Consider the following 52,835-nt stretch of genomic DNA (forward strand, 5'->3'; position numbering starts at 1 on the left):
AAAGTCGAGCATCGCGTTAGTCTAAGTAAACTAATACCATTCGCCTTCATTGCATGAATATCATGAACATTAATATTGTGTGGGTGTGCAATAACGACCAACTTTGCCTTAGGCACCATTTGATGAATATCACTAATGTAACTGTCTGGGGATATACCTGTTAGGCCAATATTTGGTATAGGTTTAAAAGAACCATTACGATAACCAATTTCGAACCACTCCACACCACCTTTGAGCAATGTCTTAACATGATTTATCGCGTATTCTTTTGTAAAATTAAAATTATTCAGATATCCACCATCCCGTAGTGTTACATCTATATTGTTAACCATTTTTATTCCTTCTTAATTTAACTTTTATTTCTTTATCACCAATTAAATAAATTGAACTACCGATAAGAGTAATAATGGTGATAATCATTGCCACTTTCATGGGATCATGGTGAGATATATAACCGATAAGGAGTGATGCTAATCCTGCACTGCCCAATTGTAATGTTCCCATCACACCAGAAGCAGTTCCTGCAACTTGTGCATTCGTAGCGATTGCCGATGCCGTACCAAGTGGTAGTAAAAAACCATTGCCGAAAGTCAATATTGCTATTGTTATCACTGAGGTTAACAATGGAAAAGGACTTAAAAACATTTGTATTGTGAAAGCAATTCCTCCAACGGTAAAGAATATATAACCACGGGAGATCGTTTTTCTCAAACTTCGTTGACGGCTTAATTTCTTAGCTATCATATTACCTAATACATAACTCAAAGAGAGTGTGATATAAGTGTAGCCAATATATTTCTCTGGTAATCCCATAGTTGTAAGAATAAAAGGTGATTCTATCAAATAAGAAAAGTATGCGGCATAAGCAAAACAAGGTATTGCTGCATAGTAGAGAAACTCTTTATTTATTAGTACGTAATAAGTATTGTTAAATACACTCCTAACATTCAATTTTTGACGTTTTTCTACAGGTAGTGATTCTTTTAATACCAGTAAACTCAATATAAGCGTGACTGCTATAAATAAAGTCAGAAATAAGAAACAAGCTTTCCAGCCATAATGTTCATTAAGTACTCCGCCGATCATTGGTGCTACTGCTGGTGACATTCCAACAAAAGGAAAAATGATTAGATACAAGCTCGCAGCCTCTTCCTTATCCATTAAATCATTAATGATGGCACGACTTAATGTAATACCGGCGCAAGCTCCTATTCCTTGAAATAAACGCAATAGCAACAATTCACTAATATGTGTGCTGTAGAAAATACAAATAGTAGAAATCAACCATATAATAATCCCCGAAAGGAGAATTTTTTTTCTTCCTAAACAATCACTCAATGGACCATAAATAAGTTGAGAAAAGGCTATAGAAAATAAAAATATAGCTATCGCACTTTGTACATTAGATTCACTAACGTTGTAATAAATCCCCATTTTACTTAAGGCAGGAAGAAATATATCTGATGAGATTAATCCTCCCATAGAAAGAAAAGCCATTAACACAATAAATAATAAAGAATAAGTTTTGTTTTTCATAAACAACTAGTCAACTGATATGAGAATGAGTGTTATACTAGAATGAAATAATCATAAAAAAAATAAACAGTCATTCAACGTGAATTAAATACATCAAAAACAACATACAAAATCAGAATGACATTCATATTTTAGATTAAATAACACTGTAATAATATTCTGCTTTCATTATGTTGACAATAAATGATTTAAATAAGATCAATAACTTTTATATAAATAAATACCATCAAGAATGAAAATAAAAAAGGTTAAGAATCATTGTTTATAAATAATTAACTGAATAAACGCATGAGTGATTACAAAATACACAACAAGATGTATGCACATGGTCTATAGTGCTAAATTAATTGCCCACCAAAAAGAATGAATTTCTCGCTTAATCAGCTTGTTTGTCTATTCAGAGCGCCACTGACGCGCTGCGCTTGTCCCCTTATTCATGCATCAGTATTTGCTGTTAACATTTTAGCGCCTCACCCATTCCTTATTTTTCTCCTCACTTTTTATTTTCCTCACTGCAAAAAAGGTGAGGAATTGAGATTTTTACCCTTAAAAATCAATGTGGTTAGTGCTCCTCACTTTTTTACTCACTTTTTAATCTTCATTATTCTGATTAAAGCACTGGAACCCCTTGCAACCTTTACTTTCATCTTTGCCGGAATGGTGAACCACGAGAATGCTTGCGCCTGTTTTGGCTTTCAGCTCGTCACAGCCCCGGACAAACGCGCCCATATCTTTAGAATCATTCTCATCCGCACCACCAAAACAGCGGGCGAGGGTGTCCAGAATAATCAGGCGTACCGGTTCGCCTGTTTCAGACTCAACCTGCTGGGCGGCGATCACCAGCTCATTCACTTCGGCTTGCGAGGCCAGAAATACCGGGGGATTGATCAGATACATATTTTTAACTACCTGACCATTAACGATTTCCCATGCTTTGATGCGCCGTGGTACGCCGATCCCGCCCTCACTGACAACGTACAGCACGGAACCCTGAGCAACGGCTTTCCCAGCCCATGATTTACCCGTGGCAATATGACAGCCCCATGCGCCCGCCAGAAAACTCTTGTATGATCCGCTTGCCCCGTGTGCCGGAATAACGCCTTTAACAACGTAATCTAACTGAGCATCAAAGCCTTCTGAGCCGATTGATAGTGGTAATGTTATTTTGCGATTTGGATTAATGCTTTCTACATTACCATAACGACGGGTTTCTATTGCATAATTGTTCATCGGTTCCCTTACCTGAAATAAGTCCTCACAAAATGCCTGCTTTGTTACCTCAATGCCATATTGCTGGCGATAATCATCCCAGTTAGCTTTATGTTCTGTAGGTGGCAATGTGATCCAGCCATTAACTGCAAGAGCGGCTTTTTCGGCTGAGAGTTTACCTATATTCACTTTTGGTTTTCCGTTTTTATCCAGTTCGCCGGGCTGTGCCAATCATTATCGGCTGCAATAATGATTTTTATGTCCAGCCAACGTTCCCGAACGGCTTTTGCAACAAAAAGTAAATTACCTGCATCCAGTGTTGTCAGTGCCAACACTGCCGAATTATCGGGCAACAACCGCTGATTAGGGCAATGCAACCCTTTTGTCGTCAGATAGGGCGATTGCCCGGCGACAATCTGTGCCATCCGTTTCCTGGCTTCATCCCGCTTTGCGCGCGCATCGGCTAACGATACTGCCGGATAGACACCGAACACCAAACGATCTAGAGACCGCCGCCATCGGCGAGTTTGTAGGTTTTTTCTTTGGGTTTTGTGGTTTCGATTTGTCGTGCGTTTAGTTTCATTATTAAGGGCATTTCTGTAATCGAATGGTAGGTGCCCCGATTTATGCCCTCCGCTGCATCTTGATTGCAACAGACGAAACTGGACGTAAAAATAAGAAAAGGTGTTGATTTTGCTGGATTTGACAGAAATTGTTTGACTGGGCTGGACTTCACTGGAATCTGAAGTGGTGCCCCGGATTAGAAATCCACATTTGGATGCAGCTGGTTGGTTCCTAACGGTGTTTCAAATGGTTCGTAATGCTCAGGGAATGGGCCTTCTGCCATTTTGTCGATGGCAAACAGACGCCCCATTCCTTCTGGCTGCATGATAAATGGCCCGACATCCCTTCCCGGAGCCGCGTTGCTGTAATCAGGAATATCTACCCCGCTTCATTTATCGCCATCCCATGCAATCAACTGGCGTTTAGGATCCCACGGATTACCCTGTGGATCGGCAGATGCACGGTTATACAGGATGCGACGGTTCAGTGGCCAGGCCCAACCCAATGCATTTTACCCATACCGGATGGAGCAGCATTGTCACGGCGCGCCATCTGGTTACCTTCCGGCGTCCAGCTTCTGGTGAAAATCCAACAACCGCTGGCAGTTGTTTCATCAATCTCGCGATACGATCGAAGACTTTATTCCAGCTTATTCGCTGCCATTGATTACTCATTAACACACCGCCTAACAGGAATTCCGTGGGTGTATTTGCTTCTTATCAGGACACGGGTTGGTAATATATTATCCACACAAACAGTATTATGAATCAAACTACTGGGGAATTCATTGATGAAAAATAAAAGGCCGGAAAATGAGTTAACTATGGAGAGAATCAGGGGTGTTTCTCGCACCAATGTACAACAAAAAAATGCCAAACAAAGCGCCCCATTGGGCAGTCCAACGCCGGATTGGGTCGCTGAGGAAGTACCTGTTGCATTGATTTACAATGGTATTTCCCATGTCGTGATGATGACCAGCCCGAAAGATCTCGATCATTTTGCTATCGGGTTTTCCTTGTCAGAAGGGATCATCACGTCTCCACAGGAAATTCGGGGGATTGATTCGATAGTTAACTGCCACGGCGGCATTGAACTACACATTGAGCTTTCCAGCCGCCGTTTTGCGGGATTAAAAGAGCGCCGACGCAATATGGCTGGGAGAACAGGTTGCGGTATTTGTGGCACAGAACAACTCGCAGAGATCTTTCGCCCAATGACACCTCTGCCTTTCACCCAAACGTTTTCACTCTCTTACCTTGATATTGCACTTACCCAATTACCGCATGTTCAGGAAATCGGCGCGCTCACTGGCTGTACCCATGCGGCGGGTTGGATTGACCCAGAGGGCAAATTACTTGGTGGCTGCGAAGATGTTGGGCGCCATGTTGCACTGGACAAGTTGCTGGGAATGCGGGCAAAAACAGGCTGGCAACAAGGCGCTGTGTTGGTCTCCAGCCGTGCCAGTTATGAGATGGTGCAAAAATCAGCTAACTGCGGGGTCGAAATTTTATTTGCCGTTTCTGCCGCAACCTCACTCGCCATTGAGGTCGCACAGGAATGTAATCTGACGTTGATCGGATTTTGTAAACCAGGAAGGGCTACAGTGTATACCCATACTCAACGATTGGTAGATTAATTGGAATCCATAAATTTATTCCATCCTCAAAAAATAACGTAATTTCAATTAAGTTATCTCTAATTTGCGCAAACAATAAAATTAAACAAATAAGAAACATAACAATAACTTATGATTTACAGCGCTATTCATCCAGCATACATTTTATTTGCTGTGCATTTTTTGCGCACGTTTTTCACACAAAAAGTTCAGGACGTTCTTAATGACGGGATAATCAAATATTCAATATTCTGTGAGGCTTCCCATGAAAAAAGTCAAAATATTAATCGCTATATTAGGTGTTCTCGGATTTACGACTACACAGGTTCAGGCAAAAGTTGGGTATGGTATAAGCCAGCAAGAAACCGACCCACATCTTATAGTCGGAGAGGTAAAAGGTGAACCTGCCCTAGGTATTACTTTGCCTATAGTAAAAAATAAATTACTGCCTGCCTCCGAACTGAAAAAGTCCGCCACGCTCGATAATAATGGAATCTATCACTTTGAATTAAATGGTAAAATATTTAAAATAGAGAACCAATATATCGATATCGGTCAGGTTCCCAATACAGAAGTTTACTTTGGCGAATGGGCACAAAAAACACCCGATAAATCAGATGTTACTCATACTGTTTTTTACGCAGGTAAAGATGTGACAACCAATCTGCCAACGGGAGGCTCTGCAACCTATACGGTAAAAGGCCTGAGCCAGTATAGCGGCAAGAATCTCCTCTCCGGCAAACTCGCCGCAGACTTCGGGACCAAAAAATTGAATGGTTCACTGAGCAATAATTCACTCAATATTGGTATCGATGCCAATATCAATGGCAATGGCGGATTTTCAGGTAAAGCCACAGCCAACGGTAGTACTAATGGGGTGACTGATGGAAAATTCTTCGGTAATTCCGCCTCCGCTCTGGCAGGGTATGCCAAATTTGATAGCGACAGAAACAAAGATACTGCTTTCGGCGGTGCTAAAGATTAATGATTAATTCCTCAGAAAACAGTGCCATTTAGGCACTGTTTTTTTCTTCATCTTTTTTACTACTCTTACCTTTTATTTCAAATCATTAGATTCTGATTTGCGTAAAACTTAATTTGCGCAAGCAATGAATATTAACGAACATAAAACATAATAATAACTTATTATTTACACCACTATTTATCCAGTATACATTTTATTTTCTGTATGTTTTTTGCGCAAAATTTTCAAAAATTATGGACTCTCTTATAACAGGATAACAAGACATTCAACACGCTGTGAGGCTGCTTATGAAAAAGGTCAATATAGTAATCGCCATATTAGGCGTTCTCGGATTTACGACTACACAGGTTCAGGCAAAAGTTGGGTATGGTATAAGCCAGCAAGAAACCGACCCACATATTGTAATCGGAGAGGTACAAGGTGAACCTGCCCTGGGCATCACGTTGCCTACACTAAAAGGCAGATTATTTCCTACCTCCGCACTGAAAAAGAAGGCCACGCTCGATAGTAATGGCATCTATCATTACGAAGTGACTCAGGCAGCATGTGGTGCTGAGGATCAGTATATCGATATCGGTCAGGTTCCCAATACAGAAGTTTACTTTGGCGAATGGGCACAAAAAACACCCGATAAATCAGATGTTACTCATACTGTTTTTTACGTAGGCAAAGATGTGACAACCAATCTGCCAACGGGTGGCTCTGCAACCTATACGGTAAAAGGCCTGAGCCAGTATAGCGGCAAGAATCTCCTCTCCGGCAAACTCGTCGCAGACTTCGGGACCAAAAAATTGAATGGTTCACTGAGCAATAATTCACTCAATATTGGTATCGATGCCAATATCAATGGCAATGGCGGATTTTCAGGTAAAGCCACAGCCAACGGTAGTACTAATGGGGTGACTGATGGAAAATTCTTCGGTAATTCCGCCTCCGCTCTGGCAGGGTATGCCAAATTTGATAGCGACAGAAACAAAGATACTGCTTTCGGCGGTGCTAAAGATTAATGATTAATTCCTCAGAAAACAGTGTCATTCAGGCACTGTTTTTCCTTTTCATATTCTTTACCCTATTTATTTTCAAATTGTTTATTTCAAACTGTTTATTTCAAGCTGTTTATTTCAAATAAATAGGGACCTGATAAAGCGGGTTTCGCTATGTCTGACCAAAAAAAAATGATTGAAAAGAGAATATTTCCCATATTACTCATATTGCTAATATTCATTCTGAACTCATTTCTCTCCCCAGCAGTTTGTGCCAATGAGGATATTAAGCACAAAATTTGGCAAGAAGCACGATATCATCAACAACACACCCAACAGAGAAATGAAGCCAGTTTAATTATACCAAATGCTATCTCTACAAAAGAGGGCACCTCATTGCCCGTCATTCCAGGACAAGAACTTAAGGGTGCAAATAATCTTAAGAAGATCAGTCAAGCGCTGTACCTTGCCATTAATTATCAGCAATGGCAAGACGTCAGACGTCTTATGCCGATTTATCAAAAAATTCCCGGGTATGATCCGTTTCTCATTGATTTTGCCCGGGGCGGCTTGTCTCGTATTGAAGGGAATTTAGCACTTGCTACCTCTTATTATCAAAAAATCCTACGTCAAAAACCGAATTTTACCCGCATTAAACTGGAACTGGCTCGTCTTTATTTTGAAGATCACAAAAACCAAGAATCCGCGCAATTATTTAAAGAAATCAGTGAACAATATCAGTTACCAGAAATGGTATTGAAGAATATCGATAGTTATCTGGCGGCAGTAACCCAAAGAAATGGCTGGAACGGTTCGTTTTCATTAGGCTATATCTATGACGACAATATTAATATGTCACCAAACCAAAAACCGATCTGCCTGTTTTACAAAGAGGGAACGTGCGTCGTTGAACGGAAAGTGCCTAAGCCTATCAAAGCATGGGGGGGAACTTACAACGCAACCTTAAACCGACGTTACCAACTTGCCGGTCATCACGGCGTTTTTGGCCGTGGTCTGATATATGGTGAAAATTATCGCAATGACCATGACGAAAATAAAAATATGTTCCAGCTGTTCAGTGGCTACAGTTATAAAAGCAAAAAACAGGATTTCTCCTTTGGCCCTCTGTTTGAATATCAACAGTATGCAGAAAATACCGGATACCATGCCATCGGCGCTAAAATGGAATGGCAGTGGGCAGTCAGTGAAGATACCACTCTCTATGCTGAACTTGGACATAAAAAATTAAGTTACAGACCGCTTTACAGTTGGAAAGATAGCGAACTTTCCTCAGCCTATCTCAGCCTGTCTCACGCCATCAGTGAAAAATTAATTCTGTTTGGTGGTGGCAACTGGAGCTATCAGCATAATCGACAACCAACATCTCGTTATCAACAATGGGGAGTCAATGCGGGAATAGCAGGACAAATCTATCCCCATATTAATGGCTCGCTGTTTGTCACACTGAGGCAACAACGCTTCGGCGCTTACAGCCCGTTATTAGGTGCCAGACGTCAAGATAATGAGCAGATCTATACTGCTGCCATTAAATTCCCTGCGGCGAAGATATTGGGAATGACCCCTTCTTTCACTTTCCGCCATCGCCACAATCACAGTAATGTGAGCTGGTTGTACAGTTATGATAAAAACAAAGTACAGATACAGTTAGAGAAATATTTTTAATCCAGACTGTGGTACATCCACAAATTAGGCTCAATGTAATAAGCCATTTGCTTTTCAACATCTACCACTAATGGCACAAGGCCACCTGGAATGACGTATTCCCCGCTTTGCGGAAACTTCATGCCTGTCCATTCCTGCCACTGATCCACAGTGCCGTAAATATCCATGGAGCGCAGGGCAGGTTTGATGATTTTGGCACCTAATCGGCAATGGGTACGAACCCACGGATCAAACGGTTCACCTTTGTCATTTTTCCACCCGCAATATTCGATGAAGTCTTGCAGGGGATATTGGCTTTTCAGACTCGGCCTGACAGGCACAACCAGCCCCTGCAACCGCTCATCTCTGGCAGTCTGTTTCAAGCTGTTAATCAATAAAGCCGGAATATTTTGCCCTCGAAATGCAGGATCAACCGTCACACTCAGGGCAGAAACCAGATTGGCTTGCTCCTTTCCTTTAGCTCTCCCACCCGCATCAAATACCGCATCCCATCCTTCATCAGGTAATTGATCTAACGAATGATTTTCCCAAGGAAAAGGAATTGAGTTCAGTAAGCCAATAAGACGCTCTTCTTTTCCCTGTTGCAGAATGGCAAATTTTTGAAAGTGACTAAAACCAGGCTCATATAATTTATGCCAGTGTTGTTCAGCGACTGCATCATAATTCATAAACAGAGGCCAATTGTTATCAATAAGCTCCTCTACCTCATCACCAAGATCTGTCCTTTCTTCAGCAGACTGAATAATGATTTTTGCTTCCATAATGCATCTCCAATTAGGCTTTTTTCAGCCAGATAGATATATGAAAACTGATATACCCTTTATTCTTTTAGATAGCAGCTTCCTGCTACGCAGAAAATAAAGATATGGGTAAACATTTATTTGCTTGGTTCTTTGCGCTCAAATTTCACCATAACTCATTATTTTCCACAACAGGAGATGAATATTTCCCCCTATAAAATACATTCATTAATTTTATTTAATGATATGAGCAATAAAACAACTCCCATCAATTTAATTACATTAGAAACTTTTTTAATGCTAATTATATTGTTAATAACAAAATAACCTCAGTGAATAAAATCTACCAACCTCACATTTTCAAAAAAAAAGCAGATAGATCAAACCTTACCCAAAATGCAAAAAATAAAATAAAAATCAATAAAATAAAAAAAGATATTGACTAATAAACCCTATCATTAGTGAAACAAATAATAATAATTATCATTTACATTATCATTTGAACGGTGTACGTTTTTCTCGCGCGATAGATCAGGCCGTTTTTAAGATTGGGTAACGAGGGATCCCCCACTCCGAACGAGGATAATGATGAAAAAGTTCAACGTATTAATCGCCGCTTTAGGCACATTGGGATTGATGGCACAGGCTCAGGCAGAAGTTGGTTTTGGGCAGAGCCAAATAAGCTCACCATCCTATGTTAAGGTTGGTGAAACTGAAACAGGTTCAAATTCACACGGTGGTGCGAATAGTGCCCCTGGCATTGGGGTCAGTTCAATCGGTGGAGGAAAACTCATCGGTTTTTCTGGCTTGACTCGCATGGCTCCTGCTGACAGCAATGGTATTCACAATATCTCAATGGCGGGTGCACCAGGCTCTCACGGCGGGATGGGTGTATTCCATTTCAGTAAAGTTGCTAATGCGGATGTTTATTTTGGTGAATGGTCTCAAACCGGTAAAGCCGGGGATAGTACCCATACCGTTTACTATGCAGGCAAGGATATCACCACCAATATTCCAACCGACGGTACAGCAACTTACACGATAACAGGTATTAACCAGTACAGTGGTGACAATGCTCTGGCCGGTACATTTACCGCAGACTTCGGTGAGAAAACGCTGGTCGGTTCCATGGAAAATACCGCAATGACAATAGATATTAGTGCCAATATTGGCGCTGATGCTAAATTCGAAGGTATAGCCATAACTGATGATTTGGTTGGAAGCACCAGTGGTCATTTCTTTGGCGACAACGCATCTAGTTTGGCTGGATATGCGAAATTTGCTGATGACGACACCAAAAATACCGCTTTCGGTGGCCCTAAACAGTAATCGTTAATTTTTCAGAGAACAGTGCCATCCTGGACTGTTCTCTGTTTTTTTATTGCTAATAACGTGAGTTTTGTGAGCGGGTTTCCCGATGTCTGACAATAGAATAATGCCAATATTATCAACGGCACTGGTGGCGCTATGCCTCTCCCTACCCGTTTATGCCGATGAAGATACTCCACGAACAATCTGGCAAGAAGCACAGCATAATCAACAGGAAAATGAAACCAACCTGATTACGCCAGATCCTATTTTTGTTGAAAATAATGCTTCACTGATTGTTATTAATGGGCAAACGTTTCAGGTCGAAAACAATATTAATGATATCGGCCAAGCGCTATTCCTGGCTATTAATCATCAACAATGGTCAGATGTCAGACGCTTTCTGGCGGCTTATCAAAAATTGCCGGAACATGATGTTATGTTGGTCAATTTTGCTCAGGGTGGGCTGGCACGTTTTGAGGGAGATTTAGATCTCGCTGCTTATCATTATCAACAAGTTCTGAATCAACAGCCCGATTTTCCCCGTATCGAACTGGAACTGGCCCGCGTCTATTTTGAGGATCATAAAAATCGGGAAGCTGAACAACTGTTTACTGGATTGTATAAAGCACAAAAACTACCCGAAGTTGTGTTGAAAAATATTAACAGCTATCTGGAAGCGATAGATCTGAGAAACGGTTGGCGCGGCTCTTTCTCAGCCGGTTACGCTTATAATGATAATGTGAATATGTCTCCTGATCAGGAAACTCCCCATTACGATTTTGATCCCATAAAGCAAGCACTCTATAAAAGGCAGGTGCCAAAGGCCATCAAAGCATGGGGCATGTCTTATGACGCAACATTAAGTCGGCGCTATCAACTTGCCGGTCATCACGGCATTTTCGGTCGTGGTCTGATTTATGGCGAAAACTATCGTGATTACCACGCTGAGAACGAAAATACTTTTCAGCTGGTTAGCGGATACAGCTATAAAAGCAAAAGTCACGATTTCTCTTTTGGTCCCTTATTTGAATATAAACAACGAGCAGGTGAACCCTATTACCGTGCAGTAGGTGCCAAAACAGAATGGCGATGGGCGTTCACGGCCAAAACAGCCATGAAGGTTGAATTAGAGCACAAACAGCTACGTCATCAGCCAAATTTCCGCCGGAAAGATGGCAGCCTTACCTCAGCCTACTTCACGCTGTTCCATTCCATTAGCAAAGACGTTGTCCTGTTTGGCGGCGGCGATTGGGTTTACCGCGACAACGACCTGTATGCCGTGGATCGCTACCAGCAATGGGGAATTCGGACAGGGATTGCCGGACAGATCTATCCCGGAATCAACGGCTCACTGTTTGCCACACTGAAAAAACGTCACTTCGGCGCTTACAGCCCGATGTTGAATGCCACACGGCAAGATAATGAGCAGATTTACAGCGCTGTCATTAAAGTGCCCGCCGCTGAAATATGGGGCATGACACCTTCTTTCACTTTCCGCCATCGACGCAATCACAGCAATGTGAGTTGGATGTACAGCTATAACAAAAACGAAGTGCTGATCAGGCTGGAAAAATATTTTTAATCAAAATGGAGGCATCAATGGCATACCGAGTTAGAACCCAGTTCACCCCCATCACAATTGCATTGTCACTGGCATTGTCACTGGCTGCCCCCCCCCTGTTTGCCGAATCCAAACCTACGGGCACCACCTCAAACAGCAAGACGGATCTGGGCAAGATCCGTGTCACGGATAACAGCGATAAAGATGAAGAAGGTTACGATGCAGTCTATGACAAGGATATCGCCAATATATATATTGGCAAAGAACAGATAGAGCGCTACAAGGGTGCTTCTCCCGCCGATTTAATTAAAGGTGCTGTCGGTGTATATAGCGGTGATTCCCGCAATAGTGGTGCTCTGGATATCAATATCCGTGGCGTTCAGGGACAAGGGCGAATTCCCGTCACCATTGATGGTACAGAACAGGCGATTACCGTCGGGCGTGGTTATAATGGCGCCAATAACCGTAATTACATCGATCCAAACCTAATCAGTAGCATTGAAATCGAAAAAGGCCCTTCTCTAAACCGTAGAGTTAAAGGATCTATCGGTGGTGCAGTATCCATCAAAACATTGACCATTGATGATGTAGTGCCGAAAGGAGAAACTTTCGGCATCAATACTAAGCTGGAAACCAGTAGTAACTCAGTGAGAGAGCGTACACCGTCCCTACCATTGGGGCAGGACTACCGCGATATTCCTGATTTTATCCAAAATAAGATTGAAACCGATCCAGAGTTGCAGATTACGCCTCATTCATCGAAAGACAATAAACTGTTTGGCTTCAAAGATAATGCCTTTCGTCTCGCATTAGGAACACGGCAGGAATATTTTGACCTAATGCTGGCCTATGCATACCGTCGTCAGGGTAACTATTTTGCCGGAAAAGGGGGCGCCCATCGTTATGATGAACCCATTACGGAAAACGACAGGGAACTCATGAAGAATGTCAGGACAACGCTGGACCCCTATCTGCCTTTTGCTGCTCGTATCTATCGCCCCGGTAATGAAGTTCCCAACACTTCCAGTGAAATGCGCTCTGTATTAATCAAAAACAGTTGGCGTTTCACCCATAATCAAACATTACTATTGGGCTTTCGCAATACGCGCATGGAGTTCGGCGATATTATGCCTTCACGCCTGGGCTGGATTATACCCGAAGAAAATAAAGTTCCTCAATGGCCATTAGCGAAAGTTCATCAGCAAGCAGCCAACCTGAGCTATAAATGGCAGCCTGAGAATAACCCCTATATCGACTTCGACATGAACCTGTGGACAACTCGCACCACCAGCAATACCAACACCGCCGGAGGATATCCGCGCTCCCCTGTCGACAGAGACTGGCGTTGGGAAGATGATCATGAACGCCGCAGAAACGCCAATATCGATGGCACATTGATCAATACCGCTCTCACCCATTCTCAAAACAATCGTTGGGGTGTCGATCTTTCCAATAAATTTACCCTACACCCGAGCTTAGAGTTGACCTTAATGGGGAATTTCCAACGGGAACGCCTCGATTCCAATGATAATTATAATTCAACTAACCTATATTTCTTCCAGTCACCGGCACGGAAAGGACAACGTCAGGAAATCAATCTCGCCTTTAACTTTAACTGGCAGCCCGCTTCATGGCTGGAGTTGAATGCTGGAGCCAAACGTGTTTCTTATTGGTCCCAAGATGATTTGCTTAATGAACGGCGTGTCGTAAGAGATAACAATTATCAGAAACAACGGGAAACCATTGGCCATGAAATGAGTTATTGGCGAACAATAACCGAAACAGAAGCTAATATGGAGAGAAAAAGAAAACAATTTATAAAATCAAATAACATCTTGAAAATGAACCGCGCAGAGAGGCTTGCGTTTATGAGTAAACTCCAAACTGAATACCCTGTGGTTGAGACATCTCGTATTGATTCACGTGATGGCCTAAAGCGTGACATGGTTAATGAAAAATTCACTTGGAAATACGATCCTAGCAATGGCAAGCTCAGTAAAAGCGGTAACCCCTATTTCAATGGCCAATTAGACATGAATGAAAAGGTTATTGATCCAATAAGCGGCAAAGAAGTCTATAAATATGAATACGATGCGGTAGCTGACGCTAATGGCGTACCTGGCCCTGATGTTAACGATCCCTGGGAACCTGCTCCAAAACGTAAGGATCACGCTTGGGCACCCACTTTCTCTGCTACAGCCTATGTCACTGACGATTTCCGTATCTACGCCCGCTATGCCGAAGCGGTAAGAATGCCCAGTATTTTTGAAGATACCGTCGGTTTTTCAGGCTCTAAAACCAACCAAATAGGTTATAAGTTCAAGCCTGAGCGTGCCAAAACTGCGGAAGTCGGCTTAGTCTACGATTTCAGCCAATTAGTCGACGCTGAACGCCATGCCGATATCAAACTTTCCTATTACAACACCCTCATTGAGAATGTGTTCGACAGGGACAGTACCTATAAATTCTCTCAATTGGACAAACAGAAACTGGCAGGTTTGGAACTCCAGGCACGTTATGACAACGGTGGCTTCTTTGCCGAGATGGGGTTGGTTTACAACATGAAAAATAAGGTATGTGACAGTAACTCGGCCATGAGACTGGATTCCCATAATCGTTATGGCATACCTGAATGTATTGACGGCGGTTTCCCCGGCGGTTTTTTACGCACCTCTATCCAGCCTAAATACTCAGCTAACCTGTCCGTCGGCGGCCGCCTGTTTGATGAAAAACTGGAGCTAGGCAGCCGAATGCTCTATCACAGCAAAGCTGAAAACAAAGATGAAAAATGGCTGATGAGTGCCTTGCCCGATATTTATGAGGGGCAATCCAATAACCCAATGCGCTGGAATCCGGTGTTTACGGTTGATGCCTATATCAGCTATCAAATCACTCCGGCTATCTCCGTAGAGTTGACTGGCACAAACCTCACCAACCGCTATTATCTCGATCCGCTAACGCGTTCGATGATTCCAGCACCGGGCAGAACCTTTAAACTCAGCCTGACCAGCCAGTTTTAGAGACTTGATTCGAGGATCGTATGACCAACACAGCCATATTAGATAATCCAGCCATCTGTTTTCCACTGATGCCCAGAAGGAGAGTGCTGGGTGGTATCCTGATCGCTATTTTATTGCATACCAGTCTGATATGGCTGTTTAACCGACATGCTTCATATGATGATGACACGGCACCTCATATCAACAATAACGCTTCTACTATGGGGCTATCTATAACGATGGTTGCCGCCCCATCGTGGGAAAACAAGCCGGAGCCTGTTTCTCCTCCCTCCCCACTTTTGACGGCACCGGAATCATCAACAAAACCGGAACTCGTACTGGATAAAGCCATTCACCCTGAAAATAAGATAGCAAAACCGCCAGAAGCCGATAAACCTAAGAAACGCCAAAAGCAGCAGAAAGAAAAACCGCAAAAAGTGGCAGCAAAGAAACCCACCCAATCACCGCAGGTACAGAAAGACAATCAGACAGAACAGGCAACGCACGGTAGCGATCAGGTTAATTCAGAAGGCAGTATGAGCCACGCGGCAACATCAAAACCTTTGGTGGGGCAAGGAAATAGCGAAGTGGACAACTACTATGCAAGACTGCGGCAAGAAATTGAACGCCATAAACGCTATCCCCGCAAAGCAAAGAGGATGAAACAACAAGGTATAGTCACAGTTAACTTTACCCTGCTGGATGATGGCACATTAACCGCTGCCAAAGTAGTGAATTCCTCCGGCAATAGCACACTGGATAATGCCGCCCTCGATGCTATCAATCATGCCAATTCAGTTGGCTCCATACCAACGGGTATAGAGCCTAATGTCATGCTGACACTTGATTTTACATTGAGGTAAATCCAACAAGGCCACTAAAATAAGTTTTTAAAATCGTAAATCATGATTAAATAAATTATTAAACTTATCACTTTCTCAAAGTTAAACAACATAATGAAATTTTTAAACAATATAAAGTAATTCACCATAACTCAAAGAAAAATAAATTTTTTTATTTTAACTCCCTGTTATTTTTGTTTTTAATAAAAAGTTATAAATAAAATGTTCTTTGTTTAATTTTGGTTTAATGTTTGTTTAATATTATTTTCTCCGTTTTCATAAGGAGATAGTATGGGCAAAGTAATAGAAGTTGATGTGAAGTCCCTAACAGGTAACCACCTATGTTCACTATGTACTGGGGATGCTTTAGCGATAAGGATACCTAATTTTGTTCAAATTTCAGCCACTGAGAGAGCAAAAGAAAAATTATTCCTTCATCAGGATAAAGGCGCTCTCGGACATGCTCGTGAGTTTACTCGACTTGGTATAGCTTATGCTGAGATAAAGACAGACGAGACAAGGCAAGAATATCACCAACAAGCAATAAAAAACATCCAACGGATACGTGATATATTTGGTGAATTAGCTTCACCAATAGAGCATTTCAGAACATTATTAGATGATATTTGGCCAGAAGGTGCTCATTTATTATCGGTTAAAAAACAAAAATGTTTTGTCGGTGTTTGCCGTTATCTTACTCCAAATGTTGATCTTGAACCTCATATTGATAGTTTAGAATGGACACTTCCTCCTGATACTGATTGGACATTACAATACCAACTTTCCGCCAATATCTACATGCAGGTTCCTGATCACGGTGGAGAACTCGAAATGTGGAACATTCAACCTAGTGCTTTAGAGTATGAACGCCTGAAAGGAACACGGCATTATGGTATTAATCGCCACGATATGCCTACACCTGATTTAGTAATAAAACCAAAACTACGTGATTTAATAATATTAAATCCTCGTTTCATCCATGCCGTTCGCCCAGTTAAAGAGCAAGATCGTATAACGCTTAGTTCTTTTATTGGAGTGATATCTGAAAATGATCCGTTAGTTTATTGGAGTTGAGAAATGTACAAAGTTTCATTACAAGCACAAGGTAAATTTAAAGCTAATCATTATATAGATAAGACAGTGCTTCTACTTATCAGTGTGGGAAAAGAATATCATGAGGGAGAAAAAATTTCTGCAACAATAGATAAAATAAATCAATCTGGTTTTGGTAAATGTATCATTGCTGTAGCAGACTCTTTACAACGACATAACTGTAGTACTGGCACAGCTAGTGATAATTACCAATACAGTTTGACAAAAGGAAATGAATGGCTTAAGAATAATGCAGGGACGCTGTCTAATCTAAAAATACCTAATGAAATTATTCGCTGGGATGTCTATCTTAAACGTGAAGACTATAAATATTACTATGACAGTATTTTGAATGAATATTACTCCAATGAACACTATCGTTCATGCATTAATGAAACTATCAATGTATTTGCAGAAAGAAATAATATTAAATATGGAACAGCAGAATATGAAGGTATTTTTTATCGATCACTCTTTTACATTCTAGAAGAATGTCCTGTCATTATGCCAATGTGGGCCAATGATGGTATAAACTTCATCATTTATCCGAAACAAATGACTGCCGCAATGTGTAAAACCAGAGAGATTTTTGTTGAAAAATCACATAATGAGTATGTTAACTGGCTCTCTTTAAAATTTAAGAAAAAATCTCAACTTTATGAAGATCCTATTGATATAGAGCAAAAGGAGCTAGTAAATGAGTGAGTCAGTCATTGTAACCCGAAAATATACCGGATTAATCGGAATATGTATTGCAAGTTTTCTTGGATGTATAGATCTCACCGTCGTGAATACCATTATTCCTGCAATTGGACGTGAATTTAATACCTCGTTGAGGGAAACACAATGGGTTACTTCTATATTTATGATAGCTCTTTCCGCTTTTATGGTTCCGGTCGGGACATTGGCTGATAGTCGCGGGCGCAAAAAAATATTATTGTGGGGATTAATACTGTTTGGCGCAGCCTCATTACTTGTTGGCCTCGCAACAAACCTTGCCGCCATCACTACCTTTAGGTTTATTCAAGGGATTGGTTGTGCAATTCTCTATACTGTTTCTGGTGCTATTATTTCCTATTTATTTGATGAACATGAACAGGGAAAAGCTCTTGGTATCTTATTTGGGATTAACGGACTAGGGCTTGCAATAGGCCCAATTATCGGTGGATTATTTGCAGGTATAGTAGATTGGCGTTACGCATTCTTGATAAATATTCCTTTTATCATTATTAGTTTTATTCTATGTGCCTGGTCTATACCCGAATATAAAACCGAAAAAGTGAAAAAACTGGATATACTCGGTTGTATTCTCCTGATCATTTTTCTAATAAGTTTAGTCAGTTATTTCTCTTTGGATGGAAATGCCCTGCAACAATGGAGCCTATTGGCTATAGCAGTTATAGCATTGTTTATCTTTATATGGCATGAGTTAAAAACACCAGAACCCATTGTTGAATTCCATTTTTTCCGCAAAATGCGTTTTGTTTCTGCACTACTTGCAACCTTTTTTCTTGCTTTTTTCTATTGCACCGTGCTGCTGACATTACCTATGTTTTTCGCAGGACAATTGGGGAAAAATGATATCGAGATAGGTCTGTTCTTGCTACCTGCCACAGTCATGTTTGCCTTAACGTCTCCGTGGGTAGGTAATCGCAGTGAAAAATTTGGCCCGCAACGAGTCATTTTAGTCGGTTTGTTACTGTTTGTAGCTGCTGCTGCTTTCCTCGCATTCGCCTCAACACAGGTCAATGCTTGGTGGTTCATTATCCCACTATTGTTATTTGGTATGGGATGGGGATCAATTCTTGGACCGTCAACATTAATTGCATTGAATTCCCTGCCTCGTGAACAAGCGGCTGTTGCCATGGGAACTTCATGGACTATTCATAATGTAGGGGGAGCTTGTGGTATCGCTTTTGCTGTATTTTTGTTAGCTCGCTTCAATACCTTGATTCAGGGTTATCAAGCCCTGATGTTATTTTTGGCTGGACTTGCATTAGCCTTTACCTTCATCTGTTATTTTCTCAATCGAAAATAATCTCAGTGGCGAGCTATGGAAAAATAAAGGGTTATAAGATTAATGACAAAGCGCTGGTTTTTTTATCCAGCGCCTTACTTTCATCAGATTTTATTCACGCAGTAGCAGAAGAGCCTCCCAAGCGGACTTTATTTGCCATCTTACTTCCCAATACAAAAACTGGAAAAAATCCGCCCAAGTAAATCATCGGAAGTAAATTCACCGGTGATTTCACTCAATGCTTGCTGTGCCAAACGCAGTTCTTCTGCTAACAATTCCCCTGAACGGGCAAAGACGAGCTGTTGATGGCCTTCCTGCAAATGTTCTGCTGCCGTGCTCAATGCCTGCAAGTGACGACGACGGGCAAGAAAACCACCTTCTGTATTGCTGTTGAAACCCATCGTCTCTTTTAAGTGATCACGCAGAAAACCGACACCTTCCCCATCACGGGCAGAAAGGCGAATTAAGGTATAGTTACTGACTTCTGTAACACCCGTTTTTTCCCCCGTCATATCTGTCTTATTACGAATGATGGTAACCGGCAGCGATTCTGGTAGTTTAGCCATAAATTCAGGCCAGATTTGTGCAGGCTCAACGGCATCGGTTGTCGTACTGTCTACCATAAACAGTACCCGATCCGCCTGCTCAATTTCCTGCCATGCCCGCTCAATACCAATACGTTCCACTTCATCACTGGCTTCGCGTAATCCTGCCGTATCAATCACATGCAGCGGCATTCCATCAATATGGATATGTTCACGCAAAACATCGCGCGTTGTTCCTGCAATATCAGTCACAATCGCAGCTTCACGGCCTGCCAGTGCATTAAGCAAACTGGATTTACCCGCATTCGGACGCCCTGCAATCACGACTTTCATGCCTTCGCGCAACAAACTGCCCTGACGCGCCTGTGAACGAACGTGCTCAAGGTCTGCGATCACTTCATCCAACTTGGCTTCTATCTTGCCATCGGAAAGAAAATCAATCTCTTCATCTGGAAAATCAATCGCGGCTTCAACGTAGATCCGCAAGTTAGTCAGCGCTTCCACCATTTCATGGACTTGGCTAGAGAATGCACCTTGCAGGGAATTCATCGCGGAACGTGCGGCCTGTTCAGAGCTGGCGTCGATCAAATCCGCAATGGCTTCTGCCTGTGCCAGGTCAAGTTTATCATTGAGGAAAGCTCGTTCAGAGAATTCACCCGGGTTGGCAATACGTACACCGGAAATCGCCAGAATACGCTTTAACAGCAAATCCAGAATAACCGGCCCACCGTGCCCTTGAAGCTCCAGAACATCTTCCCCCGTAAATGAATTAGGGCCGGGAAAGTAAAGTGCAATACCTTGATCAAGCACAGAACCATCGGTATCACGGAAGGGCAAGTAATCGGCATAACGCGGTTTTGGGAGTTTACCCAATACCACCTCAGCAACTTCCGCAGCTTTATGGCCAGAAATACGCAGAATGCCTACACCGCCTCGTCCCGGAGGAGTGGCCTGAGCGACTATCGTATCGGTGGTATTCATGAAATTCTCTCTTTCGACCTAGGTTTGTTATCTTTCAAAACTAAAATAATAAAGGCGGCCAATGACCGCCTTCCACTTATATTTTATATTTTTTTAACAGCTATTTTTTCTCGCGGGTATGTAAACCACGTTTTTCCAGACTACGGAAAATAACTTGTTGCTGGATAATGGTAACCAGGTTACTGACGATGTAGTACAGCACCAGACCAGACGGGAACCACAGGAAGAAAACCGTGAACACAACAGGCATATAGGTCATGATTTTCTGCTGCATTGGATCAGTCACGGTAGTCGGTGACAGTTTCTGGATAACAAACATGGTCACACCCATCAGCAATGGCAGGATGTAGTAAGGATCTTGAGCAGACAAGTCATTAATCCAGCCAATGAATGGGGCATGGCGCAGCTCAACAGAACCCATCAGCATGTAATACAATGCCAGGAAGATTGGCATCTGGATCACCAGAGGCAAACAACCACCCAGCGGGTTCACTTTTTCTGTCTTATACAGCGCCATCATTTCCTGGCTCATGCGCTGGCGGTCATCACCAAAACGCTCACGCATTGCCGTGATTTTTGGCTGCAACAGACGCATTTTCGCCATTGAGGTGTATTGCGCCTTGGTCAGCGGATACATGATACCGCGCACGATAAAGGTAATCGCAATAATAGAGAAGCCCCAGTTACCGATGAATTCATGCAGGAATTTCAGCAACTTGAATAACGGCTGGGAAATAAACCATAACCAACCGTAATCCACGGTCAGATCCAGATGGGATGCAACCGCCGCCATTTTGTCCTGAATTTCAGGGCCAACCCACAGGGTAGAAGAGATATTCTGCTGGCTGTTCGGCGCAATATTGATGTCTTCACCTTTGTACCCGATGATCGCCATTTTTTGGTTTTTCAGGTCTTTGGTATAGAAAGTACTGGTTTTGCCTTCTCCCGGAACCCACGCCGTGGCGAAATATTGCTGGAGCATTGCTACCCAGCCGCCTTTTGTGGTCACGGAAAGCGCTTTACTTTCAATATCATCAAATTTGTATTTTTCGTATTTTTCTTCATCAGAAGAGTAAGCAGCACCACGATAAGTATGCAGAGCAAAGTTGTTGCTGCCAGTATCACGATGTTTTGGCAGTTCAACGCTCTGTTTCAACTGACCGAAAAACGCCATCTGCAAGGGTTTATCAGTGACGTTATTGACGTTGTAATCAACAGAAACTGCATAGTCGCCCCGTTTTAAAACGAAGGTTTTGACATAAACAACGCCGTCCGGCGCGGTATAAGTCATTGGAATACGCAATTCATTCTGACCATCGGCCAAAACAAAACTATTCTGAGTGGCATGATAAAGCGGGCGTTCAGCTTGATTATCGGGACCATGGATACCCGTTAATCCACTTTGAGCCTGATAAGTGAATTCAGGGGTTGTTTCCAGCAATTTGAACGGGGTTTTGGAACCGAGAGTATCAGGATAGGCCAGCAGATCAGCCTCCTCGATATCACCGCCACGGGTATTGATGTGCAATGACAGCACATCCGTTTTCACGGTGATCAGTTTACCTTGCCCACTGCTTGCTTCGCTACTCAGCGTAGTATTTGCTTGCTGCGTGATCTGGGCCGTTGGTTGTGGGTTTTTATCATTTTCCCACGCCTGCCAGACCAAGAACGAAACAAACAGCAGAGCGATGAGAAGAAGATTGCGTTGCGAATCCATCGTTAATGTTCTCTGTTATCGTCGTTTTTTTTAGGTGGGACAGGATCATCACCACCTTCGTGTAAAGGGTGGCATTTTAATACGCGTTTCACTGTTAACCAACTGCCTTTTATCATCCCAAACCTGCGTAATGCCTCTATGCCATAGTGGGAACAGGTAGGATTGAAACGACAACGAGGCCCCAGTAGTGGACTAATCACTAACTGGTAACCCCGAATTAAAGCAATCAGGAGGCGCGAGCCAAGCGACAGTGACGACGCCATAATTTGCCCAAAGCTTCCGTTAGCTCACGGTTATCAAGCTCAGAGACCCCTTTCCTCACCAAAACCACAAAATCCATTGGAGGCAATTTATGCTGGTTTAAACGAAAACTTTCACGAGCCAGTCGCTTGATACGATTACGCTCATGGGCGCGTTTAACATTTTTTTTGGCGACGGTTAGACCGATGCGGGGATGCCCCAGCTCATTCAAGCGCGCAAGAATTGTTATCTCTGCGGAGCTTGCCCGTTGCGGCTGCTGGAAAACATACGTGAAATGCTCGGGAGTTAACAAACGTAACTCCCTCGGAAAAGCGAGCTTAACCACTGGATTGGTTAGCTTTATTACTTAGAAACAGTCAGACGAGTACGGCCTTTCGCACGACGGCGAGCCAGAACCTGACGACCATTTTTAGTGGCCATACGTGCGCGGAAGCCGTGAGAACGGTTACGCTTCAGTACGGATGGTTGAAAAGTGCGTTTCATAGCGATTTCTACCTAGCTTAAAATTTGTTACTGATTCAGCAAATGCGTTGGCGACCAGTGAGAATAAAGTAGACACCAATGCCTCAGTCGCAACATCAATATATAGAAAGAGGCAGGATTGTAATAAAATGTACTCCCCCTCGTCAATCTAAGATGACACGAGCCTGACCGCCCCCCTGTCGGATTTTTTTATTTCAATCAATCACAGACAGGTCAGACTTTTGCTACCCGAAGTGCTAACCCCAAATCCTCACCAGACCTAACCGGAAAAAATCGTTGGCATAACACGCAGGGTGCAAGATTATACGGACTGTGTAATAAAGCGCAAGGATCATACACCTATCGTTGCATTCTTATTGCGCGATCGTAACACCATCAGCATATTGAATTTCAAACGATAGCTAAATGAAGTTTGCTATATGCCATGATTACACTACAGTATCTCTTGCGGGCCTACATATTCTGCAAGTACCAAAAAGCGTGGTGATCTCCCTGTGGATAAAAAGCGTCAAAGCTGTGTAAAAGAATGAGGATTTGTGTCGTCTTTTGCGTTATGATCGTTGATCCCGATCCCAGTCTCTCTATATACAGATTATGTGGATCTTTGGGGAGCGATGATGTTAAAAATCGCCACAAGGTACGTGCTCTGTTCCTCGTCACATGAGAAACAGAGAGGAATAACACCTTGTGCCCTATATAACGTATCTTTTATTCCGGTTTCTTTTATTAGTCTTGTTTTAGGGGAGTTCGCCGTGTCACTTTCGCTTTGGCAGCAATGTCTTGCCCGATTGCAGGATGAGTTACCTGCCACAGAATTCAGTATGTGGATACGACCCCTTCAGGCAGAACTGAGTGATAACACTTTGGCTCTCTATGCCCCCAACCGTTTTGTGTTGGATTGGGTGAGGGAGAAATATATTAATAATATCAATGTGTTATTAAATGATTTCTGTGGTCCTGAAGTACCTTTACTGCGTTTTGAAGTAGGAAATAAGCCTGTTTCACCAAACCAGTCTCCATCTCAGAAAATCATTACCAATATGCCGGTGGCTGCTGCGCCGTCCAGTCCATCAGTACGCCCAAGCTGGGACAACGCAAAAGCTCAACCAGAGTTATCCTATCGTTCCAACGTTAATCCCAAGCATACATTCGATAACTTTGTTGAAGGTAAATCCAACCAACTCGCCAGAGCTGCCGCCAGACAAGTGGCTGATAATCCTGGTGGCGCATACAATCCTCTGTTCCTTTATGGCGGAACCGGACTGGGCAAAACCCACCTTTTGCATGCTGTCGGCAATAGCATTATGGCCCGCAAAGCCAATGCAAAAGTAGTTTACATGCACTCTGAACGCTTCGTTCAGGATATGGTAAAAGCATTACAAAACAATGCGATAGAAGAATTTAAACGTTACTATCGCTCAGTGGATGCTCTACTGATCGATGATATTCAGTTTTTTGCCAATAAAGAGCGATCCCAGGAAGAATTCTTTCACACGTTCAATGCGCTGTTAGAAGGTAATCAACAGATTATTCTGACGTCAGATCGCTATCCGAAAGAGATAAATGGTGTCGAAGATCGGTTAAAATCCCGTTTTGGCTGGGGATTGACCGTGGCTATTGAACCACCGGAGCTGGAGACCCGCGTTGCCATTCTGATGAAGAAAGCTGATGAGAATCAAATCCAGTTGCCGGGGGAAGTGGCTTTCTTTATTGCTAAACGCCTGCGATCTAACGTTCGTGAACTCGAAGGCGCGTTGAATCGAGTCATCGCCAATGCCAATTTTACCGGCCGTGCGATTACTATTGATTTTGTACGCGAAGCATTACGTGACTTATTGGCTCTACAGGAAAAGCTGGTAACCATCGATAATATTCAGAAAACGGTGGCTGAATATTACAAAATCAAGGTTGCCGATCTGCTTTCCAAGCGCCGTTCACGCTCTGTTGCCCGTCCGAGACAAATGGCAATGGCGCTGGCAAAAGAGCTGACCAATCACAGCTTGCCTGAAATCGGGGATGCCTTTGGTGGACGTGACCATACAACCGTACTTCACGCTTGTCGTAAAATCGAACAACTGCGTGAAGAGAGTCACGACATCAAAGAAGATTTTTCTAACTTAATCAGAACATTGTCTTCCTAGCGCTATGAAATTTATCATTGAACGTGAGCAATTATTAAAACCTTTGCAACAGGTTAGCAGCCCCTTGGGTGGTCGCCCTACCCTGCCTATTTTAGGCAACTTATTATTGCAGGTAACAGAAGGTTCCCTGTTGCTGACGGGCACCGATTTGGAAATGGAAATGAAGGCTCGGGTGACACTGACCCAGCCACATGAACAAGGTGCAACAACTGTCCCCGCCCGTAAATTTTTTGATATCTGGCGTGGATTGCCTGACGGAGCAGAAATCAGTGTAGAACTGGATGGCGATCGCATTCTCGTCCGCTCTGGTCGCAGCCGATTTTCACTCTCTACGTTACCTGCTTCAGATTTTCCTAATCTTGATGACTGGCAGAGCGAAGTTGAATTTTCTCTGCCTCAGGCCACACTGAAACGCCTGATCGAGTCTACCCAATTTTCCATGGCGCATCAGGATGTTCGCTATTACTTGAATGGTATGTTGTTCGAAACTGAAGGCGAAGAACTGCGTACCATTGCCACAGACGGCCACCGTTTGGCCGTTTGTTCCATGAGCATCGGGCAAAATCTGCCGTCCCATTCAGTGATCGTACCCCGCAAAGGCGTTATTGAATTAATGCGTCTGCTCGATGGCGGTGATAATCCGCTGCAATTGCAGATTGGCAGCAATAACATTCGTGCTCATGTTGGTGATTTTATCTTCACATCGAAGTTGGTTGATGGCCGTTTTCCTGATTATCGTCGCGTATTACCCAAAAATCCCGATAAAACGCTGGAAGCCAATTGTGACATGCTTAAGCAGGCATTTTCGCGGGCCGCCATTTTGTCCAATGAAAAATTCCGTGGCGTTCGCATCTACTTGAGCGAAAATCAACTTAGAATTACCGCCAATAACCCAGAGCAGGAAGAGGCAGAAGAGATTGTTGATGTCAGTTATCAGGGCACTGAAATGGAAATTGGCTTCAATGTCAGTTACGTACTGGATGTTCTGAACGCATTGAAATGCGAGCAAGTCAGTCTCCTGCTAACAGATGCCACATCCAGCGTAAAAATTGAGAATTCAGCCAGTCAGGCTGCGACTTATGTCGTGATGCCAATGCGCCTGTAACAGTAACAACATTAACTCATTATATGATTCTCTCGCGTTTGCTGATCCGCGATTTCCGTAATATCGCGGACGCTGACCTGCCACTGGCAACCGGTTTTAATTTTCTGGTTGGGCCGAACGGTAGCGGCAAAACAAGTATATTGGAAGCCATTTATACCTTAGGCCACGGTCGTGCTTTTCGCAGTATTCAGGCAGGCCGGGTAATTCGTCATGATTGCGACGCGTTCATTCTTCATGGGCGCATTGATCAACTATCCTATGAACGTACTTTATCGGTGGGATTAAGCAAAAACCGTCAGGGCGATAGCAAAGTCAGGATAGATGGCAGTGATGGGCATAAAATTGCTGAATTGGCGAAAATACTGCCGATGCAACTTATCACACCAGAAGGTTTTACGTTGCTAAATGGCGGTCCGAAATATCGTCGGGCCTTTATTGATTGGGGATGTTTTCACAATGAGCCACGCTTTTTTGCTGCCTGGGCTAACCTGAAAAGGCTGCTTAAGCAACGGAATGCCGCATTGCGACAAGTCACCCGCTACAACCAAATCCAGCATTGGGATCGAGAGCTTGCCCCATTGGCAACCGAAATCAGTCAATGGCGGGCTGAATATATTGCAGAAATTTCCGAGGATATAGAAAAAACCTGCAAACAATTTTTACCTGAATTCACACTGAGTATCAGCTTCCAGCAAGGTTGGGACAAAGAGAGTGAATATGCGGAGCTGCTCGCGCGGCAGTTTGAGCGCGACAGATCGCTAACCTACACCGCTTCCGGCCCGCATAAAGCCGATCTGCGGATCAGGGCGGACGGTACACCAGTAGAAGATATGCTGTCCCGTGGTCAGTTGAAGTTACTGATGTGCGCATTGAGGTTAGCACAGGGTGAATATTTCACCCGACAGAGCGGGCAAAAATGCCTGTATCTGCTTGATGATTTTGCCTCAGAACTGGATGCCGGCCGTCGTCAGCTATTAGCCGAGCGTCTGAAATCTACGCAAGCCCAGGTGTTTGTCAGTGCAATCACATCCGGGCAAGTTACAGACATGATTGATGTAAATAGCAGGATGTTTCGCGTAGAACATGGCAAAATAGAGGTTCAACCACAGGATTAAGATGAGCGAGAAACGTTGATGTCGAATACATATGACTCCTCAAGTATCAAGGTATTAAAAGGGCTGGATGCCGTCCGTAAACGTCCAGGCATGTATATCGGTGATACCGATGATGGTACTGGCCTGCACCACATGGTCTTCGAGGTTGTTGATAACGCTATCGACGAAGCCCTCGCAGGTCATTGTGACAAAATAACTGTCACTATCCACGCAGATAATTCCGTTTCTGTGCAGGATGATGGCCGCGGTATTCCGACCGGCATACACGAAGAAGAAGGTGTTTCAGCAGCAGAAGTCATTATGACCGTGCTGCATGCGGGGGGTAAATTCGATGATAACTCCTATAAAGTTTCCGGTGGACTGCATGGCGTGGGGGTTTCTGTTGTTAACGCCTTATCGGAAAAACTGGAACTGACTATCCGCCGTGACGGTAAGGTTCACGAACAAACCTATTGTCTGGGCGTGCCACAGTCACCACTGAAAGTTGTCGGTGATACTGAGCAGACAGGAACCACTGTCCGTTTCTGGCCAAGTATGGATACGTTTAAGATTAACACTGAGTTCGAATACGACATTCTGGCAAAGCGCCTGCGTGAATTATCATTCCTCAACTCCGGTGTTGCCATTCGTTTAGTCGACAAACGCACCAATGCCGAAGATCTCTTTCACTATGAAGGGGGCATCAAAGCGTTTGTTGAATTCCTGAGCCGCAATAAAAACCCCATTCACCCGAATGTCTTCTATTTCTTTACCGAAAAAGATGGTATTGGTGTTGAAATTTCCATGCAATGGAATGACGGTTTTCAGGAAAACATTTACTGTTTCACCAACAACATTCCTCAGCGTGATGGGGGAGCCCATTTAGTGGGTTTCCGTACTGCGATGACCCGTACCCTCAATAGCTACATGGATAAAGAGGGTTACAACAAGAAATCCAAAGTCAGCGCTACCGGTGACGATGCCCGCGAAGGTTTGATTGCGGTCATTTCCGTTAAAGTCCCTGATCCTAAATTCTCTTCCCAGACCAAAGACAAACTGGTTTCTTCCGAAGTGAAAACAGTGGTTGAAACCCTGATGAATGAGAAGCTGGTGGAATACCTGCTGGAAAATCCGAACGATGCTAAAACCGTCGTCGGCAAAATCATCGACGCAGCCCGCGCCCGTGAAGCCGCCCGTAAAGCGCGTGAAATGACCCGCCGCAAAGGTGCTATGGATCTGGCCGGATTACCGGGCAAACTGGCTGACTGCCAGGAGCGCGATCCGGCGCTGTCTGAACTCTATCTGGTGGAGGGTGATTCTGCGGGCGGTTCAGCAAAACAGGGACGTAACCGTAAGAACCAAGCTATCCTGCCGTTGAAAGGTAAAATCCTGAACGTTGAGAAAGCGCGCTTTGACAAGATGCTCTCCTCACAGGAAGTCGCCACCTTGATCACCGCTCTGGGTTGCGGCATTGGCCGTGATGAGTACAACCCAGACAAGCTGCGTTATCACAGCATTATCATCATGACCGATGCCGACGTTGATGGATCGCACATCCGCACCCTGTTGCTGACATTCTTCTATCGTCAGATGCCGGAAATCATTGAGCGCGGTTATGTCTACATCGCCCAGCCACCACTGTATAAAGTGAAGAAAGGCAAACAAGAGCAATACATCAAAGATGACGATGCAATGGAAGCCTACCTGATGTCCATTGCCTTGGATGGCGCAGCATTGTATACCAATCCACATGCACCCGCCCTGAAAGGTGAAGCATTGGAAAAATTGGTGACTGAATTCAATACTGCTCAGAAAATCATCCGTCGCATGGAACGTCTGTATCCGCTGGCCCTGCTGAACAACCTGATTTACCATCCAAAACTGACCGAAGATGCCTTGAACGATCAGGCGAAAGTGGAAGAATGGGTCAGCGAGTTGTCTATTCGTCTGAATGACAAAGAGCAGCATGGCAGCACTTACAGCTATCAAATCCATGAAAACCGCGAACGCCAGATTTTCGAGCCAATTTTGCGCATTCGTACGCATGGTGTTGATACTAACTACAATCTGGATTTCGATTTTATCCACGGTGGCGAATATCGCCGCATTACCAAACTGGGTGAATTGATCGGGAATTTGATTGAGGAAGGCGCATACATCGAACGTGGCGAACGTCGTCAGGCAATAAGCAGCTTTGAACAGGCTCTGGAATGGCTGACGAAAGAGTCACGCCGTGGTCTTTCCGTCCAACGCTATAAAGGTCTGGGAGAAATGAACCCTGATCAATTGTGGGAAACGACCATGAACCCGGAAACCCGTCGCATGATGCGTGTCACCGTGAAAGATGCGATTGCAACTGACCAACTGTTCACGACCCTGATGGGGGATGCGGTTGAACCTCGCCGGGCATTTATTGAGGAGAATGCTCTGAAAGCGGCGAATATTGATATCTGATATTTCCGACACTATGTAGAGAACACCAGATAATAAATTTCAAGTTGCAGGCAATAAAGCTGCAACTTGAAAAATGACAGAATTATATCCGACAGGAAAATAAAAAAATTTATAATAATAACCTATAAATATTGCCATAATCAAAAAAATATAAACAAACCTGACAAACACTATAAAATAAATATTATTTCCATGAGAGTGATAAACTTATTATTGATGATTCCACCTGCTATTAATATATATTTATACCAATCCAACTTCAAGATATGTGTTATATTTCTCCTAGCAGCGGGGAAACATAAGGCCTCGCGTCGTCTGGCGAATTGCAACTTGAAGTTTATCGAGTATATCATTTCAGATAATAAGTATTGACGCTTTTTTAGAGAAAATCCGCAAGATAAAAATCAAGGAAAATGATTTAAATTCTGTTAATCCAATAAAAATAATAATAGCAAACCTTTCTTACACAAAAAAACATAAAACTCATGAACTTACTATTTAATTATATGTAACACAACAAAATAAAAATAAGAATAGCCTTAAAAAATTATTGACAATGGCATGCTGAAAAAGTTAATTAATACCCCAGTTCATTCATCTAATCCGATTTATCATAAGCTGTATCATTATCCGTAGGGATATTTACATATTTATATATCTATATATTTAGTAATGTCATTTAGGAGAAGATCATGCAAAATTTCACTACCCAAACATCCACCATACCTCATATTATTGATGCCGCAATGGTGAGTCAAAATGAGCTGTGTCGTATATCCGACAATGCCGATGCTCTCCGTTCCAAGGCAATGGAACTGACCGATTCGTGGGAAGGTGTAATGTTCGCATTAACCCATGAAGAAATTGAAAATATCGCTCTGGCTGTTGGTTTCATTCCAGAAGTAGCAAGTAAAATTCACCATGAAATTAAATCACTTTCCTATGCCAAAATCCAATCCAACACAGGCTCAGATTCACTTGCTACCAAACATAACATGGATATTAGTCTTCTTGCACTCCGGGGTGTAACAGACTTTGATCGTGCTTTATCTCATGTTAATGATAGTAACTTGGAAGAAATTCTGGATGAAAACCAAGAGATATTCCAGAAAATCCGTAATGCACTTCCCACTTATGAAGCCCGGATGAATTTTAGGCCCGAAACGGCCTCTGCTGTGCTTAAGTCTCTGGGGGCAGAGATATCACCTGAATTGCTTTATAAAATTTGTCCAAAATACCACACGACGTCGGTTATAGACCTTGAAAACCGCAAAGGGGTCAGTACCGAGTTTATTCGTTGTGTCACATTAACATTGGGTACAACCGTTTGCTAAAAGCATTAATATTATGCCAGCGCCCGTTTTCTTGGGCGCTGGCATTTTAGGTAACGACACTGATTTATTGATATTGATGAAAAATTCAGGCGACAGGCGAAAAAATCATTAATGCCGCCACGAATGACGGCATTATCCCAACAAATGCAGTGTTTCAATAAAAAACTTAACTCTTTTCTACAGCAGAATACGTAACATACGGCGCAAAGGCTCTGCTGCTCCCCAGAGCAACTGATCACCCACCGTAAAGGCAGATAAATATTCCGGTCCCATATTCAGCTTACGCAGACGACCCACAGGTGTATTCAACGTGCCGGTAACCGCTGCCGGCGTTAACTCCCGCATCGTTAGCTCCCGATCATTTGGAATAACACGAACCCAATCATTATGGGAAGCCAATAGCATTTCAATTTCCTGGATCGGGATATCTTGTTTCAATTTCAGGGTAAATGCCTGACTATGGCAACGCAATGCCCCAATACGGACACACAAGCCATCAATCGGGATCACATTATTGCCTGTGTTCAAGATCTTGTTGGTTTCCGCCTGACCTTTCCACTCTTCGCGGCTCTGCCCGTTTTCCAGTTGCTTATCGATCCACGGAATTAAGCTCCCCGCCAAAGGAACACCAAACTGGTCCGTTGGCAATGCCCCACTGCGGGTAAAATCTGTTACACGTTTTTCAATATCCAAAATTGCGGAAGCAGGGGTCTTTAATTCTTCAGCAACCAGATGATGCAACATCCCCATTTGCACCAACAGCTCACGCATATGGCGAGCACCACCGCCAGAAGCGGCCTGATAGCTTGATACCGACGCCCACTCAATCAAATCATTGGCAAACAATCCTCCCAACGACATCAACATCAAGCTGACGGTACAGTTACCGCCAACAAAAGTTTTGATACCTTTATTCAGGCTATTTTGAATATGTTGGAGGTTAACAGGATCAAGAATAATGACAGCGTCATCATTCATACGTAGTGCAGAAGCGGCATCTATCCAATATCCCTGCCAGCCGGTTGCTCTCAGTTTAGGGTAGATTTCATCGGTATAATCCCCACCCTGACAGCTAATGATAATATCCAGCGCACCCAGTGCCTCAATATCAAAAGCATCCTGTAACACACCTGATTTTCCGGCGAATTCTGGCGCAGGAAGCCCGTGCTGGGAGGTTGTGAAGAAAACCGGATTTATTGCGTCAAAATCCCGCTCTTCTACCATTCGCTGCATCAATACTGAGCCGACCATACCGCGCCAGCCGATAAAACCTACACACTTACTCATGTTTACCCTGCCTTGAAAGATATTCATCTGATACCACTGATATCCTTAAAACTGACAAAATATAGCAAAAGGTGCAAGTATATTTATGAGCTATAGCACTAGAACTTTTAAAGCGATGGGTCTGCCATTTTTAAGTTATATTGAGATTTGCCCCGCTAATTTAGAAAATACCGCTGTAAGAGATCTCTTCTTTGTGACTGGTGATTATCTACTACAAAGGAACTGCCCTCGGTTTATTACCATGGCAAGAATATATTTCAACCGAAGGGCATATTTTGGGCACTATCTCAGGAATAGTTTTCTCTGTATGACCAAAAAATCTCATCACAAATCGTTAGTTAAAATTTATTTCCACCGTAACGATGTATCATCAATTGCTTGTCCCAATATCTCTTTATCCTTTTTATAATTATGGGAAACATGCCAATTTTGGCTGCGCCCCTGACGAGGAAGACCAAATTCACCACGTCTCACATAACCTGAACGCAATTCGCCAAAAATATGCTCATTAACCATGACTTCATCCGGTTGCGCATGTGGTGTGACAGCCTTGGCATGACGGCGATCCATCTCATTTAACAAACGACAAATATATTCGGCTGATAGATCAATTTTTAATGTCCAAGCATTATTGATATAGCCAACCAGATAAGCAAAATTAGGAATATTCTGTACCAATGTTCCCTTATATAACAATTGGCTATGACTTTGTGGCTTTTGTCCATCAATAAAAAGTTCTATTCCTCCCATAAGATGTAATTGCAGCCCTGTGGCTGTCACTATGATATCTGCGGGTAATTCCTTACCCGATTGCAACAAAATACCCTGTTCAGTAATGCGTTCAATCTGGTCGGTAACGATAGACGCTTTGCCTTCTTTCAGTACCTTAAACAGGTTACTGTCGGGAACAAAGCATAACCGTTCATCCCATGGCATGTACTTTGGTGTCAGGTGTTTCATGTCAAAATCAGGGCCGACTTTTCTGCGAGCCAATGCCAGCAAGAACGATTTCAACAAGTGAGGAAAATACCGACTGACTTTATATATCGAACTGAAAAAGAAGATATTGCGACGTCGGCTCAATGCGTAAATCCAACGCGATGGGATAATGCCCTTTAACAGTTCTGCCATCTTATCCCTTGCCGGTATTGAAAAAATATAGCTCGGAGAACGCTGTAGCATGGTGATATGTTCAGTATCATTAGCCATTGCCGGCAATAAAGTGACTGCGGTTGCGCCACTTCCAATCACAACGACTCGCTTTCCTTTGTAATCCAATGCTTCGGGCCAATATTGAGGATGAATGATAGGGCCTTTGAAATCTTCAAGACCGGAAAATTTGGGGGAATAAGGTTCATCATAGTTATAGTAACCTGTCGCCATGATAAGAAAATGACAGATAAATTGCCGAGTGTCTCCACTGACTTCATCAATGGCAGTCACAGTCCATTGGCAAGTTTCATTTGACCAGTCAATTTGAGTAATTTTTAACCCGAACTGTATTTTCTTATCAACTTCATACTCTGTCGCCACTGAATGGAGATAGCGCCTAATTGCAGGCCCATCAGCGAAAATACTGGTATCTGTCCAAGGACGGAATTTATAGCCATAGCTCATCATATCCGAATCTGTACGAATACCGGGATAGCGAAATAAATCCCAGGTTCCTCCCATATTATGGCGACGTTCTAAGATCCCCACTTTTTTATCAGGACATTCCCTTGCCAAATGACACGCCATACCAATGCCAGAAACTCCGGCACCTATGATCAAAACATCATAATGGTTACTCATGTGACTTCTCCTGCAAAAAGATTCTCTTAACCAGATAAGTAACTGGTTCAATATGTCATATTATTTTTTATTTGCAGGAGCAACCATTTGCATTTATGTGGGGGGAGTATCAGGATGTTAATGCTTGGTTATTCAAAAACTGAACACCCACCGGCTAAACGACGCGTCAATCGTCCATTCTGAAATTATCATTCGGATTCGGTTCAAAATGATGCTCCAGATAGGCCTTTATCATCTCATCCGTTAATTGACCCACCGTGGCACAAAAATACATACATTGCGCAAAGTTTGGGTTGATCAAACCCAGTAAGATACTTTTGGCAACTACAAGCAAGCGATACTCATCTATAGGTTAGGCAATAGAAATTTTGGTTGTCAAGTCGCATGAAACCAACCGATATTGTGCGTCTTTTGAAGATATATTGAGTGTAGTTTAGACATCACTTATCACGTGAAAATAGCTATGATCTGTTTTCAGAAAGGAATAATAAGTCCGTTATCCATTACGTGCAAACTCCCCAAATACAGTGAGATCTGCCTTTGAAAGACAGATCTCTGACCGCTAACTACAACACCATCACTCCACCGTTACCGACTTCGCCAAGTTACGAGGCTGATCCACATCCGTACCTTTGATCAAGGCAACGTGGTAAGACAGCAATTGCAGGGGCACAGTGTAGAAGATCGGTGCGATCAACTCTTCTACGTGTGGCAGGGAGATGATCTTCATGTTTTCGCTGTTGGTGAAACCTGCATCTTGATCGGCGAAGACATACAACAAACCGCCACGGGCGCGAACTTCTTCAATGTTGGATTTCAGTTTTTCCAGCAGTTCGTTGTTCGGTGCAACGATAATAACTGGCATATCCGCATCGATCAGTGCCAACGGGCCATGTTTCAATTCACCAGCAGCGTAGGCTTCTGCGTGAATGTAGGAGATCTCTTTCAGTTTCAGTGCACCTTCAACCGCAATCGGGTATTGATCGCCACGGCCAAGGAACAGGGCATGATGTTTTTCAGAGAAATCTTCTGCCAATGCTTCAATCAGCTTGTCTTTGGATAACATGCTTTCAATGCGGCTTGGCAGAGCATGCAGGGCATGAACAATGTCTTGTTCCAGTGCTGTATCCGCACCTTTCAGGCGTCCAATGTAAGCCACCAGCATCAGCAATACAGTTAGCTGGGTGGTAAAGGCTTTGGTGGATGCCACGCCGATTTCTGCCCCTGCTTTGGTCATCAGGGCAAATTCAGATTCACGTACCAAAGAAGAACCAACAACGTTACAGATGGTCAACGAAGTCAGATAACCGAGTTCTTTGGACAAACGCAGAGCAGCCAAGGTATCCGCCGTTTCACCGGATTGGGACAGGGTGATCAGCAGGCTTCCTTTACGGCGCGCCGGCTTGCGGTAGCGGAATTCAGAAGCGATTTCAACATCACATGGAATACCTGCCAGTGATTCGAACCAGTAGCGCGAAACCATTCCCGCATTGTAGGAAGTACCGCAGGCAACGATTTGAATATGCTCAACTTGTGACAGTAATTCCGCCGCATTAGCGCCCAGTTCTGACAGATTTACCTGACCATTGCTCAAGCGGCCTTCCAATGTGCTTTTGATCGCCATCGGTTGTTCGTAAATCTCTTTCTGCATGTAGTGACGGTATACCCCTTTATCACCAGCATCATACTGAACGTTGGATTCAATTTGCTCTCGTTCAACGGCTTCACCCTGTACACCAAAGATGCGAACGGTACGACGAGTGATTTCTGCAATATCACCTTCTTCCAGATAGATAAAGCGACGAGTCACTGGCAGTAATGCCAATTGGTCAGATGCCAGGAAGTTTTCACCCACACCTAAGCCAATGACCAATGGACTGCCAGAACGCGCAGCAACCAGCACATCTGGATGACGGCTATCCATAATTACGGTGCCATAAGCGCCACGTAATTGTGGGATCACACGCTGCACCACTTCCAGCAGTGAACCGCCTTGTTGCTGTTCCCAGTGAATAAGATGGGCAATGGTTTCTGTATCTGTATCAGAAGAGAAGGTGTAACCACGCGTTTTTAATTCTTCGCGTAGCTCTTCATAGTTTTCAATAATGCCATTATGCACAACGGCAATATGCTCAGAAACATGAGGATGAGCATTGCGTTCGTTTGGTTCACCGTGAGTCGCCCAACGAGTATGAGCAATCCCTGTGCCGCCAATAACTGGCTGTTTATCTGCTTCATCAGCCAGCATCTGTACTTTGCCCACTTCACGCAGGCGGGTCATACGGTTTTCACTGTCAACGATAGCCATACCCGCAGAGTCATAACCACGGTATTCCAGGCGACGAAGACCTTCGATCAGTATTTCTGCAATATCCCGTTGTGCTACTGCACCAACAATTCCACACATTTTGTTTTATTCCCAAAAACAGGGCGATGAAGCCCTTTTATGTCGCTAACCTGATTGTGTTTCGGCTTTGCCGTCCCCGAGCTTTGTAGAGATGGGGATTTTTATTATGGATATATCTTATTTATTTTTTCTTCACTGGACGCTGCCAGTTTTTAATATGGGTTTGCTTTACACGACTGATAACCAAGTCATTCTCAGCAACGTCTTTTGTTACTGTGGTTCCGGCACCAATCGTCGCGCCTTTCGCAACCGTCACTGGCGCAACAAGCTGTGTGTCAGAACCAACAAAAACATCATCACCAATGATGGTCTTAAATTTATTGGCACCATCATAGTTACAAGTAATGGTTCCCGCACCAATATTGACATTATTGCCAATTTCAGAATCACCAAGATAAGTCAGATGACCAGCTTTGGAACCTATGCCAAGCGAGGATTTTTTCATTTCAACGAAATTGCCAACATGCGCTTTTTCCGCCAATTTGGAACCCGGGCGTAAACGGGCAAAAGGCCCAATAGTACACTCTGCCGCAATGTCAGAATCTTCAATGACAGTGTACGGGTCAATGACTGCCCCATCACCAATAACACAATTTTTCAGGATACAACCAGAGCCGATCTGAACATTATTTCCCAGTGTGACATGACCTTTAATAATCACATTGGTATCAATCACCACATCACGACCGTGTTCTAGTGTTCCGCGCAAATCAAAACGGGCAGGATCTAATAACATGACGCCCGCCAGCAGTAATTTTTCCGCTTGCTCAGATTGGTAAATACGTTCCAGAGCGGAAAGTTGCAGACGATTGTTGACCCCTTCCATTTCACTTAAACGGCTTGGGTGTACGGCCTTGATTTGACGGCCTTCTTTGTGTGCAAGCGCAATAACATCCGTCAGGTAATATTCGCCCTGTGCGTTATTGTTTTCCAGCCGGGATAACCACCGTTTCAAATCACCGCCATTCGCCACCAAAATACCGGTGTTAATTTCGTTGATTTTACACTGTTCTTCCGTTGCATCTTTCTGTTCGATAATCCCCGTCACTTCACCATCTTCACGGATGATACGACCATAGCCCGTTGGATTATCCAGTATGGCAGTTAATAAACCAATTCCACCCTCTGGTTTAGCTTCAATCAAACGCGCCAAAGTATCTTTGCCAATCAAAGGCACATCACCGTAAAGGATCAGAATATCTTCATCATCCGAAAAATACGGAGCAGCTTGCTGCATGGCATGACCTGTACCAAGCTGTTCAGCTTGCAGTACCCAATTCAGATCCTGGCCGGGAAGGGCTTGTTTCATCAAATCACCTCCATGCCCATAAACCAGGTGAACATTTTGGGCGCCCAACTCCATTGCGGTATCAATAACATGCTGAACCATCGGCTTACCGGCCAGCACATGCAGAACTTTAGGAAGAGCGGAATACATGCGAGTTCCCTTGCCCGCGGCAAGGATCACAACACTTTTTGTACCGACATTATTTGCGTTGTCATTATTTGCAATAATAGACATAAGAAACCTGACAATCCCAATTTTTAAGTATGAAAGTAAACCTGTTTGCGAAATAAATTGCCACATATTTCGTAATGCAAAAAAGCCAGTTAGTTTTCACCAACTGGCTTTTTATCTAACTGCCTATACCCTTTGGGTATTTATTACATCATTTTTTTTGTCAATTCGATAACACGAAGTTTCGCGATCGCTTTCGACAATTCAGCAGATGCCTGAGCATAATCAACATCGCCGTGAGAATTACGGATGTGTTCTTCCGCCTTGCGCTTGGCTTCAAGCACTTTAGCTTCGTCCAAATCCTTACCACGGATCGCTGTATCGGCCAGTACGATAACGCCATTTGGCTGAACTTCAAGAATACCACCTGACAGGTAGATAAATTCTTCTTCACCAAACTGCTTAACAATACGTATCATGCCCGGTTTTATGGCAGTAAGCAGTGGTGTGTGTTGAGGATAGATCCCCAGCTCACCTTCACTACCTGTCACCTGAATTTTCTGTACCAGCCCTTCAAACAACAGTTTTTCAGCACTGACTACGTTCAGGGAGAACGTCATTGCAGCCATATCAACCTCCCGTCAGCCATATTAAAGCGTTTTCGCTTTTTCCATCGCTTCTTCGATGGAGCCAACCATGTAGAACGCCTGCTCTGGCAGATGGTCATAATCACCGTTCAGGATGCCTTTGAAGCCTCGGATAGTGTCTTTCAGAGGAACAAATTTACCTGGTGAACCGGTGAAGACTTCTGCAACGAAGAATGGCTGAGACAAGAAGCGCTGGATCTTACGGGCACGTGCCACAACCAGTTTGTCGTCTTCAGACAGTTCGTCCATACCCAGAATAGCGATGATGTCTTTCAGTTCCTGATAACGTTGCAGGATAGACTGAACACCACGAGCCACGTCATAGTGCTCCTGACCAACGACCAGTGGGTCAAGCTGACGGCTGGTTGAATCCAGAGGATCAACCGCAGGGTAGATACCCAGAGATGCGATCTGACGGCTCAATACGACGGTTGCATCCAAGTGAGCAAAGGTTGTCGCAGGTGATGGGTCAGTCAAGTCATCCGCAGGAACGTAAACGGCCTGTACGGAGGTGATAGAGCCAGTTTTAGTTGAGGTGATACGCTCTTGCAAAGCGCCCATCTCTTCCGCCAATGTTGGCTGATAACCTACCGCAGATGGCATACGACCTAACAGTGCAGATACTTCTGTCCCTGCCAGGGTGTAACGATAAATGTTATCAACGAACAACAGAACATCGCGGCCTTCATCACGGAATTTTTCTGCCATCGTCAAACCCGTCAATGCAACACGCAGACGGTTTCCCGGTGGCTCATTCATCTGACCATACACCAGAGATACTTTATCCAGTACGTTTGAATCCGTCATTTCATGATAGAAGTCGTTACCTTCACGGGTACGCTCACCGACACCAGCAAATACAGAGTAACCTGAGTGCTCGATCGCAATGTTACGGATAAGCTCCATCATGTTAACGGTTTTACCTACACCCGCACCACCGAACAGACCCACTTTACCACCCTTAGCGAATGGGCAGATCAAGTCCATAACTTTAATACCAGTTTCCAGCAGTTCCTGAGAATTGGACAACTCTTCATAGCTTGGTGCTGTACGGTGAATTGACCAGCGCTCTTCTTCGCCGATCTCACCTTTCATGTCAATGGGATCGCCCAATACGTTCATGATACGGCCCAGTGTTGCTTTACCCACTGGTACTTCGATTGGGTGTCCTAAATCAGTCACGTCCAAATGACGGCGCAGGCCATCGGAAGTACCCATTGCGATACAACGGACGATACCCCCACCTAACTGCTGCTGAACTTCCAGCACCAGTTTTTCTTCACCGTTTTTAACCTCAAGGGCATCGTATACTCTTGGTACGCTGTCCTGAGGGAATTCGACGTCCACCACGGCGCCGATTACCTGGATAATCTTTCCAGTAGCCATCTTGAATCCTCTACGTAATTCGTAAACCTAGCTGTTAAACCGCAGAAGCACCCGAAACGATTTCGGTGAGTTCCTGAGTGATGCTGGCCTGACGAGCCTTGTTGTAAACCAACTGCAACTCTTTGATCAGGTTGCCACCGTTATCGGTCGCGGCTTTCATCGCTACCATTCGTGCGGCCTGTTCACTAGCCAGGTTTTCAACGACGCCCTGATAAACTTGCGATTCTATATAGCGACGCAGCAGGGTATCCAACAGCGCCTTAGGATCAGGTTCATACAGATAGTCCCAGGACTTCTTCTTCAGTGTTTCATCGTCTCCGGCAGGCAGAGGCAATAACTGAGTGATCGTCGGAACCTGAGACATTGTATTCATGAACTTGTTTGTCACTATATACAGTTTATCCAGACGCCCTTCGTCATATGCTTGCATCATGACGTGGACTGGCCCGATCAGTTCGGATAATGATGGGTTATCTCCCATCCCTGTTACTTGGGCAACAATGTTGCCACCAACAGAAGAAAAGAAGGAAACCGCTTTTGATCCAATAAGCGCCAAATCAACTTGAACGTTTTTATCAGACCAGTCTTTCATTTCTATCAGCAATTTTTTGAACACGTTAATGTTCAAACCGCCACATAAACCACGGTCAGTCGAAACAACCACGTACCCAACACGCTTCACTTCGCGCTCTACAAGGTAGGGATGTTTGTATTCCAGATTACCTAACGCAAGGTGTCCAATCACACTGCGAATGGTTTCTGCATAAGGACGGCTGGCTGCCATGCGATCCTGCGTTTTACGCATTTTGGACGCGGCGACCATCTCCATCGCTTTAGTGATTTTTTGCGTGTTCTGCACACTGGCGATTTTGGTACGTATCTCTTTTGCGCCGGCCATTTCTGCTTCTCCGAATTCAACCAGACGGCCCATTTTTTATTCATCAACAGAATCAAACTGGGCCGAATAGTGTTACCAGGACTGAGTCGCCTTGAAGGATTCCAACAGCGCTTTCAGCTTCGCTTCGATCTCGCCATTGTAATCACCAGACTGGTCAATCTCTTTCAGAAGATCAGCATGTTCACGGTTAGCATAAGCCAACAGCGCAGCTTCGAAACTGACCACTTTTGCGATTTCGATATCTTCCAGATAACCACGTTCAGCAGCAAACAGAGACAGAGCCTGCTGTGCAATGGACATCGGCTGATACTGTTTCTGCTTCAACAACTCAGTGACTTTCTGACCATGGTCCAACTGCTTACGCGTTGCATCATCCAGATCAGAAGCAAACTGGGAGAATGCTGCCAGTTCACGGTACTGAGCCAGAGCGGTACGAATACCACCAGACAGTTTCTTGATGATCTTAGTCTGAGCAGCACCACCTACACGGGATACCGAAATCCCTGGGTTAACCGCTGGACGGATACCTGAGTTAAACAGAGAAGATTCAAGGAAGATCTGACCATCAGTGATGGAGATAACGTTTGTTGGTACGAACGCAGAAACGTCACCCGCCTGAGTTTCAATGATTGGCAGTGCAGTCAGAGAACCGGTTTTACCCTTCACTTCACCATTAGTGAATTTTTCAACATATTCAGCGTTAACACGCGCTGCACGCTCCAGCAAACGGGAGTGCAAGTAGAAAACGTCACCAGGGTATGCTTCACGTCCAGGTGGACGACGCAGCAACAGGGAAATCTGACGGTATGCTACAGCCTGTTTAGACAGATCATCGTAAACAATCAGGGCATCTTCACCGCGATCACGGAAGTATTCACCCATCGCACAACCAGAGTAGGGTGCCAGATATTGCAGGGCCGCAGATTCAGAAGCGGATGCAACAACAACGATGGTGTTTTCCAGTGCGCCGTGTTCTTCCAGTTTACGGACTACGTTAGCAATGGTAGAAGCTTTCTGGCCAATCGCAACATAGACACATTTGATACCAGAATTACGCTGGTTGATGATAGCATCAATAGCCAGAGCAGTTTTACCGGTCTGACGGTCACCGATGACTAGTTCACGCTGGCCGCGGCCGATTGGGATCATGGCATCAACGGATTTGTAACCTGTCTGGACAGGCTGGTCAACGGATTGGCGATCGATAACACCTGGTGCGATAACTTCTACCGGTGAGAAGCCATCGTTCTCAAGAGCGCCCTTGCCGTCAATCGGTTCACCCAGTGTGTTAACAACACGACCCAGCAGACCACGACCAACAGGCACTTCCAAAATACGGCCAGTACATTTGACTTTCATGCCTTCGGCCAAGTCAGCATACGGACCCATCACAACCGCACCTACAGAGTCGCGCTCCAGGTTCAGTGCAATTGCGTAACGGTTGCCAGGCAGAGAAAGCATTTCACCCTGCATGACATCAGCTAAACCGTGGATACGAATGATCCCGTCGTTAACGGAAACTATCGTACCTTCATTGTGAGCTTCGCTCACGACATTGAACTGAGCAATACGCTGTTTGATCAGTTCGCTGATTTCGGTGGAATTCAGTTGCATATGCTCCAGTCCCCTTAAGACTGCAAGACGTCTGTTAAACGATTCAGACGGCCACGAATACTGCCGTCAATCACCATGTCACCCGCGCGGATAATCACGCCGGCAATAACAGACTTGTCAATTTTGCAATTCAGCTTCACTTTGCGTGACAGACGTTTTTCCATCGCCGCAGAAATTTTAGCCTGCTGCTGCTCATTCAGTTCGGTCGCAGAAGCCACTTCAACATTGATAGTCGATTCAAGTGACGCACGCAATTGGATAAATTGCTGGAAGACTTCTGGCAGTACCAGCAAGCGACCATTTTCTGCCATTACACGAATAAAGTTCTGAGCATGCTCATCAACCTGCTCACCACAAAGGGTGATGAAGGTTTTGGCTAACGTTTCCGGTGCTAATGAACCGGAAAGCAGCTCACCAACCTGCTCATTGCGAGTAACCTCAGCAATAAACGCCAGCATATTCTGCCAGTGTTCAAGCGACTGGTGTTCTACAGCAAAGTCAAAAGCAGCTTTGGCGTAGGGGCGAGCTACCGTAGCGAATTCAGACATGCCCCTCCCTCCTTACAGTTCAGCGACCAGTTTATCAACGATGTCGCTGTTAGCAGCTTCATCCACGGAACGTTCGATGATTTTCTCGGCACCTGCGATAGCCAACATCGCAACCTGTTTACGTAACTCTTCACGCGCACGCTTGCGTTCAGCTTCAATTTCAGCATGAGCTTGCGCCACAATTCTGTTACGTTCCAGCTCTGCTTCTGCTTTCGCATCATCAATAATTTGGGCTTTTTGTTTATTAGCCTGCTCAATGATAACTTGTGCATCAGCTTTCGCTTTTTTCAGTTGGTCGGTCGCATTGGCTTGCGCTAAGTCCAGGTTCTTTTTGGCACGCTCTGCTGAAGCCAAACCGTCAGCAATCTCTTTCTGACGTTTTTCAATGGCCGCCATGATTGGTGGCCATACATACTTCATGCAGAACAAAACAAACAGGACAAACGCTAAGGCCTGGCCGAGGATTGTTGCGTTAATATTCACGACACAATACCTCTAATTTCAATTAATAAATTGGCGTAAATTTAAGTTCTGCTATCTTATTAACCGCCAACAGCAAACATCATAAACAAGCCCAGGCCCACAGCAATCATCGGGATGGCGTCAACCAGGCCCATGACGATAAAGAACTGCGTACGCAGCAGAGGAATCAGATCAGGTTGGCGAGCAGCGCCTTCCAGGAATTTACCCCCGAGGATGCCGATACCGATCGCAGCACCGATAGCAGCCAACCCCATCAGAATAGCGGCAGCTATGTACAGCAGATCCATGTTTATATCCATGACAGTCTCCAGTTTGTTTCAAGTTAAAACACAATTATTGATTGATAAAAATTAATGCTCTTCAGATGCCATCGACAGATAAACAATCGTCAGAACCATGAAAATAAAGGCTTGTAACGTAATAATTAGTATGTGGAAAATCGCCCAAGGCAGGCTGAGTAACCACTGTGCTCCCCACGGTAGAAGGGCCGCAATAAGAATAAAGATCAATTCGCCAGCATACATATTACCAAACAGTCGCAGACCGAGTGATATAGGTTTAGACAGCAAGCTGACCCCTTCCAAGATTAAGTTAATTGGAATAAAGAGTGGATGATTGAAAGGCTGCAATGTCAGCTCCTTCGCAAAACCACGAATTCCTTTCATCTTAATGCTGTAGAACAGAATGAGGACAAAAACACCGAGGGCCATCGACAAAGTGACACTGACGTCTGCGGTTGGAACAATACGCAGAGCAGGCAAGCCGAAGAAGTGTTCACCGATTAGAGGAATAAAATCGATTGGCAGCAAATCCAATGCGTTCATGAGTAACACCCAGACGAACACAGTCAAAGCCAGAGGAGCTATCACTTTGCTCTTGCCGTGATACATATCACGCACGGTGTTATCAACGAAGCCGATTACCATTTCTATTGCAGTCTGAAATTTGCCCGGAACGCCGTCAGTGGCGCGAACCGCAACTCTTCTGAATACGAATAGAAACAACATCCCTAATACGATGGAGAAAAAAAGCGAGTCGATATTCAACGTCCAGAACGTCGCCTCATAACCACTAGCGTGGGGATTGACCAACTCAAAGGTACGCAAGTCCAACTGAAGGTGCTTCAGGTGATGACTTATGTACTCCGAAGTTGAAACTTCTCCTGATGCAGACATGATGCTTTTTACCCTTTTGTTGTTAAAAACGCTAACCGTTCATTACGGCAGGTGCGATGATCTGCACAATCAGCACCGCTAAATAGGCCACACCAAGTGGTGCAAATGCCGCCTTGAACACCCCTAAAGCGACTATCAGCACGGTTATCGTAATGATAACCTTCACCCCTTCGCTAATCGCGAAAAACCATGCAATCCGTACTGGAACCCCTTCTTCTTTTACCTTTTGGAAGCGGCTAAGTCGCATAAAAATGGCATTTGGTAGCCAACATGCTAGCCCACCAGCAAAAGCAGAAGCGCCCCACTCTATACTTTTGGTACAAAAAGCTACACTGAGAATAACAAAAGTCATTAACTGCAAAAATAACAGTTTCAGTGCCATTCTACCGCTGTAAAGGGATACAGACATGACTTTTGTTTTCTCCCTGTGGTACACCATCACATATCAGGCTTTGCTGAATGTTGTATAAAACTGGCTTTGCTTAAGAGTGTCAAGTGACAAAAACGTGCAAATTATACGGGCCGCCAAAATGAATTCAATCCATAAGTAGCGAAAAAGTGAATAATTATTTAAATTTCTAACTTTGATGCTAGATCGCTCACAAATACCATTTAATATTCTGCAATGACTAATGGTATGACCTCAAAATTAAACGTGATATACATCACATTAAACAAAAATCATTAATTATGTTTATCATTAAATATGTGATAAAAATCTTTTATTTTTTTATCGAAAATCAAACTATTAATATTATAGCTATGAAGTTTTATCTGATATACCGATAAAAAAGATTAAATGATTATTTTCTCACTTTCTCTAAAGTTTATTTATAAAGAAAATCGATAGCAATCTTTGAAAAGAGAAATTCTGCCAATATAAAAATAACGTTGATTTTCTGTGAATCATCAGTAAATAAAGTTGAATTCATGGAAGAGAATAATGAGTAACGCCAGTTACATTTTAACTGTCGTTGGCGTCACTTATTATTTAGATTTTTATTGACAAATAGCAAAGTTAGTTTGACTTAAGTATTACCAGATGACGCTGTTCATCTAACGCTGTGACCTGGAGAGGAACGACAGTGTCGAGCACAATCCCCGTTGGCAATTCAGCCAATTCATCTTCCGGCAATACACCTTTCAAAGCATAAAAACGCCCTTCACGTGGTTTAGAAAGATGGTTGCACCATGACAGCATGTCTTGCAGTGAAGCAAATGCACGGCTAATCACCCCATCAAAAAGAGGTTCGGGAATAAATTCTTCAACCCGGCTCTGTACAGGCTCAATATTGTTTAAGCCTAATTCATGTTGAACCTGACGCAAAAAGCGAACGCGTTTTCCCAAACTATCCAATAAAGTGAAATGGGAATCTGGACGTACAATGGCCAGTGGGATGCCTGGCAAGCCAGGCCCTGTTCCAACATCAATAAACCGCGTTCCACGCAGGAATGGATTAACAACAATGCTATCCATAATATGCCGAACCAGCATCTGTTCCGGGTCGCGGACAGATGTCAGGTTATAAGCCTTGTTCCATTTATTGAGCATGTCAACATAAGCAACGAGCTGCTGTTTTTGTGGCAGTGATAACGTAATGTCAGTTTTCGCCAGCAGTGATTCCAATTTATTAAGCAAAATCTGTCCTCTTAGGCGCTACGACGCAATAAACCTTGTTTTTTCAGCCATACCAGCAAAATAGAAATTGCCGCTGGAGTGATGCCTGAAATCCGTGAAGCCTGGCCAATTGAACTTGGTTTATGGTCATTCAGTTTTGCAATAACTTCATTTGAAAGCCCGCTCACTTGTTGGTAATCCAAATCAACAGGCAATGCAGTTTTTTCATTACGTAACTGTTTTTCGATCTCTTCTTGCTGACGGGCAATATAGCCTTCATATTTCACTTGAATTTCAACCTGATCCGCAGCTTGAGGCTCAGTCAGCCCAGGAGAGAAACGGGGTAACGACGTCAATAATTCATAATTCATCTCAGGGCGGCGCAGCAAATCTTCACCGTTGGCTTCTTTTGATAGCGGTGTTTTCAGCATCTGGTTGATATCCTCTAAGTTATCAGAGTGAGGGTGAACCCAGATATTGCGCAGGCGCTGGCGTTCTTGCTCGATCATGTCAAATTTGCGGCAATAATGCTCCCAACGGAGATCATCCACCAAGCCAAGTTTACGGCCTTGTTCAGTCAGACGAAGATCCGCATTGTCTTCGCGCAGCATCAAACGGTATTCAGCGCGGGAGGTGAACATGCGGTAAGGCTCTTTGGTGCCAAGTGTGCATAGATCATCAACCAATACGCCAATATAAGCCTGATCACGGCGTGGAAACCAACCTTCTTCACCATAAGCATAGCGTGCAGCGTTAAGGCCAGCCAGTAATCCTTGTGCGGCGGCTTCTTCATATCCGGTGGTGCCATTGATCTGACCAGCAAAAAACAGACCGTGAATAAATTTACTTTCCAGTGTTTGTTTTAAATCACGTGGATCGAAGAAGTCATATTCGATCGCATAGCCAGGGCGGATAATACGGGCATTCTCCATGCCTTTCATGGAGTGAACAATTTGCATCTGAACATCAAATGGCAAACTGGTAGAAATACCGTTTGGATAGATTTCGTTACTGGTTAATCCTTCAAGTTCCAGGAAGATCTGGTGAGCGTTACGATCCGCAAAACGCATCACTTTGTCTTCGATGGAAGGACAGTAACGAGGGCCGATCCCTTCAATGATCCCCGCATACATTGGACTGCGATCCAAGTTATTGCGGATCACTTCATGGGTTTTTTCATTGGTATGCGTGATGTAACACGGGATCTGCCGTGGGTGTTGATCAACGTTACCCATGAATGAAAATACGGGTGTGGGGTTATCGCCCAGTTGTTGTTCAAGCTCGCTAAAATCAATGGTTCGAGCATCAATGCGAGGGGGTGTACCTGTTTTCAGGCGAGCTACACGCAATGGCAATTCACGTAAACGGTGAGATAATGAGATCGCGGGAGGATCACCTGCCCGTCCTCCACTGTAGTTTTCCAGTCCGATGTGAATTTTTCCATCAAGGAAAGTCCCTACGGTCAGCACTACAGATTTAGCTTTAAATTTCAATCCCATACGGGTAACAACACCTGTAACTGTGTCGTTTTCAACAATGAGATCTTCAACGGGTTGCTGGAAGATCATTAAGTTAGGTTGATTTTCCAGTGCTGTTCTTACAGCTTGTCGGTAAAGTACTCGATCCGCTTGTGCTCGTGTTGCCCTAACAGCAGGGCCTTTGCTGGCATTGAGTGTTCTAAACTGAATCCCGGCCTGATCTGTGGCTTTTGCCATTAGGCCACCAAGTGCATCGATCTCTTTTACCAGATGCCCTTTACCGATCCCACCAATGGCTGGATTACATGACATCTGGCCCAAAGTATCAATATTGTGAGTCAGTAGTAAGGTTTGACGCCCCATACGTGCGGAGGCCATCGCTGCTTCAGTACCGGCATGACCCCCGCCGATAATGATGACGTCAAAGTGCTCTGGATAAAACATGTGCGAACCTTCAATAGTGAGAATGCTTCATATGCATCAGGGAGAGAATTCTACCCAAGTTTGGAGCTGAGACCAAGAGGTGAGAGATCATCATTAATTAAAAGAAGATCTTTTTATTTAAAGATCTCTTTATTAGATCTTTTATTAGGATCACGATCATCTGTGGATAAGTGGATTTTCCATATAAAGATCATGATACTGTAAAGGATCATTTGCTGTGAATGATCCGTGATCCAACTCAGTATAAGCTGGGATCTAAATGCCTAGTTATTCACAGCCACTTAATTGTAACTTGGTTATTAAATGGATAACTACGGGTTAACCCCTGCTTTTCAGACAAGTTATCCACAGCTGATCGTTATATTTTTAATCAGATCAGAGTAACTTTGCCCACTCTTTAACCCATTCTTCGGCTGGATCTTCGGGAATTTCGTGTTGCAGGATATCGATTTCCAATCGATCGCCGATCCGTTTTGCTCCGTGATCTTCTAATAAGCGTTCCAGTGATCTTATTGCGCCACAGAAGGTGTCATATTCGGAACTGCCGATACCGACGGCTCCAAATGTGATATTGCGGAGATCCGGTTGCTGTTGTGTGATCTGATCCGCCAGAGGTTGGAGATTATCAGGTAAGTCCCCAGCTCCATGCGTTGAAGTAACGACAATCCACAACCCTTCACGTGGGAGATCTTCCAATGAGGGACCATGCAGCATCTTCGTTGAAAAGCCATCATTTTCTAAGATCTCAGCCATATGTTCTGCGACGTATTCGGCGCTACCCATTGTGCTGCCGCTGATTAAGGTTATTGTGCTCATCATGATCCTTGTTAAATTAAAGAATAACTATTGTACGCAGTGAATCTATTGGGATCTACCTGTGGATAATGTGGTTAACTGGTTTTTCGTTTTTAAGGTTTTATTGTCCTCATTATTGGGTTTTGCAGGGAGATCAACGTTTCTGTTGACTGGATTTCGTCAATCGTCTGGATCTTGTTGATAAGTACGTCCTGAAGAGCTTCTATGGATCGGCACATGACTTTAATGAAGATACTGTAGTGCCCTGTGGTGTAATAAACTTCAACAACTTCATCAAGCATGTCGAGTTTCTTCAATGCAGCCGGATAGTCTTTGGCGCTTTTTAATATGATGCCAATAAAGCAGCACACATCGAACCCCAGTTGTTTAGCACTGATATCAACCCGAGTCCCTGTGATGATCCCAGATTGTTTCATTTTTTCTACGCGGACATGAATCGTTCCTGGGCTTACTGCGAATTTTTTGGCTAATTCTGCGTAAGGTGTACGTGCGTTCGCCATTAAAGCATGAAGTATGTCACGGTCTAAATTATCGATCTGATAAATTTCCGCCATTTTCAACCCCTGTTTTTGAATAATATTCATTTTTATAGTGTAAAATTTATCGTTTATAAATCTTATTCACTATTTTTATCATCATATATTGAATTAGTACCTCATTTTGTTGCTTAATCTATATCAACAGGACACAGGGCCACTAAAAAATTTTGAGAGCTGCATCATGAAAACATCCTTTATTGAAAAGCAACAGCAGATTAGTTTTGTGAAATCATACTTTTCCCGTCTGTTAGAGAAAAAACTTGGCTTAATCGAAGTGCAGGGACCTATCTTAAGTCGTCTTGGTGATGGTACTCAGGACAACTTATCGGGTCATGAAAAAGCGGTTCAGGTGAAAGTGAAAACTTTGCCAGACGACACATTCGAAGTGGTTCATTCTCTGGCGAAATGGAAACGTAAGACATTAGGTCGCTTTGGTTTTCAAGCTGAACAGGGATTGTATACTCACATGAAAGCTCTGCGTCCTGATGAAGATCGCTTGACGCCTATCCACTCTGTTTTTGTTGATCAGTGGGATTGGGAGAAAGTGATGGGTGAAGGTCAGCGTTCACTCGACTATTTAAAACAGACAGTAGGTAAAATCTACGAAGCAATAAAAGAAACACAACAAGCAGTAAGTAAGGAATTTGGTCTGGCACCGTTCCTGCCAGATCAAATTCACTTTATTCACAGTGAAGAGCTTCTGAAACGTTACCCTGGTCTGGATGCTAAAGGTCGTGAACGTGAGGCTGCCAAAGAATTTGGTGCCATTTTCCTGATGGGCATTGGTGGTAAGTTGTCCGATGAGCAGGCTCATGATGTACGTGCGCCGGATTACGACGATTGGACTACACCAAACGGTGATGGTTTCTTTGGTTTAAACGGTGACATTATTGTCTGGAACCCAGTTTTGCAGGATGCTTTTGAAATTTCTTCTATGGGTATCCGTGTTGATGCAGAGACGCTGAAACGTCAGCTTGCACTGACTGGTGATGAAGATCGTCTGCAATATGATTGGCATCAAGCGCTGATCAGCGGTGATATGCCACAATCTATCGGTGGTGGTATCGGGCAATCCCGCTTGGTGATGTTGCTGCTGCAAATGGCACATATCGGTCAGGTTCAGTGCGGTGTCTGGTCACCTGAGATTATTGAATCCGTTGAAGGTGTACTCTAAGTTTTAATTTCGCCACCTTCTTTGTAAACGGCTTATAAGCCCGGTATCAAAACACCAGATATAGTCGAATATCTGCATAATACCGGGCTTTCCGTAATGGGAAAGGGAGACCGCATGGAAGCGGTGTTGCTGATGCTGTTGCAGATTTTTTATCTGATGGATTAGGGAGCCTGGCAAACGTTGGGCAATGAAATCTGAAATAACAACAGCATCAGCATCTTCCCAACTATTTTCTTTCATTTTTTCAACGGTTGCATTTAAACAAGATGCCAGATCGGTTCCTCCTCTAAAGGTTTGTCCCAGAAAATGCATTGCTTGAGTGAGTCCATCCGGTGATGTTAAGTCATAATGAATAAGTTGTGTCGAGAACAATATAATATGACAGTGACGATTATCCGCTAGTGCAATACGCATCAAAGCCAGACAGAGTGCTTTTGCACATTGCTCATTAAATTCCCCCATTGAACCTGAAGTATCGACACAAACAATAAATGGTCCTCGAGGTTGTTTTTCATTATGGTGATGTGTAACGGGTTTAAGAGTGGTTTTCGGTTGCCAATCGTCCCCTTGTAGGCGATAGGATAGTAATTTTTTCTCCACCAGCCGCCGGTAAAATTCGTATTCCAACGCTTCAATACCCAGCATAGCCATCTCGGTGGGTAATAACCTTAAGATATCGTCGCTTTGCCTAATCCCGCTAATTTGCTCCGGTATAGTCTCTGGCACCCTTTCAGGTCGGGTAAACGGCTCCAGAATGACGCTTTCTTGAGGGATTGCTTTCGCTGCCTGACTGCGGCCAAGTAATTGCGCCAGTTTTTCCAGCTCAGGTTGCTGTTTAAGAAAGTCAGCATAAAGAGTAAATAGTTGTATATTTTTCGTGGTCAGGTGAAGTTGTCCTTTACTCATATCCCATAATCGGCCTGCCGCGTGATCATTGTGATCAAAGAGGGGATCAAGGTTACCACTGAGTGTTAATCGCTTCTGGATCTCTGCAAATAGTTGCTCTTTTTCTTGTTCTAATAGTGTCTTGTTAAAGGTCGTCGCTTGCAGGATCAGGCTGAGATGCCAGCGTTGGATAAATAACATCTGTTCTGAAGGGGGGTGTTCAGAGAATGCTTTGGATAGTGTATTGGCTTCTTTGGCAAAGGGGGATCCGAGCTGTTGGAGTTTCTTCAGGATATTAGGTAATTGTTGATAGAAATCTGACGTATCAATTGCCTGTATGTGTTGGTATAACTGAAACTCTTCAGCTAATGGAGCAGGGATACGTGTCTCTTTTATTCTCTGCTGCAATGCTTGTTGCCATGAGGGAAGATCTTTCAGCAATGCGTCCTTAAGCCTTGGGAACTTGCCAAAGAAAATAACGAGCTGGGGGGAACCTAACAATACCAAAATGATCTCTTCGATCAGCTCGCTTTCATTGATAGAGAGCAAGAGATCGAGTGTGGCTAGTGTTAACATGTGGGTTTCCCATTGTGGGGCATGTGCCAATGTTGCAAAAAATAATCATGTGCTTTGTAGCCAAACCTCGTAAAATTTAGTCTATATCTTCTATCTTCTTTGGTAAATATCATGAGTTATGGTAATACCTGGTGGGGTAAACAATGGCTGAACGCTCTCACTAATATAGATTAACGCGATGCTCGACTTTCGTGGTGAGTTGAAATGACATAGCCGCTCCTTTATAACTTTAAGTCGCCAAACTGAGAGAAATAAAGGAACAAAGGCTATGTCACAGCAAGATTTTATCATTTGGGTGTTTTGTTGTGTAGATGACAATTTAACGCATTTACAACAAGGTATGCGATTCAGAAGT

At 43.8% G+C, this 52,835-nt stretch carries 43 protein-coding genes and 5 pseudogenes; 17 read left to right on the forward strand and 31 right to left on the reverse strand.

Annotated elements, in window-relative coordinates; genetic code table 11:
- The 6 genes and pseudogenes from ABLA76_RS13910 to ABLA76_RS13935 all read right to left on the reverse strand — a co-directional run.
- Positions 1–332, reverse strand: a pseudogene (locus ABLA76_RS13910) (3-hydroxy-3-methylglutaryl-CoA lyase); the annotation flags it as partial.
- Entirely contained in the window at positions 325–1,536 is a 1,212-nt protein-coding gene (locus ABLA76_RS13915) for a multidrug effflux MFS transporter (RefSeq protein ID WP_348988373.1), read from the reverse strand. The pseudogene ABLA76_RS13910 and the gene ABLA76_RS13915, both read right to left, overlap by 8 nt.
- Before the next feature lie 624 nt (positions 1,537–2,160).
- Positions 2,161–2,706 (reverse strand): annotated as a pseudogene (locus ABLA76_RS13920) (AAA family ATPase); the annotation flags it as partial.
- A 224-nt stretch (positions 2,707–2,930) separates the two neighbouring features.
- Entirely contained in the window at positions 2,931–3,170 is a 240-nt protein-coding gene (locus tag ABLA76_RS13925) for a hypothetical protein (RefSeq protein WP_348988401.1), read from the reverse strand.
- Positions 3,162–3,328, reverse strand: a pseudogene (locus tag ABLA76_RS13930) (Arm DNA-binding domain-containing protein); the annotation flags it as partial. The pseudogene ABLA76_RS13930 and the gene ABLA76_RS13925, both read right to left, overlap by 9 nt.
- Positions 3,329–3,514: 186 nt before the next feature.
- Positions 3,515–3,945, reverse strand: a pseudogene (locus ABLA76_RS13935) (formate dehydrogenase); the annotation flags it as partial.
- 154 nt (positions 3,946–4,099) lie between these two features.
- Between ABLA76_RS13935 and fdhD the strand changes: the two are divergent.
- The 4 genes from fdhD to ABLA76_RS13955 all read left to right on the forward strand — a co-directional run bounded on the left by fdhD (position 4,100) and on the right by ABLA76_RS13955 (position 8,575).
- Positions 4,100–4,945 (forward strand): formate dehydrogenase accessory sulfurtransferase FdhD, encoded by an 846-nt coding sequence (gene fdhD, locus ABLA76_RS13940; protein ID WP_348988374.1) that lies wholly within the window; start codon positions 4,100–4,102, stop codon positions 4,943–4,945.
- A gap of 244 nt (positions 4,946–5,189) precedes the next feature.
- The gene (locus ABLA76_RS13945; RefSeq protein ID WP_348988375.1) at positions 5,190–5,909 is read left to right on the forward strand and encodes a Slam-dependent surface lipoprotein; all 720 of its coding nucleotides are present in this window, start codon (positions 5,190–5,192) and stop codon (positions 5,907–5,909) included.
- Positions 5,910–6,196: 287 nt separating this feature from the next.
- Complete coding sequence (locus tag ABLA76_RS13950; protein ID WP_348988376.1) at positions 6,197–6,916, forward strand: Slam-dependent surface lipoprotein; 720 nt, start codon at positions 6,197–6,199, stop codon at positions 6,914–6,916.
- A gap of 150 nt (positions 6,917–7,066) precedes the next feature.
- Entirely contained in the window at positions 7,067–8,575 is a 1,509-nt protein-coding gene (locus tag ABLA76_RS13955) for a porin family protein (RefSeq protein WP_348988377.1), read from the forward strand.
- On the opposite strand, the gene ABLA76_RS13960 is transcribed toward ABLA76_RS13955, so the two are convergent.
- A complete protein-coding gene (locus ABLA76_RS13960; protein ID WP_348988378.1) occupies positions 8,572–9,336 on the reverse strand; it encodes a transferase in 765 nt (254 codons plus the stop codon). The two genes, ABLA76_RS13955 and ABLA76_RS13960, sit on opposite strands and share 4 nt — an antisense overlap.
- A gap of 567 nt (positions 9,337–9,903) precedes the next feature.
- Here ABLA76_RS13960 and ABLA76_RS13965 point away from each other — a divergent pair.
- The 7 genes from ABLA76_RS13965 (at position 9,904) to ABLA76_RS13995 (ending at position 19,158) form a co-directional block, all read left to right on the forward strand.
- On the forward strand, positions 9,904–10,644 hold the full coding sequence (locus ABLA76_RS13965; RefSeq protein ID WP_348988379.1) for a Slam-dependent surface lipoprotein: 741 nt from the start codon (positions 9,904–9,906) through the stop codon (positions 10,642–10,644).
- 88 nt (positions 10,645–10,732) lie between these two features.
- On the forward strand, positions 10,733–12,208 hold the full coding sequence (locus tag ABLA76_RS13970) for a surface lipoprotein assembly modifier (protein WP_348988380.1): 1,476 nt from the start codon (positions 10,733–10,735) through the stop codon (positions 12,206–12,208).
- 17 nt (positions 12,209–12,225) lie between these two features.
- Positions 12,226–15,207, forward strand: a complete 2,982-nt coding sequence (locus ABLA76_RS13975) for a TonB-dependent receptor (RefSeq protein ID WP_348988381.1) — start codon at positions 12,226–12,228, stop codon at positions 15,205–15,207.
- A gap of 20 nt (positions 15,208–15,227) precedes the next feature.
- Positions 15,228–16,049 carry an energy transducer TonB gene (locus tag ABLA76_RS13980; RefSeq protein ID WP_348988382.1) on the forward strand — a complete coding sequence of 274 codons (822 nt, stop codon included), beginning with the start codon at positions 15,228–15,230 and terminating at the stop codon, positions 16,047–16,049.
- 270 nt (positions 16,050–16,319) lie between these two features.
- Positions 16,320–17,102: a 2OG-Fe(II) oxygenase gene (locus tag ABLA76_RS13985; protein WP_348988383.1), complete on the forward strand. Its 783-nt coding sequence runs from the start codon at positions 16,320–16,322 to the stop codon at positions 17,100–17,102.
- Positions 17,103–17,105: 3 nt separating this feature from the next.
- Complete coding sequence (locus tag ABLA76_RS13990) at positions 17,106–17,825, forward strand: hypothetical protein (protein WP_348988384.1); 720 nt, start codon at positions 17,106–17,108, stop codon at positions 17,823–17,825.
- Positions 17,818–19,158 (forward strand): MFS transporter, encoded by a 1,341-nt coding sequence (locus tag ABLA76_RS13995; RefSeq protein WP_348988385.1) that lies wholly within the window; start codon positions 17,818–17,820, stop codon positions 19,156–19,158. The genes ABLA76_RS13990 and ABLA76_RS13995 overlap by 8 nt, the downstream gene beginning before the upstream one ends.
- 140 nt (positions 19,159–19,298) lie before the next feature.
- Here the strand turns inward: ABLA76_RS13995 and mnmE are convergent, their stop codons facing one another.
- The 5 genes from mnmE to rpmH form a co-directional block, all read right to left on the reverse strand.
- On the reverse strand, positions 19,299–20,663 hold the full coding sequence (mnmE, locus tag ABLA76_RS14000; RefSeq protein ID WP_348988386.1) for a tRNA uridine-5-carboxymethylaminomethyl(34) synthesis GTPase MnmE: 1,365 nt from the start codon (positions 20,661–20,663) through the stop codon (positions 19,299–19,301).
- A 100-nt stretch (positions 20,664–20,763) separates the two neighbouring features.
- Positions 20,764–22,380: a membrane protein insertase YidC gene (yidC, locus tag ABLA76_RS14005; protein WP_047771131.1), complete on the reverse strand. Its 1,617-nt coding sequence runs from the start codon at positions 22,378–22,380 to the stop codon at positions 20,764–20,766.
- 2 nt (positions 22,381–22,382) lie between these two features.
- Entirely contained in the window at positions 22,383–22,643 is a 261-nt protein-coding gene (yidD, locus tag ABLA76_RS14010; protein ID WP_047771132.1) for a membrane protein insertion efficiency factor YidD, read from the reverse strand.
- A complete protein-coding gene (gene rnpA / locus ABLA76_RS14015; protein WP_047771133.1) occupies positions 22,607–22,966 on the reverse strand; it encodes a ribonuclease P protein component in 360 nt (119 codons plus the stop codon). Before rnpA ends, yidD begins: the two co-directional genes overlap by 37 nt.
- Positions 22,967–22,983: 17 nt before the next feature.
- Complete coding sequence (rpmH, locus tag ABLA76_RS14020; protein ID WP_004093983.1) at positions 22,984–23,124, reverse strand: 50S ribosomal protein L34; 141 nt, start codon at positions 23,122–23,124, stop codon at positions 22,984–22,986.
- Positions 23,125–23,876: 752 nt separating this feature from the next.
- Here rpmH and dnaA point away from each other — a divergent pair.
- From dnaA to ABLA76_RS14045, 5 genes are all read left to right on the forward strand, one after another.
- A complete protein-coding gene (dnaA, locus tag ABLA76_RS14025; RefSeq protein ID WP_285808996.1) occupies positions 23,877–25,265 on the forward strand; it encodes a chromosomal replication initiator protein DnaA in 1,389 nt (462 codons plus the stop codon).
- A 4-nt stretch (positions 25,266–25,269) separates the two neighbouring features.
- Positions 25,270–26,370, forward strand: a complete 1,101-nt coding sequence (dnaN, locus tag ABLA76_RS14030; protein ID WP_348988387.1) for a DNA polymerase III subunit beta — start codon at positions 25,270–25,272, stop codon at positions 26,368–26,370.
- Positions 26,371–26,393: 23 nt separating this feature from the next.
- Positions 26,394–27,485 (forward strand): DNA replication/repair protein RecF, encoded by a 1,092-nt coding sequence (gene recF, locus ABLA76_RS14035; protein ID WP_348988388.1) that lies wholly within the window; start codon positions 26,394–26,396, stop codon positions 27,483–27,485.
- Positions 27,486–27,503: 18 nt separating this feature from the next.
- Positions 27,504–29,918 carry a DNA topoisomerase (ATP-hydrolyzing) subunit B gene (gene gyrB / locus ABLA76_RS14040; RefSeq protein WP_348988389.1) on the forward strand — a complete coding sequence of 805 codons (2,415 nt, stop codon included), beginning with the start codon at positions 27,504–27,506 and terminating at the stop codon, positions 29,916–29,918.
- A 692-nt stretch (positions 29,919–30,610) separates the two neighbouring features.
- Positions 30,611–31,252 (forward strand): hypothetical protein, encoded by a 642-nt coding sequence (locus tag ABLA76_RS14045; RefSeq protein WP_348988390.1) that lies wholly within the window; start codon positions 30,611–30,613, stop codon positions 31,250–31,252.
- 177 nt (positions 31,253–31,429) lie between these two features.
- Here the strand turns inward: ABLA76_RS14045 and asd are convergent, their stop codons facing one another.
- From asd to asnC, 18 genes and pseudogenes are all read right to left on the reverse strand, one after another.
- The gene (asd, locus tag ABLA76_RS14050; protein WP_348988391.1) at positions 31,430–32,539 is read right to left on the reverse strand and encodes an aspartate-semialdehyde dehydrogenase; all 1,110 of its coding nucleotides are present in this window, start codon (positions 32,537–32,539) and stop codon (positions 31,430–31,432) included.
- A 345-nt stretch (positions 32,540–32,884) separates the two neighbouring features.
- On the reverse strand, positions 32,885–34,333 hold the full coding sequence (locus ABLA76_RS14055; RefSeq protein ID WP_348988392.1) for an NAD(P)/FAD-dependent oxidoreductase: 1,449 nt from the start codon (positions 34,331–34,333) through the stop codon (positions 32,885–32,887).
- 166 nt (positions 34,334–34,499) lie between these two features.
- Positions 34,500–34,604, reverse strand: a pseudogene (locus ABLA76_RS14060) (IS200/IS605 family transposase); the annotation flags it as partial.
- A 306-nt stretch (positions 34,605–34,910) separates the two neighbouring features.
- Positions 34,911–36,740, reverse strand: coding sequence for a glutamine--fructose-6-phosphate transaminase (isomerizing) (gene glmS / locus ABLA76_RS14065; protein ID WP_348988393.1), 1,830 nt, complete (start codon positions 36,738–36,740; stop codon positions 34,911–34,913).
- Positions 36,741–36,861: 121 nt separating this feature from the next.
- Positions 36,862–38,262 carry a bifunctional UDP-N-acetylglucosamine diphosphorylase/glucosamine-1-phosphate N-acetyltransferase GlmU gene (gene glmU, locus ABLA76_RS14070; protein ID WP_348988394.1) on the reverse strand — a complete coding sequence of 467 codons (1,401 nt, stop codon included), beginning with the start codon at positions 38,260–38,262 and terminating at the stop codon, positions 36,862–36,864.
- Between the two features lie 143 nt (positions 38,263–38,405).
- A complete protein-coding gene (locus ABLA76_RS14075) occupies positions 38,406–38,828 on the reverse strand; it encodes a F0F1 ATP synthase subunit epsilon (protein ID WP_047770884.1) in 423 nt (140 codons plus the stop codon).
- Positions 38,829–38,849: 21 nt separating this feature from the next.
- Entirely contained in the window at positions 38,850–40,232 is a 1,383-nt protein-coding gene (gene atpD / locus ABLA76_RS14080; protein ID WP_348988395.1) for a F0F1 ATP synthase subunit beta, read from the reverse strand.
- Positions 40,233–40,266: 34 nt separating this feature from the next.
- A complete protein-coding gene (atpG, locus tag ABLA76_RS14085) occupies positions 40,267–41,130 on the reverse strand; it encodes a F0F1 ATP synthase subunit gamma (protein ID WP_348988400.1) in 864 nt (287 codons plus the stop codon).
- Between the two features lie 72 nt (positions 41,131–41,202).
- Entirely contained in the window at positions 41,203–42,744 is a 1,542-nt protein-coding gene (gene atpA, locus ABLA76_RS14090; protein WP_348988396.1) for a F0F1 ATP synthase subunit alpha, read from the reverse strand.
- Between the two features lie 14 nt (positions 42,745–42,758).
- Positions 42,759–43,292, reverse strand: a complete 534-nt coding sequence (gene atpH / locus ABLA76_RS14095) for a F0F1 ATP synthase subunit delta (RefSeq protein ID WP_047770881.1) — start codon at positions 43,290–43,292, stop codon at positions 42,759–42,761.
- A 12-nt stretch (positions 43,293–43,304) separates the two neighbouring features.
- Positions 43,305–43,775 (reverse strand): F0F1 ATP synthase subunit B, encoded by a 471-nt coding sequence (atpF, locus tag ABLA76_RS14100; RefSeq protein ID WP_047770880.1) that lies wholly within the window; start codon positions 43,773–43,775, stop codon positions 43,305–43,307.
- Positions 43,776–43,834: 59 nt separating this feature from the next.
- Positions 43,835–44,074, reverse strand: a complete 240-nt coding sequence (gene atpE / locus ABLA76_RS14105; protein WP_045967711.1) for a F0F1 ATP synthase subunit C — start codon at positions 44,072–44,074, stop codon at positions 43,835–43,837.
- 51 nt (positions 44,075–44,125) lie between these two features.
- Positions 44,126–44,950: a F0F1 ATP synthase subunit A gene (atpB, locus tag ABLA76_RS14110; RefSeq protein WP_047770879.1), complete on the reverse strand. Its 825-nt coding sequence runs from the start codon at positions 44,948–44,950 to the stop codon at positions 44,126–44,128.
- Positions 44,951–44,981: 31 nt separating this feature from the next.
- Positions 44,982–45,359, reverse strand: coding sequence for a F0F1 ATP synthase subunit I (gene atpI / locus ABLA76_RS14115; RefSeq protein ID WP_047770896.1), 378 nt, complete (start codon positions 45,357–45,359; stop codon positions 44,982–44,984).
- Positions 45,360–45,968: 609 nt separating this feature from the next.
- Positions 45,969–46,589: a 16S rRNA (guanine(527)-N(7))-methyltransferase RsmG gene (gene rsmG / locus ABLA76_RS14120; RefSeq protein ID WP_047770878.1), complete on the reverse strand. Its 621-nt coding sequence runs from the start codon at positions 46,587–46,589 to the stop codon at positions 45,969–45,971.
- 11 nt (positions 46,590–46,600) lie between these two features.
- Positions 46,601–48,490 (reverse strand): tRNA uridine-5-carboxymethylaminomethyl(34) synthesis enzyme MnmG, encoded by a 1,890-nt coding sequence (gene mnmG, locus ABLA76_RS14125; protein WP_348988397.1) that lies wholly within the window; start codon positions 48,488–48,490, stop codon positions 46,601–46,603.
- A gap of 375 nt (positions 48,491–48,865) precedes the next feature.
- Complete coding sequence (mioC, locus tag ABLA76_RS14130; protein ID WP_348988398.1) at positions 48,866–49,306, reverse strand: FMN-binding protein MioC; 441 nt, start codon at positions 49,304–49,306, stop codon at positions 48,866–48,868.
- Positions 49,307–49,398: 92 nt separating this feature from the next.
- A complete protein-coding gene (asnC, locus tag ABLA76_RS14135; protein ID WP_047770875.1) occupies positions 49,399–49,860 on the reverse strand; it encodes a transcriptional regulator AsnC in 462 nt (153 codons plus the stop codon).
- Positions 49,861–50,026: 166 nt separating this feature from the next.
- Here asnC and asnA point away from each other — a divergent pair, with 166 nt between their 5' ends.
- Positions 50,027–51,019 (forward strand): aspartate--ammonia ligase, encoded by a 993-nt coding sequence (asnA, locus tag ABLA76_RS14140; RefSeq protein ID WP_047770874.1) that lies wholly within the window; start codon positions 50,027–50,029, stop codon positions 51,017–51,019.
- A 3-nt stretch (positions 51,020–51,022) separates the two neighbouring features.
- On the opposite strand, the gene viaA is transcribed toward asnA, so the two are convergent.
- Positions 51,023–52,480, reverse strand: a complete 1,458-nt coding sequence (viaA, locus tag ABLA76_RS14145; RefSeq protein WP_348988399.1) for an ATPase RavA stimulator ViaA — start codon at positions 52,478–52,480, stop codon at positions 51,023–51,025.
- Positions 52,481–52,835 lie beyond the last annotated feature (355 nt).

This window comes from Xenorhabdus sp. SGI240 (genome assembly GCF_040081915.1).
Taxonomy (GTDB): Bacteria; Pseudomonadota; Gammaproteobacteria; order Enterobacterales; family Enterobacteriaceae; genus Xenorhabdus; species Xenorhabdus bakwenae.

What these genes read in the sequence shown, in the direction of transcription:
- ABLA76_RS13995 (WP_348988385.1), top strand. Translation starts at nt 17,818, where the DNA reads ATGAGTGAGTCAGTCATTGTAACCCGAAAATATACCGGATTAATCGGA.
- asnA (WP_047770874.1), top strand. Translation starts at nt 50,027, where the DNA reads ATGAAAACATCCTTTATTGAAAAGCAACAGCAGATTAGTTTTGTGAAA.
- dnaN (WP_348988387.1), top strand. Translation starts at nt 25,270, where the DNA reads ATGAAATTTATCATTGAACGTGAGCAATTATTAAAACCTTTGCAACAG.
- yidD (WP_047771132.1), bottom strand. Translation starts at nt 22,643, where the DNA reads ATGGCGTCGTCACTGTCGCTTGGCTCGCGCCTCCTGATTGCTTTAATT.
- gyrB (WP_348988389.1), top strand. Translation starts at nt 27,504, where the DNA reads ATGTCGAATACATATGACTCCTCAAGTATCAAGGTATTAAAAGGGCTG.
- ABLA76_RS13985 (WP_348988383.1), top strand. Translation starts at nt 16,320, where the DNA reads ATGGGCAAAGTAATAGAAGTTGATGTGAAGTCCCTAACAGGTAACCAC.
- ABLA76_RS13950 (WP_348988376.1), top strand. Translation starts at nt 6,197, where the DNA reads ATGAAAAAGGTCAATATAGTAATCGCCATATTAGGCGTTCTCGGATTT.
- ABLA76_RS13925 (WP_348988401.1), bottom strand. Translation starts at nt 3,170, where the DNA reads ATGGCACAGATTGTCGCCGGGCAATCGCCCTATCTGACGACAAAAGGG.
- atpH (WP_047770881.1), bottom strand. Translation starts at nt 43,292, where the DNA reads ATGTCTGAATTCGCTACGGTAGCTCGCCCCTACGCCAAAGCTGCTTTT.
- asnC (WP_047770875.1), bottom strand. Translation starts at nt 49,860, where the DNA reads ATGGCGGAAATTTATCAGATCGATAATTTAGACCGTGACATACTTCAT.
- atpD (WP_348988395.1), bottom strand. Translation starts at nt 40,232, where the DNA reads ATGGCTACTGGAAAGATTATCCAGGTAATCGGCGCCGTGGTGGACGTC.
- atpB (WP_047770879.1), bottom strand. Translation starts at nt 44,950, where the DNA reads ATGTCTGCATCAGGAGAAGTTTCAACTTCGGAGTACATAAGTCATCAC.
- rpmH (WP_004093983.1), bottom strand. Translation starts at nt 23,124, where the DNA reads ATGAAACGCACTTTTCAACCATCCGTACTGAAGCGTAACCGTTCTCAC.
- atpA (WP_348988396.1), bottom strand. Translation starts at nt 42,744, where the DNA reads ATGCAACTGAATTCCACCGAAATCAGCGAACTGATCAAACAGCGTATT.
- asd (WP_348988391.1), bottom strand. Translation starts at nt 32,539, where the DNA reads ATGAGTAAGTGTGTAGGTTTTATCGGCTGGCGCGGTATGGTCGGCTCA.
- ABLA76_RS13915 (WP_348988373.1), bottom strand. Translation starts at nt 1,536, where the DNA reads ATGAAAAACAAAACTTATTCTTTATTATTTATTGTGTTAATGGCTTTT.
- atpI (WP_047770896.1), bottom strand. Translation starts at nt 45,359, where the DNA reads ATGTCTGTATCCCTTTACAGCGGTAGAATGGCACTGAAACTGTTATTT.
- yidC (WP_047771131.1), bottom strand. Translation starts at nt 22,380, where the DNA reads ATGGATTCGCAACGCAATCTTCTTCTCATCGCTCTGCTGTTTGTTTCG.
- ABLA76_RS13965 (WP_348988379.1), top strand. Translation starts at nt 9,904, where the DNA reads ATGAAAAAGTTCAACGTATTAATCGCCGCTTTAGGCACATTGGGATTG.
- ABLA76_RS14045 (WP_348988390.1), top strand. Translation starts at nt 30,611, where the DNA reads ATGCAAAATTTCACTACCCAAACATCCACCATACCTCATATTATTGAT.
- fdhD (WP_348988374.1), top strand. Translation starts at nt 4,100, where the DNA reads ATGAAAAATAAAAGGCCGGAAAATGAGTTAACTATGGAGAGAATCAGG.
- mnmE (WP_348988386.1), bottom strand. Translation starts at nt 20,663, where the DNA reads ATGAATACCACCGATACGATAGTCGCTCAGGCCACTCCTCCGGGACGA.
- atpG (WP_348988400.1), bottom strand. Translation starts at nt 41,130, where the DNA reads ATGGCCGGCGCAAAAGAGATACGTACCAAAATCGCCAGTGTGCAGAAC.
- ABLA76_RS13980 (WP_348988382.1), top strand. Translation starts at nt 15,228, where the DNA reads ATGACCAACACAGCCATATTAGATAATCCAGCCATCTGTTTTCCACTG.
- ABLA76_RS13990 (WP_348988384.1), top strand. Translation starts at nt 17,106, where the DNA reads ATGTACAAAGTTTCATTACAAGCACAAGGTAAATTTAAAGCTAATCAT.
- ABLA76_RS13945 (WP_348988375.1), top strand. Translation starts at nt 5,190, where the DNA reads ATGAAAAAAGTCAAAATATTAATCGCTATATTAGGTGTTCTCGGATTT.
- recF (WP_348988388.1), top strand. Translation starts at nt 26,394, where the DNA reads ATGATTCTCTCGCGTTTGCTGATCCGCGATTTCCGTAATATCGCGGAC.
- glmU (WP_348988394.1), bottom strand. Translation starts at nt 38,262, where the DNA reads ATGTCTATTATTGCAAATAATGACAACGCAAATAATGTCGGTACAAAA.
- ABLA76_RS13955 (WP_348988377.1), top strand. Translation starts at nt 7,067, where the DNA reads ATGTCTGACCAAAAAAAAATGATTGAAAAGAGAATATTTCCCATATTA.
- glmS (WP_348988393.1), bottom strand. Translation starts at nt 36,740, where the DNA reads ATGTGTGGAATTGTTGGTGCAGTAGCACAACGGGATATTGCAGAAATA.
- ABLA76_RS14055 (WP_348988392.1), bottom strand. Translation starts at nt 34,333, where the DNA reads ATGAGTAACCATTATGATGTTTTGATCATAGGTGCCGGAGTTTCTGGC.
- ABLA76_RS13970 (WP_348988380.1), top strand. Translation starts at nt 10,733, where the DNA reads ATGTCTGACAATAGAATAATGCCAATATTATCAACGGCACTGGTGGCG.
- atpE (WP_045967711.1), bottom strand. Translation starts at nt 44,074, where the DNA reads ATGGATATAAACATGGATCTGCTGTACATAGCTGCCGCTATTCTGATG.
- mnmG (WP_348988397.1), bottom strand. Translation starts at nt 48,490, where the DNA reads ATGTTTTATCCAGAGCACTTTGACGTCATCATTATCGGCGGGGGTCAT.
- viaA (WP_348988399.1), bottom strand. Translation starts at nt 52,480, where the DNA reads ATGTTAACACTAGCCACACTCGATCTCTTGCTCTCTATCAATGAAAGC.
- ABLA76_RS13975 (WP_348988381.1), top strand. Translation starts at nt 12,226, where the DNA reads ATGGCATACCGAGTTAGAACCCAGTTCACCCCCATCACAATTGCATTG.
- ABLA76_RS13960 (WP_348988378.1), bottom strand. Translation starts at nt 9,336, where the DNA reads ATGGAAGCAAAAATCATTATTCAGTCTGCTGAAGAAAGGACAGATCTT.
- mioC (WP_348988398.1), bottom strand. Translation starts at nt 49,306, where the DNA reads ATGAGCACAATAACCTTAATCAGCGGCAGCACAATGGGTAGCGCCGAA.
- ABLA76_RS14075 (WP_047770884.1), bottom strand. Translation starts at nt 38,828, where the DNA reads ATGGCTGCAATGACGTTCTCCCTGAACGTAGTCAGTGCTGAAAAACTG.